This is a genomic window from Brevibacillus sp. MCWH (genome assembly GCF_013096935.1).
In the GTDB taxonomy this organism is placed as follows: Bacteria; Bacillota; Bacilli; order Brevibacillales; family Brevibacillaceae; genus Brevibacillus; species Brevibacillus aydinogluensis.
The window spans coordinates 1-57671 of the sequence record NZ_SDLF01000011.1 but is presented as its reverse complement, the minus strand read 5'-3'; the positions used below and the strand labels follow the sequence as shown (position 1 = coordinate 57671).

The following is a 57671-nucleotide window of genomic DNA, read 5'->3' as shown; positions in this document are numbered from 1 at the left end:
ACGGAAGCGCGATCGTCGACGAGACGGAAAGACGAACGAACGCCTACACAGAGAGCGATTGGGCGCGCATCATGGGGGAATGGGAGAATGTTATCCGCGGGATCGTCGAGGCGATGGAAAACGGACCGGCCGATCCGCAGGTTCAGGAAGGCGTCGGAAAGCTGAGACAGCACATCACCCGCTACTACTACGAGTGCACACCGGAGATTTTCAGGGGGCTGGGTGAGCTGTACGTAGCCGACGAACGCTTTACAGCGACGTTTGACAAATACCGGGAAGGGCTGGCCGCCTTTTTGCGGGAAGCGGTCCAACTCTACTGCGACCGGCTGCAGACTAATTGACCGAAATGGGATTGTGACCTTGGCCCATAATCTAATGAAGGTGGCGAGCATCCATCTGACTGCCATCAACTTAAAGAAACCAAGTAGCCAAAAAATGGACGGAAACCTTATCGGTTTTCCGCCCATTTTTTATTTTGGGGACTTATTGGACAGCCTCTTCTGTCAATCCAAATACTTCTCGCATAGTGATACGTACTTTCCATCTGACTTGAGCCCTTCCAAAATGCTTTTCAACATTGCACTTCTTTTGGGAAGCCGCTTCTCGAACTCTGCCACAAATGTGTCCTTGTCCCACTGTGATTTGCCAGCGTGATAAAACAGCTTTTCCAGGCGTTCCAACTCGTCGGCAGTAAAGCCAGTGGCTAAGGCCAGAATCGCAAAGCTTTTATGCTCCTTGTTCACCATATCTAAGAGTAACGTAATTGCGTCGGTGGCTAGACTCAATTTTGCTTCAAGATCCTTGATTCTTTCCTCGTACATAGCACCCTCCTTGTACTATAGTAATACCCAGTCTACGAATTTTGAAATGACCCAACCAACCTGTCTCGCTGTACTCAGTGGTACTCCCAGATCATATAACACCCCGCTAACTTGATCTTGAATGATTTTGATAGAAAGGTCTTTCCAAGAAGCTATGGTCCGCAAGGTATCAGCAATATCATCGGCATATTTCCTGATAGTATCTGCTACTTTTTTACTGCCGTAATCCTCAACAAAGTCGAGCAATTTTTTTATGGCTTGCGATTCCAGCATATCTGCTAACTTCAATACCGCTTTCTGGAGTGCTGCAGTTTTGACACCCTGTGTTTCTACCTTTGGCGACACTGTGTTGACCTTCGCCACAGAAGGGTTGAGTTGTGACACCGTGTTTGTTTCTGCGGCAAAAACAGAAGTAGGTACTGCTACCGCCAAAACAGACAGAGCTAAAACAGGAGAAAAAATTCTTTTGAACAACTTCATAGACAGCTTCATAAATTTCTCCCCCCTTTTATCTTGACGACCAGCAAAGAAGTTGTAATGTCCGCTCCAAAACGCAACGCGTGCAGGGGGCAAACATCTGGTAGTTCGACGAAGTGAGATTTGTGCTCCCCTGTTTTTCCCCGCGACTTCGATTTTCCGCTAAGCAGGTCGTCAAAGGAGCTCGGTTGGCCCATCACTCCATGCTCGTACTTTATCTCCACCTTTGGTTGTAAAAAGTGCAGGCCTTCCGGCCTGGGAACGATGGTAGATTGTTTCCTTGAGGAACTCAATGGCAAAAAGTACAGTTTGTCTTCAGTCTTTTTATGGCGGCTAGACGTGTTTCTTCAGGTGCTGCGCTCGGTATTCGTCTTCCAGGATGCTCATGATGATCGAGTCGTGATACTGGTGGTTGTAGTACAAGGCTTCGCGCTGCACGCCCTCCCGCTGAAAGCCGAGTTTTTCATAGGCGCGAATGGCCCGCGAGTTGTAGGAGAAGACGTTCAGCTCAATCCGGTGCAGGTTCAAAATCCCGAATGCGTAGTCGAGCAGAAGACGCATGGCTTCCGTGCCAAGCCCCCTGCCCTGGTGTTCCTGGGAATTAATGGCGATACGGATATTGGCATTGCGGTTCACGTTGTCGATGCTCTGCAGGGCGATGTCGCCGATCACCTCGTCCGTTTCCCGCAAGGCGATCAACAGTAGGAGCGACGACGGGTCCTGCGTTTTTCCTTCGATGTATCGGTATATTTGTTCACGGGTAAAGCTTTTCTGCGTGCCGGTCAGTCTCCGCACCTCCGGGTCAAACAGCATCCGGAAATAGAGATCGGTATCGTCAAGGCCGATGGGCCGCAAGTACACCCGGTCACCCTCGAGGAACCGCACGGGCGCAGTGGGGGTGTCCTGATTGTTCATGGTAATCCTCCTTTTCTCCTAACAATAGCAAAATTGCCCATGCTTGAAAATGTGCGGGTTTGGAAAGGATTGACACTTGGCTCGCATTCCTCTTATACTGCAGGCGTGAGGAAAATGATAGAAATAAAATATTTTCCTTGGTTTCCGAGTGGAAGGAGTGGGATGCCCTTGCAGGAACGCATTGTTCAGGCGGCGATTGAAGAAATCCAGACCAGAGGCCTCAAATTTACGATGGCGGACCTCTCGCGCCGTGCGGGTGTCAGCACGAAGACACTGTACGGCCATTTTCCGTCCAAGGAAGCACTGATTGGTCATCTGATCGAACAGGAAATTCAGGACGTGCGGGACAGCATGGAAACCATCGTGAATCGGCAGGATCTGGATGTGACGGAGAAGCTGCGCCGGCTGCTGACTTATGTGCCGAGCGGGTTTGGCGGCACCGACCTGCGGTTGTGGTACGAATTGAAGCGATACTATCCCGCCCAGTGGGCACTCGTGGACGCGTGCATTAAGGAAGAGTGGGACCAGGTCCGGGCCGTTTTGGAAGAAGGGATGGGCAAAGGCGTGTTTCGCCGGGTGAACACGGACATCCTGATTCAGATGTATGTGGGCGCCTGGGAGCAGTTAATCAACCGGCAGTGGCTGACGAGAAACAACATGACTCTTGATCAGGCGCTTGACGCGGTGATCGACATCTTGCTGGGCGGAGTGGTCCGTACCCAAAAACGACAGGAGGAGAGCGTATGAGCTGGTTGTATCTGGCGTTGGCCATCTGTTTCGAGGTGGCGGGCACCACATTCATGAAGCTGTCGAACGGGCTTAGCCGGCCTGTTTTTACCGTATTGATGTTCGTGTTTTACGTCATCAGTTTTTCGTCGTTGAGCATGGCGCTCAAACAGCTTGAGGTGGGCACGGCATACGCGATCTGGTCGGGAGTGGGGACGGCGGCGATTGCCGTCATCGGCTTCCTGTTTTTCAAGGATGTGCTCACTGCGCAAAAAATCATCGCCATCGCGCTCATCATCGTCGGCTGCGTAATGCTGAATTTGAGTGGCGCGGCGCACGGGGAAAGCGCTTCGGCCGGGCCGGAAAAAGGCGTTGTGGCGGAGAGTGAGGCCAAATGAAGCGGCTGACAGGGTTTTTCTCGATCTGTTCATCTCGATCACCGGATTTGCCAGTCTGTACGCGTACCGCAGGAAAAACAGCTGCTGGCGGCCGTTGGCGCTGATCTCGCTGGTGCTGACGTCCTGTTCCGGTCTGCAGGCGATCTCCTTTTGGCTGTTCAAAGGGGATTTTGATCCGGTTTGGTGGATTCCCAACCTGTACCTGTTGATCTATCCGCAGTTCTTTCTGCCTCGTTTTTTTCGGGAGCAGCCCGTCGTATCGGCTCCGGGCAAGGCTTGATCACATCCCGTAGGGCAGCGTGAGCAGTCGGGTGCTTCGAGTCGCCATTTCACGTCCCCATACGGTATGTTCCATCCTCCGGCACCGCTTTTTGGCGGTGTCTTTTTTGCTGCCGGGCCTGCTGGTCCAGCACCTTCTTCATCACAGGGACTGGCAGCATTTTATCCTTTATTTTTACGGCGATAAGTTTGTATATTTTGACAAAGGGCAATTGATTTGAATCCAACTTGTAGCCATTTGTCGAATTCATACGTCATTACAGGTAAACGACAAATTTGTTCGCGGAGGTTATGCGGAAATGAATATGGCGAAGTCCAAGCACTGGCTGCTGCACATATGTGTCTGCCTGCTGCTGTTGGCCGGACCGCCCGACAGCCGGGCAGCAACGGTACATGCGGAATCATCTGTACAACTGGGCGTCACGCCCGGCATTCGCGGTGAGTACAAGCAAGCAGGCGTGGTCCCGGTTCAGGTGACAGTCAGCAATGGCGGAGCGGATGTGGAAGGCAGTCTGGTCGTAGCCGGAAGTAAGAATGACGACTTTTCTGTAGGGTACTACCAGCCTGTATCCGTCGCCAAAGGAGCGACCAAGCAGGTAACGATCACCGTACCGGGCAACGCGATCGACCCATTCGGATACGTGGCCCTGATTCAAGGCGATGAGATCGTGGCCCAAACGAAAATCGGCGGACGCCGGCATGGTCCGGACACGCTGTTCGTGGGCGTGCTGGCGGCCGACGTTGACACCGCCAACTTCCTTGGGGCGATGCCCCAATCGGTCTTACCCAATCCGGTGCGGGTCCTGCCGATGCAACCGGAGCAGATCCCGACTTCAAAAGTGCAGTTGGAAATGCTCGACATTCTGGTTTTGAACAATTTTGCCCTGGACGGGTTAAATGGACAGCAGGTGCAGGCGATCCGCGACTGGACAGCGGGGGGAGGCATGCTCGTGCTGGCCGGCGGTGCCCACTACAACAAGACGGCGGGGGTGCTTGCCGACCTTTCGCCGGTAGAGGTGACCGGTGTTACGAGCCTGACCGCTTTTTCCAGTCTGGCGGTGGAGAAAAACAAGCCGCTTGTGCTGGAAAAGCCGTTTACGATCAGTGCGGGACGTCTGAAAACGGGCAGCGTGGTCCATGCGGAGGGCGGCGTTCCGTTAATGGCGGTACGTTCGCTGGGTGAGGGCAAAGTGCTGTACGTTGCCTACGACCTGTCGGAAGAGCCGGTGGCAAGCTGGAGCGGCAACAGCCGTTTCTGGGCGGAGACGCTGACCAAGGCGTTTGGCTCATCACTGCAACGAACAGAAAGAGATCCCATGGATGGCATGTGGGGATTAAACCAGGCCGCCGACCGCATTCCCCAGCTGAAATTGCCGGACGTGAAGTGGACAGCGCTGTTTTTTGGCTGCTACGCGCTGCTGGCGGGTCCGGTCTTCTATTACCTGCTGCGCCGCAAGCGAAAGCAGGGCTACATGTGGGTGGTTGTCCCGGTGTTTGCCGTCATCACCGGCGTCGCTATTTTTTCGTACGGCGCGCTGCAGCGGGGAACTGGCGCGCTCGTGCATCAAACCGGCATCATCCACTTGCAGGGGGACGGACAGGCGCGGGCCAAGGCGGTCACGGCGCTGTTTGTGCCGACGAGCGGCGACTATGAGCTGGAAGTAAAGGGAGACGGCAAGGTGTGGCCGATTCAGCACCATTACCTCGGTGAAGCGTCGACGAAGGCGTGGGTCTCGATGCAGTCGGATCGGTCGCTCGTGCAGTTCCGCGACGTCGAGTTTTGGTCCATGCGCAAGGTGGGGATGGAGCACATCGTCACCGACGCTGGTTTGTTTGAGGCCGATCTGGTCTACGCCGACGGCACCGTCAAAGGGACGGTGACCAACAAGTCAAAGTATGCGCTGCGGGACGTCGTCATCGTCTCGGGCAGCAAGGTGCAAAAGGTGCCTGAACTGGCGCCGGGATCGAGTGTCCAGGTCAACCTGCCGTTTAATCCGGCACAAATAGACAATTCTGTCTATCAGTCCAGAACCGATATTCTCCCGCCGCACGTGGACTGGTACGACCCGTATGAAACGAGTCGGGAAGGCGAGATGATCCACGATTTGGATCGAGGAAGCGGCTTCCGGCCGGCGTCACTCATGCTTTTTGGCTGGACACAGACCCCTGCGGTGGAGACGGACGTGAAGAACAGGCGGTCTCAGACGGAAAGCCTGACGTTGGTGACGCAGCCGCTGTCGCTGAAGCCCTCCACGGACGGCCATATTGTCTACCCGCCCGGAACGATTGTGCCTATCAAAACGAGCAGTTCGGTGAAGGTTGATGAACGCGACGACGGGTATATGATGCAGGCGGGCGAGATCACGCTTGACTTCCCGATCGAACTTGGGGACAAACAGGTGAAGATCACGAACATTTACCTCTACACCTGGTCGGACAGCAATACGCAGTTTGATAAACAGGTGTACAACTGGAAGACCCATAAATTTGATCCGTTCGAAAAGGCGTTTGCCAACAACACGATGACCGGGGACAAGACGCCGGTGTACCTCTCGCCCGAAGGCACGCTTCGGATCAAGTTTTCGCACCGGTATGAAGATTACCGCCACCTCGGCACCCCGGTGATCAGCGTGGAAGGAAAGGTGATGCGTCCATGATCCAGATCAATCGGCTGGTAAAGGGATACGGCAAAATGGAAGCGTTGAAAGGGCTGACGCTGGAGATTGAGAAGGGCACCTTGTTTGGCTTCGTCGGCCCGAATGGAGCCGGCAAGTCGACGACAATGTCCATTCTGGCCACCTTGCTGGAGCCGACCAGCGGCCAGGCGTACGTCGGCGGATACGAAGTGACAAAGCATCCGCGTGAAGTGCGCAAGCTGATCGGCTACATGCCTGATTTTTTCGGGGTGTACGACAATTTGACGGCGGAGGAGTACCTGGACTTCTACGGAGCCAACTACGACATTCCCGCCCAGGAGCGCCGGCAGATCATTCCGCAATTGCTGGAGCTGGTCAATCTGAGCCACAAGCGGGACGCGTATGTAGACTCGCTGTCGCGGGGGATGAAGCAGCGCCTGGGATTGGCCCGCTGCCTCGTGCACAATCCGGAAGTGCTGATCCTCGACGAACCGGCATCCGGATTGGACCCCAGGGCCCGGATCGAGCTGCGCGAGATTTTGAAGGAACTGCGCGACATGGGCAAGACCATCATCATCAGCTCGCACATTCTGCCGGAGCTGGCCGAGATGTGCGACGTGATCGGCATCATCGAGGGCGGCAGCCTGGTCGCGTGTGGCAGAGTGGACGAGATTTACCAGAAGATGCAGGAAAAGCGGGTGCTGCGCATCCGCCTGCTGGACCGCGTGGAGGAAGCGATGACCCGGCTGCGTGAAGTGCCGACCGTATCAGACGTCACGCGCGAAGGCAGCTGGGTGGTAGCCGGGTTTACGGGAAATGACGAGCAGCAGGCAGCGCTGCTGCGCGATTTGGCGGCCGCGGGACTGCCGGTGGCCGCGTTCAACGAGGAGCAGGGCAATCTGGAAGAAATCTTTTTGGAAATCACGAAGGGGGTGGGCTCATGAACCTCATGCAGCGATTGCGCAACCCTGTGCTTGTAAACGAGTGGAAACTGCGGATGCGGACGCGCCGTTCGCCGTGGATCATCGCCTTTTACCTGCTGGCGTTGGGCATGGTGACGCTGACGTTTATCTATCTGGTGACGGGAGGCCGCGGCTACTACAACATGAACAACTCGCGCGAAATGTTCATCGTGCTCTCAATCCTGCAGTTGGGGATGATTTGCTTTGTCGTGCCGGGGTTGACGGCAGGGGTGATTTCCGGAGAGCGGGAGCGTCAGACGCTGAACGTCTTGCTGACAACCAACATCAGCGCGACCAAACTGATTTTGGGCAAATGGCTGGCGTCACTCAGCTTTGTGACGTTTCTCGTGTTCTCCACTATCCCGCTGTACGCGATCGTCTTTTTGTACGGCGGCATCTCTCCCGCCCAACTGCTGAAGGTGTTCGGCTTTTACCTGGTTACCATGTTGGCATTGGGCAGCGTCGGGGTGCTGATCTCGACATTGATCAAACGGACGGGAGTCGCTACGGTGTTGAGCTATGCGGTCGTCTTCGCGTATACCGCGGGCACCGTCATCCTGGCCGAAGTAATCCGTGAGTTCATCGAGTACCAGCAGCGGCAAAACCCTGCGCCGGTGCGCACGGAGCCGCTGTTGCCTGATCTGCTGCACAGCATCAATCCGCTGGTCGGGATGCTGGGCATTTTTAACGAAGGACCTGTGCATGATCTGCGCCGGACGCTCAGCAGCCAGTTCTCGTTCGTTTCGGTTGACCCGTTCTGGCTGTACGTGCTGTTTCTGACGTTTGTCACCGCAATCTGCCTGGCGCTGGCTGTTTATCTGATCAAGCCGGTGCGCCCCCGTTTGCGAAAAGCGGCGAATAAGGAGTGATGGGTCGTGTCCATCCGGCAACAGAAGGAACAGAAGGATGAGCTGTCCGCGCTGCTCCGGCCGATCCGCAGGAGGTTGAGCGTCCGGAAGCTTGTGCTCAGGCTCACAGCGGGTGTCCTGTGGGGACTGGGGGGAAGCCTGATGGTTCTTCTCATTGCCCGCCTGGTGCCCATCCCGTACTACAAGGCGATTGCGGCCGCCGTCTGCCTGCTCGCAGTGGCGGCGGGAGCGATTGTCGCCTTTATTCACCGTCCGGATGAGCGGGAGTGCGCGCTGCTGGCCGACCGTCAGGGATTGGCACAGCGGGTCGTGACGGCGCTGGAGCACCGTGAAAGTACGTCGCCGCTAGCTGTTATGCAGCGGGAGGACGCCGTACGCCGCTTGCGCGAGGCGCTGCCGCAGGTGCTGGAGAGCATCCCCGTCCTGCCAGATGCAAAACGGCCCGCGTACGCAGCGGGATGCCTGCTCTCCCTTTGTCTCCTGCTGGTTTTCTGGGCCAACCCGCAGGATGAGCGGCTGGCACAGCTGGCCCAGGAGCGGGAGGCGAAGAAAGCGGCGCAAGAGGCGGTGACGAAGCTGGAGCAGGAGGCCAAAGCCGCTGAGGGGTTGAGCGACGCGCAAAAAAAGAAGCTGGAAGAGATACTGGCGCAAGCCAAAAAGGCGCTGTCGGAGGCGGACAGTCAGACCGAACGGCTCCAGGCGCTGAAGGCAGCGGAAAAGCAGTTGGATCAATGGAAGCAGGCGGAACTGGCGAAGCAGGCGGCACTGCAGCGTTTGCAGCAGTCGCTGGCGCAGCATCAAGGACTGCGGCAGGCGGCGGCTTCTCTCAGCAAAGAGGACCGGCAGGCGCTGGTAGAAGCGCTGCGCCAGTCGGCTAAAGCGCTGGAGGCGCTGTCTGCCAAGGAGCGGCAATCTCTTGCCGAGGAGCTGCAAAAAGCGGCGGAACATTTGGCTCAGGCCGCTGCTGACGCCGGGACGGATGACGCCGCCGCCACCGCGGCGCAATTGAAGCAGGCGGCCGAGCAGTTGGCCCAGGGCAACGTGCAGTCGGCCATGGCATCACTGCAATCCGGCTTGCTGCAGGCCATGCAGCAGGTGACACAGGCGCAGCAGGGAGCGCTGCTGGCCGCACAGTCACTGGCCGCGCTGCAGCAGTCGCAGATGATGCTGGCAGCAGCCGGTTCCCCGTCCGGCAGCGCCGGCCAGACAGGGATGGGCTTTGGCGCGGGAACAGCGGGATCAGTCGGCGCGGGAACGGCAGTCCCCGCCTCCGGGTCTGCGGGGGCGAATTCCTCGGGAGCAGGCTCCCAACAAGGCCAAGGGACATCCCCAGCCGGCAGTGCAGGTGGAAACGGCCAGGCAGGCGGAGGAAGCGGTTCCGGTGCGGGTAATGGCTCCGGGAATGGAGCAGGCTCCGGCAGCGGTGCCGGGGCGGGGGGAGGTTCCGGCAAAGGTGGCGGCAAGGGCCCGGGTGCGGGTCTGGGCGCAGGCAGACATGAACTGGTGACCGTCCCATCGCCCCGCATCGGCGCAGAAGGGCCGACCGATACCGTGGGCGGTCCGCTCGGAGCCGGTCCCTCCCAGTCCCGGGCCAGCACCACGACACAGGTATCGTCGGGAGCTGCCCGTCCCTATGAAGAGGTATACAGCCAATACGCTTCGTTTGCCCGCGAGAGCCTGGAACACGGGAAAATTCCGGACGATTACCAGGACGCGGTCAAAGCGTATTTCAGCAGTATCGAACCCTAAGCGAAAACGTGAAGCAAGGAGACGTGGCGATGACACAACATGCAGTGGAAGAGTGCCTCAGCCGGGTGGAACGGGTGAGGCAGGAGATCGGAAAAGTGCTGGTGGGGCAAAAAGACGTGGTGGAGCAGCTGCTCTGGGCGGTTTTTGCCGGCGGCCACGCGCTGCTGGAGGGCGTGCCCGGGCTGGGCAAGACGCTGTTGGTGAAGACGCTTGCGCAGGCGTTCGAACTGTCGTTTCAGCGGATTCAGTTCACCCCCGACCTGATGCCCACCGACATCACGGGGACCAACATCCTGCGCGTGGACGAAACGGGGCAGCAGTCGTTCCAGTTCCAACCAGGCCCCGTCTTCGCCCATGTCGTGCTGGCTGACGAAATCAACCGGGCTACGCCGAAGACGCAGAGCGCGCTTTTGGAGGCGATGCAGGAGCGGACCGTCTCTGCGGGCGGGAGCACGCGGCCGCTCCCGGAGCCGTTTTTCGTGCTGGCGACGCAAAACCCGCTGGAGCAGGAAGGGACCTATCCGCTGCCGGAAGCGCAGATGGACCGGTTCCTGATTAAAATCGACGTGCCGTTTCCCAGCGAGGATGAGCTGAGGGAGATCGTTTTGCGGACGACGGCGGGACAGCCGGCGTCTGTGGAAAAGGTGGCCTCCGCACGGGAGATCGCCGAGATCCAGCAGGCGGCGCGCGACATTCTGGTGGCTGATCCGGTGCTGCGATACGCGGTCAAATTGCTGCTGGCCACCCATCCCGGTGAACAGGCGGTGGAGTCGGTCAACCGGTACGTCCGTTCCGGGGCGGGACCGCGCGGCGTGCAGGCAATGGTGGCGTTGGCCAAGGTGCGCGCCCTGCTGGCCGGCCGTTTCAACCTGGCCTACGAAGACATCGACGCGGTTGCGCTGCCGGCGCTCAGGCACCGCGTGTTTCTCAACTTTGAAGGGGAAGCAAACGGCATCCGCCCTGACCGGATTATCACCGACATTCTGGCCGCGCTGGAGAAGGACAAGGCATGAGCGGGCAGTTGTTGGACCCGGCGTGGCTCAGCCGGCTGGAGCGGATGCAGGTGTTGAGCAGGCGGATGGCCAGCGGCACCCACGCGGGCAAACGACGTTCCAAACGGACAGGCAGTTCGCTGGAATTTGCCGATTACCGGCCGTACGCTCCCGGTGACGATCTGCGGCAGTTGGACTGGAACGCCTACGCCCGCTCGGGAAAGCTGTTTTTGAAAAAATTTCTCGATGAGCAGGAACTGCATGTCACGCTGTACATCGACTGCAGCCGGTCGATGGCCTACGGGGAACCCCGGAAGCTGGAACGGGCGGTGCAGTTGGCAGCCGCACTGGGCTATATCTCGCTTTGCCATCTGGACTATGTGTCGGTATACGCCTTTAACCAGAAGGTGACGGCGTCGCTGTGCAATCTGCAGGGGAAACACAAGGCGGCCCACCTGCTCTCCTTTCTCTCCGGGCTGCAGGCGGGCGGGACAGGTGACATGAACCGGGCGCTCCGATCACCGGGCGCCGTGCGGGGCAAACCGGGCATCTCCATCGTCTTGTCCGACTTTTTGTTTGAAACGGGTTATGAAGCGGGCATCGCCTATCTGCAGGCTGCCCGGCAGGAGGTCGCGCTGGTTCAGATACTGGCGCAAGACGAACGAGAGCCGTCGTACGAGGGAGAGCGGCGGCTGATCGACAGCGAGACGCGGCAGTTTAAAGAGGTGTCGCTTACCCGGCAGCTCGTCGACCACTACAGACAGACCGTGCGGGACTATCAGGCGGAGCTGGCCAATTTCGCCTACCGGCGGGGAATCGCCTGCACAGCGGTGGAGGCGGAAGCGCCGCTGGAGCAAATGGTCTTTCGGGTGTTCCGGCAGGCAGGGTTGATTCGGTAGAGAGGAGGAGAAGGCAGTCATGCAGTGGATGGCGTTGGGCAATCTGGGATTTTTGCTGATCGTGCCGGCCATTGTCGCCCTCTACCTGCTCAAGCGGAACACGGAGGACCTGGAGGTGCCCAGCACGCTTTTGTGGCAGCGGACGCTGCAGAGCTGGGAAGCGGTGCGCCCGTGGGAAAAGTTGAAGCGCAACCTGCTGCTTCTGCTCCAACTTTTGGCCGCCGTCCTGCTGGTGCTGGCGTTGGTCCGTCCGGCCGTGCCCACGGCGGGAGCAATTGCCGACCATACCGTGCTTGTCATCGACACGTCCGGCAGCATGCTGACCAGGGAAGGGGAGCACTCCCGCTTTGAGCAGGCCGTCGATGCCGCTCGCGGCATCGTGGAACGGTTGAGCGGCGGGCAGGCGATCACACTGATCGAGGCGGGGCTGGAGCCGCGGGTTCTGGTGGCCAAGAGTACGGACAGGCAGGCGCTGCTGCAGGCACTGCAATCGCTGGCGCCTCGTCCGGGGACGAGTGATCAGCAGGCGGCCCTGTCGCTGGCCGCGGCGATCACGGCGACAGAGCCGGGCAGCGGGGTGATGTGGTTTGGCGACGGCGGGACCGCCCGCGCGGCCGAACAGGAGAGCGCCTTGGCAGTATCCGGTCCGTATCGCTTTGTGCAAGCGGGTCGGGCAAAAGAAAACGCAGCAATCGGCGCCTTTGTTACTCAGCCGGGCCAAGGCGGGACAGAAGGGCTGTTGCGGATCGACAACTACGGCAGTCAGCCCGTGCGGGGCAGGGCGACGATCTACGGCCCCGAGCAACAAGTGCTGGACGTAAGCGAGTTTGCGGTGGAGGCCGGGGCGTCCCGCACCGTTACCTTTGAACGCCTGCCCGCCGCCCCTGTCTACCGGGCGGTGATCGAACCGGAAAAGGACGGGCTGGCGGAAGACAACGAGCGGTGGAGCGTGCCATTTGCAGCCGGAAAAGGGCGGGCCGTGCTGGTCAGTCCGCAGGGAAACCGGTTTTTGCACCAGGCCCTGCAGTCAGTCGGCCGTTTGGAAGTGGAGACGCGCTCCGAGCTGCCGGATGGCACCGAGAGGGCCGACGTGTGGGTGTTTGACGGCGTGGTGCCCGACCGGCTGCCGGAGGGGAACATCCTGGTGATCGCTCCCGATCGAAAAACAGACTGGCTGCCGTACACCGGTGCAGCTGCTGTGCAGCACAGGCCGGAAACACTCCGGCCGGACGATCCGCTCGTGAAGCACGTGGATTGGCAGGACGTGCACGTGGCCCGGACCTCCGTGGTAAGCGAAATGCCGGGCATGCGGCCGCTGGTGAAGGCAGGAGACACCAACCTCGTCCTGGCCGGGTCATTGGCGGGACGAAAGGGTGTCATCGTCAACTTTGACCTGCACGATTCCGACTTTCCGCTGCGGCCGGCGTTCCCGATTTTCATGCAAAATGTGGCCTCCTGGCTGTCGTCCGCCCAGAACGTTCCGATCGGCCCCGCCGTTCCGGGAGAGACGCTGGCGATTCCGCTGACGCCGGGAGCGGAAAAACGGACGCTGACCTACCCGGACGGACGGGAGCAGGCCGTCGAGGCGCAGGGAACGACCTGGCTGTTCCGGGTTCCGGAGCAGACGGGGTTGTACCGGTTGACGGAAGAAGTCGCAGGAACGGCACAGGTCCGTTACTTTGCGGTTCACATGGACGAGGCGGAGTCGGACATCGCGCCGCGTTCGCTGACGGTTGGAAGAAGCGGGGCCGGCGAAGGAGAAGCCAAGCCGCAGGACGGACAGGCTGCCGGAAGCCGGGAGCTGACCGGGTGGCTGGCGGCGCTGGCACTGTTGGTGGTGTTTGCGGAATGGAGGGTGTATCAACGTGGGTATTGACGTGCAGCAGCCGTGGTTTCTGCTCCTGCTGATTCCCGCCGCCTGGATGATTGCTTCCTGGTGGCGCGGCCAGCGCAGGATGCCGAACAGCCGCAAGACGCTGATCGCTGCCGTGCGCGGTGCTGTCTTTCTCCTGCTGATTTTGGCGCTCGCCGGGACACAGCTTCTCCATCCGGTGCGGGCGGAGACAGTGGTGGTCGTCGTCGACCGGTCGGCGTCGATGAAAGATGACCCGAGGGTGTACGAATTCATTCGCGCCGCGGTGGAGGAGAAGCGGGCCGAAGATCAGTTCGGCGTGGTGGCTGTCGGTGCGGAAGCGGCAGTAGACCAGCCGCTGACGACCCGGCAGGACGTGCAGCCGGTCGGGGTGGAAGTGAACCGGCATGCCACCAATCTGGCCGAAGGGATCCGCCTGGCCGCCGCGATGATCCCCAGCCATGCGCGAGGCAAAATCGTACTCCTGACGGACGGATTGGCCACGCACGGCGATGCCGCGCGGGAAGCAAAGCTGGCGGCGGAACGGGGCATTGCCGTCGAAGCGGTTTCCCTGCAGCAGCCGCAGGGAGAAGAAGTGGTGCTCACGGCTGTACAGGTGCCGGAGCGGCTGTACGCAGGCGAGGAGTACGCGATCAAGGTGGACGTCGAAAGCACGACGGCCACGCGGGCAACGCTCCGCCTGTACGAGGGGAATCGGGAAGCAGGCCGGCAGACCATACAGGTGGAAAAGGGGAAAAACCGCTTCCTGTTTACGCAAAAAGCGCTGCAGGAAGGGTTTCAGCGCTACCGCGTCGAGATCGAACCGGAGCGTGACACGGTACAGACCAACAACCAGGCACACGCGTACGCGCAGGTGGCAGGCGCCCCGACCGTGCTGGTTCTGGAGGGACATCCCGGCGCGGCGAAAAACCTGGTCAGCGCGCTTGCGGCAGGCAGCATCAAGACGGACGTGAAGGACCCGTCACTTTTGCCCAAGGCGCTGGACGGATACAAGCGGTACGCGTCGATTATCCTCGCCGATGTGGAGGCCACCCAGTTGAGCGACGCCGACATGGAGCGGATACGGACGGCGGTCCGCGATCTAGGTGTGGGATTGATCATGACCGGCGGTTCCAACAGCTTTGGGATGGGCGGCTGGCTGCAGACCCCGATCGAGGAAGCGCTGCCGGTCCATATGGATTTGCGCGGCAAGGAAGATCTGCCCTCGCTGGGACTGGTGCTGGTGATCGACAAGTCGGGGAGCATGTCTGCGGACGCGCACGGCGTGGACAAGATGGAGCTGGCAAAAGAAGCGGCGATCCGGGCCACCACGATGCTGAACGGGCAGGATCAGATCGGCGTCATTGCGTTTGACGGGAGTCCCTGGGAAGTGGTTCCGCCCCGATCCGTCACCGACCTGGACGAAATCCATCGGCAGATCGGCGGCATTTTCGCCGACGGCGGCACGGATATATTCCCGGCGCTGCAGATGGCGTACGAGCGGATCAAGACGATGCAGACAAAGCGGAAGCACGTGATCCTGCTGACCGACGGACAGTCGGGCCGAAGCAGTGACTATCAGGCGCTCCTGCAGCAGATGGCGGGCGAAAACATCACCGTGTCCACCGTGGCCGTCGGTGATGACGCCGATACTTTGCTGCTGGAGGATATCGCCCAATGGGGAAACGGGCGCTACTACTTCGCCAAAGACGCGACGTCGGTGCCGAAAATCTTCAGTAAGGAGACAGCGCTGGCCAGCCGCACGTATATCGTGGAACAGCCGCAGGTGCCGAAGCGCACCGGAGGCGACGACTGGTCCGCGCTCCGCCAGCCCTTGCCGCCGCTGCACGCATACGTGGCGACGACGCCAAAACAGACGGCTGAACAGCTATTGACCAGCCTGGACGAGGACCCGATTCTGATCCGCTGGCAGTACGGGCTGGGACGGTCGGTCGCCTGGACCAGCGATCTGGAGGGGAAATGGGCTCCGGCATGGGTGACGTGGCCAGGCTACAGCCGAATGTGGAACGAGGCGGTGGCCTGGACGCTGCCGCAGGTCGCGACGGGCCGCTGGAAGACAGAGACCCGGTTGGACGGGACGAGCGGCGTCATAACCGTCACCGTCCCCAAAGGGGAGAAGTTGCCGCAGGAACTGGAAGCGGTGGTGGTCAACCAGGAGATGAACCGGGAGGCCGTGCGCCTGAAACCGGTGGCTCCGGGTACGCTGGAGGGCCGTTTTTCCGCCGCTGAACCGGGCAGCTATCTGATACAGATCACGGAAAAAACGAACGGACAGGTAACGGCAAGCGAAACCGCCGGGTTGACTGTCTCGTATTCGCCGGAGTACGGCCTACCTCGGGACGGGGACAGCGAACTGAGACAATGGCTGACGGCGGGTGAAGGGAGACTGATTACCAGACCGGACGAGGTGTTTACCGGCAAGCTGCCCGCCAAGTGGGATACGCAGCCGATCGGTGAATGGCTGCTGATGCTGGCCGCCCTGCTGTGGCCGCTGGATGTCGCCAGCCGCCGTCTGCAGCTCCCGGAAGCATGGTGGACACGGCTTGCGGCCCGCTTCCGCAAGCGCGGGTCTGCCGGGAATGAAGGCCACCAGTCGGTGTTTGCCCGCTTGGGAGAAAAGCAGGAAGAGCGGAAACGAAGCCGGGCAGCCAAACATGAGGCGGAAACGGCCGACGTGGCAGGGCAGACGAGGGCCGCGACGGACAGCAGCATGTCAGCTGCAGCGGCTCCTCCCGCCGGGCATTCCGCGCAGGTATCCGGCAGCAGCGAGCAAGGGGAAGCGTTGAGCCGTTCCGCCGCCGGCAGCCGATCTGCAGGGGCTTCTGCAACGGACAGCACCGCTGCCGCGCAGACGGACAGGGGGAAAACGCCGGCAGACAAGACAGGCGAGACCTTCAATCGCCTGCTGGCCGCGAAAAAGCGAAGACAGAAATAAGGGGAAAACCGCCTTTTGGGCGGTTTTTTCCTGTTCCGGGCAGTTTCCCTTTCGGGGCAGTTTTTCTTTGCTGCTGGGATTTGTGCGCGAGTCAAGGAATCTGGTCAGCAGACGGGAACGGCACCAGCGGGTGACGGCGGATGGAAGTTTTTGTGTGTCTATGGTGATTTCTTGATATAATATCGTCTAATATGGTTGATATTGAATTTTTCAGGATGATATTCATGACCTTTCCAGTTTTTATTGACGTCGGTCTGCTGCGGCTGCATCCGCACTTTGTGTTTGAGGCGCTGGCGTATTTCATCGGCTTTCGGCTCTATCTGCTGACGCGGCGCAAAGGGCGAATTCCCGTCAACCAGGCGTTTTGGGTGTTGGTCGGGGCCACGCTGGGAGCGGCTATCGGATCCAAACTGCTGTTTTTGCTGGAAGATCCGGCGAGGACGCTGACCCATTGGAACGAATGGACGTATATCATGGGAGGCAAGACGATCGTGGGCGGCCTGTTGGGCGGTTTGATTGGCGTGGAGTTGACAAAACATTGGATCGGTCTGCGCCAATCCACTGGAGACGACATGGTGTTTCCCCTCATCACCGGCATGGCGATTGGCCGGATCGGCTGCTTTTTGACAGGCCTGGACGATCATACCCACGGCATCCCCACCGACTGGATCACCGGCGTGGATTTCGGCGACGGTGTGCCCAGACATCCGACCCAGTTGTACGAAATCGCTTTTCTCGGGCTGTTGGCTGTCTTTCTGCTCGCAGTCAAACGGAGGCGAAGGCTTGGCCGATGGGAACTGCCCGAGGGGGCGCTGTTTCAGTGCTTCATGTTTGGCTATCTGAGTTTCCGTTTTCTCGTCGATTTCATCAAACCGACGCCGCACGTCTACCTGGGACTGAACAACATCCAACTGGCGTGTCTGGCCGGACTTGCCTATTACATGTCGCTCATGCGGAAGTGGCCGCGTCGGAAGAGTGTGCCGCTGCACGGAAAGGAGTAAACCATGCCGAAAAACAGACCGTATCTTTTCTACGAACTGACCAACAGCATTTGTTCCCAATGCCTGCGCAAGACAGAAGCCAAAGTCATCTTCGAGGAAGGGCGGGTCTATCTCTGGAAACACTGCCCGCGCCACGGGCGGGAAAAGGTGCTGATCTCCACCGACGTCGACTACTACAAACGCTGCCGGGAATTCCTCAAACCGGCGGAGATGCCGCAGGTGTGGAACACGCCGATTCGCTACGGCTGTCCCTACGACTGTGGGCTCTGCCCGGATCACGAACAGCACAGCTGCCTGACGCTGGTGGAAGTGACAGACCACTGCAACCTGCAGTGCCCTATCTGTTACGCGGAATCGTCTCCAAATAGGACTACCTGGCGCTCGCTTGCGGAGATTGAGCGGATGCTGGATGCGGTCGTCCGCAACGAAGGGGAGCCCGACATCGTTCAGATCAGCGGCGGCGAGCCGACGCTTCACCCGCAGTTTTTTGACATATTGGACATGGCCAAGGCGCGGCCGATTCGTCACCTGATGGTCAACACCAACGGCATTCGGATCGCGCAGGATCGGGAGTTCGTCCGGCGGCTGGCGGCATACATGCCGGGCTTTGAAATCTACCTGCAGTTTGACAGTCTGGAAAAGGAGGCGCTGATGAATCTGCGCGGCGCCGACCTGCGGGAGATTCGCCGTAAAGCCGTCGAGCATCTGAATGAGTTCAACATCTCCACCACGCTGGTGGTGACGCTGAAAAAAGGAGTGAACGACGGGGAAATCGGCAGGGTGATCCAGTACGGACTTAAGCAGCCTGCCGTACGCGGCGTCACCTTTCAGCCGATTCAGTCGGCCGGACGGACGGAGGCGTTTGACCCCTCCCGCGACCGGCTGACGCTAAGCGAAGTGCGGCAGAAGATCATCGAACAGTCCGGCGTATTTGCGGCGGAGGACATCATCCCTGTTCCCTGTCATCCCGACTGTCTGGCGATGGGGTATGCGCTCAAGCTGAACGGAAACGTCATCCCGCTGACGGGACTGATTGATCCGCAGATTTTGCTGGAGGGCGGTCGCAACACGATCGTGTTTGAGCAGGACCAGTCACTCCAAGAACGGATCTTCCACCTGTTTTCCACCAGCCATTCACCGCAGTCATCGGCGCTGTCGCTGCGAAGTCTGCTCTGCTGTCTGCCGCAGGTGGCCCTGCCCGACTCGATCGGGTACGAAAACGTGTTTCGGGTCATCATCATGCAGTTTTTGGACGCGCACAATTTTGACGTCCGCTCGGTCAAGAAGTCGTGCGTCCACATCGTCCATCCCGACGGGCGGATCATTCCGTTTGACACCTACAACCTTTTCTATCGGGACGGAAGGGAAGAGGTGCTGAAAGCGTTACGAGACGAACGGCAAATGGAGGATAGACATGTCTGACAAGCCGGTAAATCACGCCACCGATGTGTGGATCGGGGTCGGGATCACGGCCCTGCTGCATCTGCTGTTGTTTATTTATCCGGAAGCCTTTCTGTTCATCGGGGTCAGCCAGCTCGTTTACATGCTGCCGGTAATCGTCGTGACCGCGATGGTGGTTCGCAAGCGAACCGGCATTCTTCAGGGCATGATGCTCGGGATGGGCATTACCTTTTTGTTGAATGTAGCCTGCGTCGGCTTCGTTTTCTTTCAATTTTTATCCTAGGTGGTGACCCGCGTATCGGTTTCTGCTGGTCGCGGTGAAGTAACGACTTTCTCTTGTGAGCGTTAGATGGGGAAATAAGTCCGGAGCAGCCGGGCCGAATCGTATCGAGAAAACGACAAGCACCGTCGATGGCAGACGGTGCTTTTGTTTTTTGCACAAAGTTCGTGGTCGCATGTGTGACGGTGCCCGCTCACTCTTTTGACGACCGCCTGCCCGTGCATGTCTGTGTACATCCCAGAAATACTAACGAAAAGATACCGTCTCGACGGAAGGGAGGACGCAGCATGAGCAGGTTTGGCCTGGTGCTTCAGGGAGGCGGGATGAGAGGCATCTACACGGCCGGTGTGCTGGATTGCTTTCTGGAACATGGCCTGATCGCCCCGTACGTGGTGGCCGTCTCGGCAGGCGCCTGCAATGCACTCACGTATCTGGCGCGGGAGAAAGGACTGGGCAAGTCGATCTACATTGAACACCTGTGCGACATGCGCTTTTTTTCGTGGCGCAACCTGTTCCGCTACGGCTGCATGCTGGGCTTGGACTGTCTCTTTGACGAGATCCGCAGGCACGTACGTCCATTGGCGTTTGATGTCTTTTCCCAGTCCAAGGAAAAGCTGGTGGTCGCGGCCACCAACTTCCAGACGGGGGAGAGCGTCTACTTTTCCAAAGACGAGCACAAGGAATTTCTGCTGGCGGTGCGTGCTTCCTGCAGCATTCCCCTGCTGTCGGGGGTGGTGCAGTACCAGGGGGTGACGCTGTTGGACGGCGGGCTGGCCGACCCAATCCCGATTGAAAAGTCGCTTCAGGATGGCAACGAACGGGTCATTGTCGTGCGAACAGGGACGGAAGAGTACGTCCGGCAGCCGGTCAACCTGTCCTGGCTGGGAGAGCGATTGTTTCCCCGGTACAAAAATCTGGTGCGCGTCTTGTTCGATCATCACCGCCGATACAATGAGGCACTGGCACGGATCAGGTCGCTGCGCGAGGAGAAGCGGGCTTTCGTGATTACGCCAAGCCAACCGGTTCGCATCCGTCGAGTGGAACGCAATCCGGCCGGTCTGCTGGACTTGTACAACCTGGGTTACCAGGATGCAAGCAGGGCGCTGGAGCCGCTCTTTCGCTGGATCGAATCGTGAGGAACGTCCGCAGTCGCGCGCCTCTGTTTTCCCGGCTGTCGACAGGCTCCTGATGGGAGGGGCCTGTTTTGTTGTTGCTGCTGCTCCAAGGGGCGGCGGTACAAGCAAAGCACGGCTGCTTGTCATACATAAAGAGTAGAAGAAGAGGAGGCTGGAGGAGGTGGGAGCCATGACGCCGGGGAAAAATGAGACGGACAGCGCGCAGCGGATTTATCAACGCCTGGACAAGTTTGAGGAACGGATTGACCAGCTGGAAGGAAAAATGTCCGTGGCGACCACATGGCTGGAGCGCATCGAACACCGCCTGGAGAGGATGGAGGAGGTTCGGGCCGAACTGCTGCAGGCAATCACCAAATTGCAGACGGAGCTGGAACTGAAACGGATCACGGACAAGGACTTTATCCTGAAATTGTTGGACCACGACAGAATTGACATGGAACATATTACCAAAATGATCGAGGGAGACAAGGGGAGAAAGCAGGAGCGGTTTTTGCAAATTTGGGCGGTATTGGGGCCAGTGCTTGCCTCCATCATTTCCGCTTTGTTTGCCAAGTATTTTTTATAAGATTACAAGAGTGTCACAGAATCGTCACCTTTGTGGAAAGGTTGTGGAAGCGTGTTTCCATCTTTCTTCCGCAACTGCACTCTATTATAATGACATAATGGACATAAAGGCGTAAGAAGTGCAAAGGAAGAAAGAGAGGACGACCTGATGAAAAAGTTTGATGTATCCATCCTGGCTGCCGCCGTGCTGCTGCTGGCGCTGGCAGTGGTGGGTCTTTCGCAGGGAGAGTCGGAAGATCCGGCTGTCGCCAAGGTGGGAGACGTGACGATCACCGAGTCGCAATTCAGCGACGCGTTGAGACACAAGTACGGAGTACGGGTCATGGACCAATTGATTGCGGATGCGCTGATCACCCAGGAAGCGAAGCAGCAGGGCATCACGATTGACGAAGCGGAACTGAACAAACAGGTGGAGGCGCTGAAGGAGTCGCTTGGTTCGGAGGAAGCATTCCGCCAATCGTTGGAAAAGAAAGGGTACAACGAGCAGACGTTCCGGGAAGCGCTGAAAATCGTAATGCTGAAAGACAAGCTGTTTGACAAGGCGTATCCGGTGACGGAAGAGCACATCAAGGAATACTACGAAAAGAACAAGGAAAAACTGGGCAATCCCGTGCCCGCTCTGGAACAGGTGCGGGAGAAAATCAAGGATAAACTGGCGGGCCAGTTCCGTGCCAAATACGAAGACGAGTGGATAAACGGATTGGAGAAAAAGTACGGCCCGACCCTGTTCGACCCCGTATTGGCGAAGCAGAAAGCGAGCCAATAGGAACAGCGTGGGCGCGCGTGCATGGCGACCTGGGCCTCGAGATTACTGGCGGCACAGGTCGTTCGTTTTGTGTCATCGCATAGCCTAAGGCTGTCCCGCGGGCAGGTTCATGACCGGCGGGAAAAAACGCCGGCAACAGCAAGAGTGGAGGAGCTATGATGAAACGCGTGACAAACAAGCGCAATGTGACCATTGCCGTGATGATCGCCACCTTTTTGGCCGCGATCGAAGGGACGATTGTCAGCACGGCGATGCCCACCATCGTCAGCGATCTGGGAGGACTTCATCTGATCAGTTGGGTGGTGTCCATTTACCTGCTGACGTCGGCGGTCACCACCCCGATTTACGGAAAACTGGCCGACTTGTACGGACGGAAGATTGTGTTCAGCATCGGGGCCAGCCTGTTTCTGATCGGTTCGGTGCTGTCGGGGCTGTCCCAGACGATGGAACAGCTCATCTTGTTCCGCGCCTTCCAAGGGATGGGCGCTGGCGCCATTATCACCATTACCTATACGATTATCGGGGACATCTATCCGTTTGAAGAGCGGGGAAAAGTGCAGGGGTGGATGAGCGGGATCTGGGGCATCTCCGGCATCCTGGGGCCGCTGACCGGGGGCCTGTTGGTAGACTACGTCTCCTGGCACTGGATCTTTTACATGAATCTGCCGTTCGGGCTTGTGTCCATCGCGCTGATCGGGATGTATTTGCACGAGCAGATCGAAAAGAAACGGAAGCATGTCGATTATGCAGGAGTGGCGACGTTTACCTTCAGCATGACCGCGCTGCTGTACGCGCTGTTGAGCGGCGGGACGGATCACCCCTGGGATTCGCCGCTGATCATCGGACTGCTGGTCGCAGCTGCATGCGGCCTTGCACTGTTTTTCTACATCGAGAAAAAGTCGCCTGAACCGATGCTGCCGCTGCAGTTGTTCTCCATCCGTGCCATCAGCGTTGCCAATCTGGCGGGCTTTTTGCTGTCGGCTGTCTTGGTAGCCGTCTCCTTTTATCTGCCGATGTGGATTCAAGGGGTTTACGGTCAGGGCGCGACCGGCTCCGGCCTGACGCTGATTCCGATGTCGATCGGCTGGCCGCTGGGAGCGGCGTGGAGCGGCCGGCTGCTGGCCCGCATCGGGATTCGCACCACCTCGCTGATCGGGGTAATCGCCCTGATTGGAGCGACGCTCTGGCTGGCGTTCATTTCGCCAGAAACGCCGCACGTGGTGCTGTTTGTGATCACCTTTATCGTCGGGTTCGGGTTCGGCTTTGCCTTTACCTCGTTTACCGGCGCTGTCCTGTCCGTCGGTTGGAACCTGCGTGGAGCCGCGATGGCGACCAACACCTTGATCCGGACGCTGGGGCAGACGATCGGCATCGCCCTGTTCGGTCTGATGCTCAACCAGTCGGTACGAGGCATCCAGGGGACGGAGGGGATCGACGTCAACAAAATCCTCAACCCGGAGACGGCCCGACACTTGCCGGCAGACGTGCTGCAGGCGGCGCGGGAAGCGCTGGCCGGCGGGCTGCATCAGATCTTTGTCGTACTGGCGTTGTTGGCAGTCGTCGGTCTGGTGGTGACGCTGGCGTATCCGCGGCAGGAGCGGCAGGAAGCGGCGTAACAGAAGGCTTTCACAGGCGAAAAGCAGTGCCGATTGGGCGGCGACCGTTACCCCTGCGGGTGGTTTGCGCTGCAGGGCAGAGCGGCGGCTTTTCGGCGGGTTAATCGGCAGCAGCGGCGGACATACTGATGGTAGTCCAACAGAAGGAGGAAGGATGCTGGTGGCCGGTTTGCTCCTAAAGCTGTTTGTCTCCCCGGCAGTGGTCGTTCTCGCCGACGCCCTGTTCCCGGAATTGAATTACGCCTCCCTCTATCAGTCGATCGGTGTGGGATTGGTTTTTGCCATTGCCGGACATGTGCTGGAATTGTTTCTGCTGAGGCCCGGCACCTTGTGGCTGAGCACGGCGGTCGATTTTATCGCCGCCTTCCTCATCGTCAACCTGAGCGCCTTTGTCCTGCCCGGGGCACGGATCGCCCCCATTGGCGCCGGTTTTGCCGCCATCCTGCTCGGCGTGGCTGAATACCTGCAGCACCTCTGGCTGATCAGGAGCGGACGAGCGGAAAAGGCGTGACGAGCGAAGCCCTTCGGAAAAGACAAGATGTCTTTCCGAAGGGCTTTTTTGCCGATGGACGCAAAAACTTCCTGGAGGACACGCTACATCCCCTGCTTGTCAACCCATTAAAAAATAGTTTCACAAAATTGTTCATAAATTTGTTAACAGATTTATTACAAATGGCATGGGAGCTTGCAAGAAATTTTTGTATACTAAAGAGGTTACCAGTATAGGTAGGTGTAGGGAATGGCCCTGGCTCTATTTGTTTGTCGCGCTCCGGTTGCTAATACTTTTCAGCATTGGGTATTATAGTGAGGGATAGCAGCAGGCGGAGTGATGGTTGACAGACAAAGGAGTACGAATAAACATTCGGCTGCACGGCAGTTGTGGGCGGAATGTTACCAACACGAAGGAAAGAGGGGTTCAATGGTATGAAGAGTTGGCAACAGTTTTGGCGTCAGCTTTTCCTGTTTGGGTTGTTGGCGCTGACACTTACCGGTTGCGGCATCCAAGAGCTCTCCGCGCTCAAGCCGCAGGGGCCGGTTGCAGCAATGCAGTTCGATCTGATGAAGTTGTCCTTCTTCATCATGACCGGCGTCTTTATCGTTGTTATGCTGATCTTGACTTATGTCCTTATTCGTTATCGCAAGCGCCCAGGACAAGAGGGCATTCCAAAACAGGTGGAGGGCAGTCACACGCTGGAGATCATCTGGACGGCCATTCCGTTCCTGCTTCTGATCATCATGGCTATCCCGACAGTCACCACCGGTTTCGCCCTTTCCAAAGAATACGACAATAAGGAAGCGCTTCAAGTTAACGTAACCGCTCACCAGTTCTGGTGGGAGTTCGAGTATCCGGATCTCGGCGTAGCTACCGCGCAGGATCTGGTGCTGCCGGTGGGCAAAAAGATTCAATTCACCCTGAACACCGCCGACGTGATCCACGCGTTCTGGATTCCGGCGCTGGGCGGTAAAATGGACACCAACCCTGGTATGGAAAACAAAATGTGGCTGCAGGCCGACAGAACCGGAACCTTCTACGGCAAATGCGCCGAGCTGTGCGGGACGTCCCATGCTCTGATGGATTTCAAAGTGGACGTAGTGGAACAGGCCGAATTCGACGAGTGGGTACAGAGAATGAAAGCAGCGCAGACTGCCGAACCGCAGAATGCTACCGCCCGTGCCGCAGAAGGCCAAGCTATTTTCGAAAAGAGCTGTTTGGGCTGCCACGCTGTAGGCGGCAAAGGCGGAAAACTGGGGCCGAACCTTACCAACTTTGCCGACCGCATGCGCGTGGCGGGCATTAAACCGAACGAACCGCAATACCTCGCAGAGTGGCTGAAAGACCCGCAAGGCATGAAGCCGGGCAACACCATGCCAAACCTCAACCTGGATGATAATCAGGTGAATGCGCTGGTTGATTACCTGTACACGCTCAGCGTGAAGGACGAGGCACAGAACAGTAACAAACAGTAAGTGACCGTCATGAGGCAGTGACGCAAAAAAGGAGGTAAAACCGTGTCTGCACATGCTTCTCATGCACCCAAGCGGTCAGGGCTGTGGGATTGGCTCACGACAGTGGACCACAAGAAAATCGCGATCCTGTACCTGATTGCCGGCGGAATTTTCTTCCTGGCCGGCGGGATTGAGGCCCTGCTGATTCGTTTGCAATTGATGTATCCGGAGCTTAACGTCGTCGGTGCCAAGACGTTTAACGAACTGATTACCATGCACGGCACCACGATGATCTTCCTGGCGGTCATGCCAGTGATTTTCGCCCTGATGAATGCGGTTGTACCGCTGCAAATCGGTGCGCGTGACGTTGCGTTTCCGTTTGTCAACGCACTCGGTTTCTGGCTCTTTTTCTTCGGGGGCGTGCTTCTCAACACCAGTTGGTTTTTGGGCGGTGCGCCTGACGCGGGCTGGACGTCTTACACGACACTGGCCCTCAATGAATACAGCGGACGCGGGATCGACTTTTACGTGCTCGGTCTGCAAATCGCCGGTCTTGGTACCCTGATCGGTGGTATCAACTTCCTGGTGACGATCATCAACATGCGCGCGCCGGGTATGACCTTCATGCGCATGCCGCTGTTTACCTGGGCGTCCTTCGTGACCTCCGGTTTGATTCTGTTCGCATTCCCGGCGATCACCGTCGGTCTGGTACTGTTGATGTTTGACCGCTTGTTTGGGGGTAACTTCTTCAACACGGATGCCGGCGGTAACGTTCTGATCTGGCAGCATCTGTTCTGGATTTTCGGTCACCCCGAAGTGTACATCCTGATTCTGCCTGCGTTTGGTATCATTTCTGAGGTCGTAAGTACCTTCTCGAGAAAGCGTCTGTTTGGTTACAGCTCCATGGTATTCGCGACCGCGCTGATCGGTTTCCTCGGCTTCATGGTGTGGGCGCACCACATGTTCACTGTCGGTATGGGGCCGATTGCCAACATTCTGTTTGGTCTGGCGACGATGTTGATTGCGGTGCCGACCGGTATCAAAATCTTCAACTGGCTGTTCACCATGTGGGGCGGTCAAATCCGTTTCACCGCGGCAAACCTGTTCGCCGTCGGATTCATTCCGACCTTTACCATTGGCGGTATGACTGGTGTAATGCTGGCGAATCCGCCTGCTGACTACCAATACCACGACAGCTATTTCGTCGTCGCACACTTCCACTACGTAATCGTAGGGGGTCTCGTATTTGGTTTGTTTGCCGGCCTCTACTACTGGTGGCCGAAAATGTTCGGCAAAATGCTGAACGAAACGCTTGGGAAATGGAACTTCTGGACGTTCTTTGTCGGGTTCCACCTGACCTTCTTCCCGCAGCACTTCCTGGGTCTGATGGGGATGCCGCGCCGCGTCTACACCTTCCTGGCCGGTCAAGGTCTGGAATTGGGTAACTTTATCAGTACGATCGGCGTATTTGGCATGAGCATCGGTACGATTCTGTTCCTGGTGAACGTCGCCGTTACCGCGAAAAGCGGCAAACGCGCTCCGGCCGACCCGTGGGATGGCCGCACGCTGGAATGGTCGATTCCGTCTCCGCCGCCGGAGTACAACTTTGCGCAAACGCCGCTGGTACGCGGTCTGGACGCACTGTGGGTAGAAAAAATGGCGGGCAACAAAGGCATGACTCCGGCCGAACCGCTGGGCTCCATCCACATGCCATCCGGTTCCTTCCTGCCGTTCGTCATGTCTGTGGGACTGTTTATCGCCGGTTTCGGGTTCATGTATCACAACTACGTGGTCGTCGTCATCGGCTTGGCAATCACCTTTGCGTGCATGCTGCTGCGTTCGATCAATGACGACCCGGGCTATCACATTGAACCGGATGAGATCGAAGAGAAGGGGGTTAAGGCGTAATGGCTACACATCACGTACATGCGGTTCTGCCTGACGAACCGGAAAAAGCCACCCTGGAAGGGAAGAACAAGATCCTTGGCTTCTGGCTCTTCCTCGGCGGGGAAACCATTCTCTTCGGTTCCCTGTTCGCGACATTCATCGCTCTGCGCGATCAGAACAACGGCGGCCCTACGTCGCAAGAGCTCTTCGACATGCCGCTCGTGGCGCTTGCCACCCTGCTGCTCTTGACCAGTTCGCTCACCAGCGTGTTCGCGGTGCTGGCAATGCACAAGAAGAACCTGAAACAGCTGCAGGCCTGGCTGACCGTGACGGTCCTGCTTGGCCTTGGCTTCCTCGGTCTGGAGATTTACGAGTTTATGCACTACTACCATGAAGGACACAAGATTTCCTCCAGCGCGTTTGGTTCGGCGTTCTACACGCTGGTCGGCTTCCACGGGGGCCACGTGCTGTTCGGGATTCTCTGGATTGTCACCTTGCAGTTGGCGGCTGTGAAAAAAGGCCTGACAGTGGTGACCGCTCCGAAGTTTTACGTCGCCAGCCTGTACTGGCACTTCATCGACGTCGTGTGGGTGTTCATTTTTACCGTGGTCTATCTCATGGGTATGATCGGTGGAAAGGTGGGATAATCGATGGGAGCACATACGCACAATGAAGAAGTACGCAAACCCAAAGTGAAAAAGGAAAGCGCGAAGAACCACATTGTCGCCTTTATCGCTTCCCTCGTGCTCACCGCCCTCGCTTTCATCGCTGTCGCGTATGAGGTAGTGCCGAGCGGCTTTACCGTACCCTTTATCATCGGTCTGGCGTTTGTTCAGGCACTGTTCCAGCTGTTCTTCTGGATGCACATGGACCAAAAGGGACACGAGTTTGCGCGCATCTCGATTTTTGCCGGTGTGTTCTTCGTACTGGCATTCGTGATCGTATTCGTGTTGTGGGTATGGGTGTAACAAATTGATACAGAAGAAAGGGCAGACGAAAAAGTCTGCCCTTTTAGCATGTAGATAAAGTCCGTGGCGCATGGGTGATCGGACCCGCTCGCTCTCTTGACGCCCAGCAAAGAAGTGGATGATGTCCGCTCCAAAACGCGACGCGGGCAGGGGCGTGGCCGACAGTGGACGTGCTGCCAACAGCCGAATATTTGTGCGAGTTTGTTCATTTTTACAAGACCAAGAAAGCGCAAATTCGCGGTATAATGAAGTTTAAATGGAGGGCACCCTTTCTAGTAAGAAAGGAGTAGGGATACATGCATAACCACCATCAGCATCACAACGCGGCCGATACGGGGATCGGCTCGTTTTCCGATCTGTGGAATCCGGAAGTCCTGCTGATCACCCTGCTTTTGGTCATCCTGTACTTTCTGGTGACCGGACCGCTGCGCAGCCGCTTTGATGGCGCAGAGCCAGTGACCGGGAAGAAAAAGACCGTCTTTGTCCTGGCGATGGTGATCTTATACGCGGCAGCAGGCAGTCCGATCAACTACCTGGGGCACCATTACCTGTTCAGCATGCACATGCTGCAGATGGCGCTGTTGTTCATTGCGCTGCCGCCAATGATCATGCTGGGCATTCCGGGCTGGCTGTGGGCTGTCATGTTCCGCAACCGGGGGATGCAGGCCGTCCTTCGTTTTTGCACCCGACCGGTGGTAGCAGCACTTCTGTTCAACAGCCTGCTTTCCTTTTATCACTTTCCGGAGGTTCTGGACTATGCGGCCCAGAACCACAACTGGATGAACGCCATTCACGCGGTGATCTTTCTTGCTGCCTTCTGCATGTGGTGGCCGATCGTGAACCCGCTTCCCGTGCAGGAGAAGCCGTTGGAAGGACTGCGGAAAGTGGCGTATCTGTTCCTCAATGGCGTCCTGATTACGCCGTCTTGTGCCCTGATCATTTTCGCGAGTGAACCGCTGTATCAAAGCTACATGAATGCGCCGCTGCTGTTTCCGAGCCATACCGCCTTTGCGGATCAGCGCCTGGGCGGCATCATCATGAAGCTGGTGCAGGAAGGAGTATACAGCTCAGTGCTGGCATACATCTTCTTCCAATGGTACAAGCAGGAGAAACAAAACGATTTGCCAATGGATCAGCAGGCGCCCAGACCGCAATTGGGCGATCTGGCTGCGTCCGGCGCAGATCAGGGAAACGCATAACAGACATTAGCGGACAATTTGAGGTGTAAGTCATGTCGATCATTCTCCCGACCATCAGTACGTCTTTTATTGCCATCAGCGGCATTCTTGTCGCGTTCGGCTGGTACTACATCAGCCGCCGCCGGACGGAAACGCACATCAAGCTGATGACATGGGCGGCCATTTTCGCCACCCTTTTCTTTATCACTTACGTGTCCCGCACTGCCTTCGTGGGCAATACGCAATTTGGCGGTCCGGACAACATTCGCATCTTTTATCAAATTTTTCTGCTCTTCCACATTGTGTTGGCCACGGTGGGGGGCGTGATGGGACTGGTTACTCTTTACTACGGGTACAAAAAGCAGTACGCGAAGCACAAAAAAATCGGCCCCTGGACTTCGATAGTCTGGTTTGGCTCAGCGATCACGGGCGTAACCGTATACACCTTGCTGTACCTGATATATCCGGGCGGTGAAACAGCCGGGGTGCTGGACGTCATCTTCGGCAAATAAGCGCCTGTTGAAATTTTGTCAAGAATATCGGCGTTTTGGATTTGCTTATTCTGATACAATGACGGTAATCGTAGCGCAACCACAGTTGCGGGCGCACTCTCGCACCTCGCAGGTTGACTTGTCAGGACTTGTTTCGTTACAATGTAAGCTGATTTATTCGCCGAAACGAATATGTGTGAGAGATTCGGGCCGCCGCTTCCTCGTCAGAAGCGGTATGCCCATGTAAAGGGATGTTTGCACAAATGAGACAGGAGGTACGAAACGTGGACCAGCAAGTGACGATGCAGGAATCGCTCAATACCGATTCCGCCATGCCGCCCCAACCGGTGCAGCAGGCTACTTGGCGCGATTACGTGCAGCTCACCAAACCGGGCATCACCATGTCGAACCTGATGGCTACATTTACCGGTCTATGGCTGGCTTCCCACGGTTTTCCCGATTGGAAACTGGCACTGTTCACCATGCTCGGCACCGCCTTGGTGATCATGTCTGGTGCGGCACTGAACAACTACTACGACCGTGAGCTAGATCAAAAGATGAAACGCACCAAGGACCGCGGACTGGCGGCCGGGCGCATTCACCCCCGTCATGCGCTGCTGATCGGTATTGTGTTCCTGCTTGTTGGTCTGGTCGTGCTGGCTGTCTTTGCCAACCCGTTGGCAGCGGTGTGGGGCTTGATCGGTCATATTTTCTACGTGTTGATCTACACACCGCTCAAGCGCGTCACCACTCTGAACACCGTGATCGGCGGCGTTTCCGGTGCGGCTCCCCCGGTTATCGGCTGGGTGGCGGTCACCAACAACATGGACCCGAGCGCGTGGTTGCTGTTTTTGATTCTGTTCCTGTGGCAGCCGCCCCATTTCCTGGCGCTGGCCATGCTGAAAACGGAAGATTACCGAGCAGGCGGCATTCCGATGCTGCCAGTGGTCAAAGGGTTTGCCGAGACAAAACGGCAGATGTTCCTGTGGGGCTCCGTGCTGCTGCCGGCCTCGCTGCTGCTGTTCGTGTACGGCAACGTTGGCTACCTCTATCTGGCAGTCATGGCAGTCATGGGCGTGCTGTACATCGTATTTCTGTATCAGGGCTTCCATACCAAGGATGACTTGGCGTGGGCGCGCAAGCTGTTCGGATTTTCCATTCTGTACCTGACCGTATTCTGCGCGGCCGTCGTCGTCAGCACGATGATCGCGAACTTTTGACACTTAACGCTCACAAATGGCAACGGAACATCCCTTGCATGGCGGGGGATGTTTTACTATTGTAAAGAGGGACAACAATAATTTATTCGAGCTAGGTGTTCACAGATGGAAAAATGGCTGAAAACGCTGGCTGTCGTTGCCACGCTCGTCATGTTGGGCGTGATGATTGGCGGCTCGCTGGTAACAAAGACCGAATCGGGTTTGGGATGCGGGAACGACTGGCCGCTCTGCAACGGCAAATGGGTCCCGGAATACACGTTGGAATCGTTGATTGAATACATGCACCGGTTTGTCACAGGGATTGCCGGCATCGTGGTCGGGGTGTTTTCCGTGATGGCATGGCGTCACTACCGGGGCAACCGGGAAGTGCGCAACCTGGCCATTTTTGGCGTGTTCTTTATCGTCCTGGAGTCCATATTGGGCGCATCCGCGGTGATCTGGCCGCAGTCGTCCGGGGTGCTCGCGCTGCATTTTGGATTCTCCCTGCTGGCCTTCACCGGTGTCTTTTTGTTAAGCCTGTTTGTGCTGCAGCGGGACAAGCGGGAAAAATGGGTGCAGATGCCCGTCTCCAAGGGATTTCGCAATTACATCTGGGGTGTGACCGCGTACGCCTATGGCGTCGTTTATCTGGGCGCCTATGTTCGCCATACGGGTTCCAGCATGGGATGCAGTGACTGGCCTCTCTGCCAGGGCAGGCTGATTCCCGACTTGGTGGGTCAGACCGGCATTCACTTCGCACACCGGGCGGCTGCTGCCGTGCTGTTCCTGCTGGTCCTGGGCGCCATGATCTACGCCGTTCGCCATTTCAAGGAGAAGCGGCACGACCTGTACGTGGCGAGCATCCTGGCCTTCGTGCTGACGGCGCTGCAGATCCTGAGCGGCGGGTTGGTCGTGCTGTTCCAACTGCATTTGTACGCGACCTTGTTCCACTCGCTGGTCATTACCTGTCTGTTTGGCGTCATCAGTTACATGTGCGTGCAGTCGCTCAAACAGCCGCACAAGTCCACTGTTCGTCACTGACAAGTGAAAACGAGCGAAGCCGCCATTCGGCCGTATGCCGAGTGTGCGGCTTTTTGCTTGTGAGGCGATGATTTCCGCTCTGGTCGGAAAAATCCCTCCTTACCGCAGGAACCGGCGGACGGAGATGCCTGGCAAACAGTCACAGCAGCTTTTTCTTGCCGCGTCCTGCTTTGCTTTTGTTACAATAAAAGCAAACACATGATCGGGAAAGGGTGAAAGCATGCGCATTTTACATACGGCCGACTGGCATTTTGGGCGGCAGTTGGAAGGACGCGACCGACGCGCGGAGCAGGCTGCGTTTGTGGACGAGCTGTGCCGGATCGCGGACGAGCGGGAAGTCCACCTGGTGCTGGTCGCCGGAGACGTGTACGATTCGGTCAATCCGCCGGCCTGGGCGGAAGAGCTGTTTTACGAAGCGCTGGAGCGGTTGTCCGCGGGGGGAAGGCGCGGCGTGATCGTCATTGCCGGGAACCATGACCAGCCGGAGCGTGTACGCGCGGCCGCACCGCTCGCCTCCAAGCACGGGATCGTCCTGCTCGGCCTGCCCAAGGAAGCGCCGCTTTTGTCCGGGCCGGAGGCATCGCCACAGCGCGTGCGCGTCGTGGACGGAGGGCCGTCGTGGCTGGAGCTGGCTGTGCCGGATGTCGACCATCACGCGGTCGTGTTGGCTTTGCCGTATCCGTCGGAATCGCGGCTGAAAGAGCTGGTGAGCGAGACGTTCACGCCGGAGCAGATGCAGCTCGCCTTTTCCGAGCGGATTCAGACGCTGTTTGCCGAGTTGGCCGGCCGGTTTCGCGAGGATACCGTCAATCTGGTGATGAGCCATCTCTTTGTCATGGGCGGCAAGGAAACCGAATCGGAGCGGCCGATTCAGATCGGCGGGGCGCTGACCGTTTCACCGGATGCCTTCCCGCCGCAGGCCCATTACGTGGCGCTTGGCCACCTGCACCGCCTGCAAAAACTGGGGGAGCGCCCCCTGATCCGCTACAGCGGTTCGCCGCTGGCGTACAGTTTTTCCGAAGCCGGCCAAAGCAAGGCTGTCGTACTGGTGGAGATCGTTCCAGGCGGAGAAGTGCGGGAAGAGATCGTCTACCTGCAAAGCGGCAAGCCGCTCGCCCGCTGGAAGGCGACGGAGGGCATCGCCCAGGTGGAACGCTGGCTGGAAGAAGGACGAGACGCGGGCGCATGGATCGATCTGGAACTGCACGTGTCAGAAGTGATCGATCCCGCCGAATTTCAGCGGCTGCGCAAACTGAGCGACGATTTTGTCAGCATTCGGCGCGTGGTGGTGCAGAGCGAGCGGGAACAAGCGCAGGAAGAAACGCGGACCGAGCTGGCGGAATTGCAGCCTGACCAGCTTTTTCGCCGCTTTTTCGAGCGCAGGCGGGGCGCGCAGCCTGACGAGCGGCTGGTCGAACTCTTTCTCCGCCTGCTGACGGAAGAATCCAGGGAGGAGGAGACGGGATGAAGCCGATACGCTTGAAGCTGGCCGGCCTGCACAGCTATCGGGAGATGCAGGAAGTGGATTTTGAGACGCTCTGCGAGGCCGGATTGTTCGGGATCTTCGGCCCGACCGGGAGCGGCAAATCGACGATTCTCGATGCCATCACGCTGGCCCTGTACGGACAGGTCGTCCGGCAGGGAGGGGGCAGCCATCCCAAGGATGTGCTGAACCAACTGGAGCAGCGGGTGTTCGTCTCGTTTACCTTTGAACTGGGCAAAGCGGGCGAACGGCGGCGGTACACGATCGAGCGGGAATTTGGCCTGGACAAGAAGGGCAAACGTCGTCCCCCGGAGGTGCGGCTTATCCAATGCGGTCAAACGCCGGACGAACAGGACGTGGTGCTGGAGTCCAGAGCGAAGGAGGCCACAGCGGCCGTCGAGGAATTGATCGGCCTGACGCTGCAGGACTTTACCCGCGCCGTGGTGCTGCCGCAGGGGCAGTTTTCCCGCTTTTTGACGTTGAAGGGCAGCGAGCGAAACGAGATGCTGCAGCGGATGTTTCATTTACATATCTACGGAGAAAAGCTGAATGAACGTGTTCGCGCCGCGCTGGAGAAGACGCGGGCAAGGCTGCACGAGCTGCAGTTGGAGGCGGCGTCCTTGGGCGATGTCGGCCCGACAGCGCTGCAAGCGGCCCGGGAAGCGCTGGAGGAAGCGGCCCGACAGGAGCAGGTCTACGCGGAACAAAAGCAGGAGCTGGCTGAGAAAATAAAGGAAATGGAACAGCTCTACCAGTGGCAGCAGGAGCTTGAGCGCGTGCGGCAACGGCTGGACACGCTGATGGCCCGGCAGACGGAAGCGGATGAGTGGAAGGCCCGGATCGCCGAATGGGAGGCCAGCGTGCGCCTCTGGCCACTGGTGCAGCAGTGGGAGCGGCTGGAGGCAGAGTGGACAGAAGCGGCGCAGAAGCTGGAGCAGAGCCGCCGCGAACAAGAAACTGCCCGGCAGGCACACGAAGCAGCCGAGAGCGAGTACCAGCGCTGCCAGAGCGCGCTCATGCAGGAAGAGCCGCTCTTGATCGAACAAAAAAGCAGGCTGATTCAGGCCGCGGAGTGGGAGACAGAGCTGGCGGCGCTGCGAGACGAGTTAACCGTTCTGGAGCGGGAGCAGCAGGTGGTAAGCGAGCAGTTGGCCGGGACAACACGGCAGTTGGCCGAGGTGGAAGCGGCACTTGAAGACGGAGAACGCGAGTGGCAGCAGCTGACCGAACAGCTGGCTGCGGCTGTCGTGACGCCGGAGTGGCGCGATCGCTTGACGGCAGCGCGGGAGGCCAAACAGCACTGGGAACGGGAGATCAACGCGCGTCGCGAGCTGGAGGCCGAGCTTTCCAGCGTGGAACGGGAGCAGCAGGAGGCAGCTGCCGAGGCAGAGAGACTGCGCGCCAGCTGGGAAGCGAGCGCGGCTCGGCTGGCTGAGGTGCGCAAACAGCTGGACGTGCAACACGCACAGCCGCTGATGTCGGACGCGGAATGGGAGCATGCCCGCGATACGCTGGGGCAGATCAAGCAGCTGGGACGCCAATGGCGGGACCTGCTTCAGCAGCTGGCCGGCTGGCAGGAGAAGTGGCAGGCCGCTGTGCGGGAAGGCGAACAAGCTGAAGCCCGTTGTCGTAATCTGGAGGCGGCGTGGCAGAAGGAGGACGTGCGTCTCGCCCAACTGCAGACGGAGCGTGACCGGCTTCGCGAGGAATGGGAGCAGTGGCAGGAAGCAAACATGGCTCGCCTGCTCCGCGAGCGTTTGGCGGAGGGCGAACCCTGTCCGGTCTGCGGTTCGGCGCACCATCCCCGGGCGGTGTCCGGCAGTGCCGACAGCGCAAACGGCGAACAGGAGGGCCGTGAACTGCGCGAGCGGGCAAAAGCTGTGGAGGAGGCGCTCCGGGAAGCGGAGCGGCAGCTCAGGACCGCCTATGAAGCGCTGCAGGCGGCCAAGGCAGAGCACAGTGCCGTGAAACAGCGCCAGGACGTGCTGCGGGAAGAGCGGGAAGCGCTGGAACAGCGAATCACTGCCGTCCGGCAGGAGTGCGCAAGCTACGGCGACAAGTGGAAAGCGGGCAGCATCGAGGAACTGCTGGAAGCCTATCAGCGGGAAGACGCCGCGCTGCGGGAGCAGGCCGCTCGCCGGGAACAGCTTGCAGCCGAGCGGGAACGGCTGCAGCAGCAGGCGGATGCGCTGCGTGAACAGGAGGCGGAAGAGCGCCGCCGCTACGAACGGATCACCGTGCTGACGGAGCAGCTTCACCGCAAGCAGGCGGAGATGCGGGAGCGCATGCAAGCGGCCGATTTCCGGGTCGCCCAGGCAAGAGAAGCGCTCGATGCGAAGCGGGGCGACCTGCCGGTGGAGGAGATCGAGCGGCAGTTTGCGGAGATTGGCCGAAAAGACCGGGAAACGAACCGGCTGCAGCAGATTCGCTCCGAACAGGAAGCGCAGATGCAGCAACTGCGCAGCCGCCGGGAAGCGGCTGCATCGGCACGCGCGGAACTGCTGGCCCGGGAAGCTACCCTGCGTGAACGGCATGACGACCGAAACCGGCTGTGGGAGCAAAAACAGGCCCAGTGGCAGGAGCGAACCGGCGGCACGCCGGCCAGCGAGCGGCTCACTCTCATAGAGCGGTCCCTGTCGGCGCTGCGCGAGGCGCTCACGGCGGCGGAAGAGCGGCGCAGACAGACTGCAGAGGCGAGGGAGCGGGTGCAGAGCGATCTGGTCAAGCATTCGGAGATGTACGCCGTGCTTACCCGGCAGCGGGCAGAGGCTGCGGAAGAACTGCAGCGCGCGCTCATGGAGAGCGGCATCGGCACGGCCGAACGCGTCAGGGAACTGTACGGGGAAAAGGAACTGCTGCCCCAGTACCAGGAGCGGCTTGCCGCCTTTGAAAGCGAATGGGCCCGTCTCCGCTACGACGAAGAGCGGCTCGTGCAGGCGCTGGACGGCCGTACGGTCAGCAGCGAGGACTGGCAGGCGGCAAAGCAGGCCTGGGACGAGTGGGAACAGGCGTATCACACAGCCAAAGAACAGGTGGCGGTCGCCCGGCAGGCGTATGCCTCCATCGAGGAGAACCACGGCAAGTGGCAGGAACTGCAAAAGCTGCTGGAGGCGGAGACGGACGAGCTGAGCAGGCTGGAGGAATTGAAAAAGCTGTTGGAAGGAAAAGCGTTTGTCCAGTTTATCGCGGAAGAGAAGCTGGCCTCGATTGCCCGCGACGCCTCCCATCACCTGAAGCGGATGACCAAGAACCGCTACGCGCTGGAGATCGGCGACGAAGGCGAATTCGTGCTGCGCGACGAAGGAGCCGGAGGCCTGCGGCGTCCCGTCAGTACACTGTCGGGCGGGGAGACGTTCCTGACGTCGCTCGCGCTGGCGCTGGCGCTTTCGATGGAAATCCAGATGCGCGGCGGCCGCCTGGAGTTCTTTTTCCTGGACGAAGGGTTCGGGACGCTGGACCCCGAGCTGCTGGAAGTGGTGATGGACGCGCTGGAACGCCTGCGCATGGACGACTTTACCATCGGTGTGATCAGCCACGTGCCGGAGATTCGCGTGCGCGTGCCGCGCCGTTTGATCGTGACGCCGGCTGAACCGCTGGGAGAAGGCAGCAAAATCAGCATGGAAGTGGAATAAAGGCGCCGGCACATGTAACGGTGCAGCCGTGGGAGCCAGGTGGGCAGGCATGTATGGCGCCCCTGGCTCGCTGCGAGGAATAGCGAAGAGGAGGGAAACGGATGGCGGTCCAATTTGTCCTGGGCCGGGCGGGAACCGGAAAGACGCGGACGATTCTGGAGCGGATCAGCCGGCGTTTGCAGGATGATCCGCTGGGCTCGCCGATCATCTTGCTGGTGCCTGAGCAGGCCAGTTTTCAGGCGGAGCAGACACTGGCCACCCTGTCCGGGCTGGGCGGCGTGATCGGCACGCAGGTTCTCAGCTTTGGCCGGTTGGCCCACCGCCTGCAGCAGGAACTGGGCGATCTGACGCTGATGCAGGTGGACGACCTGGGCAAGCACATGGTGCTGCGCCTGATGCTGGAACGGTACAAGGATCAGCTGCAGGTGTTTGGCCGTTCCGCCCTGCAGCCCGGTTTTGCGGCGCAGTTGGGACGGCTGATCAGCGAGTGCAAGTCGTACGGAGTAACCTTTGAACATACGGAAAATCTGGAGTGGGGGAGCGCTACACTCAACCAGAAGATACATGACCTGCGCCTGATCATGGGTGCGTACGAAGCCTACCTGGCTGACGGGTACTGCGACGCCGACGACATTCTCAACCGCGTGGCGGCAAAGGTGAGCGAATCGGCCTACATCCGCCAAGCGGAGGTGTATATTGACGGCTTCAGCGGGTTTACCAATCAGGAGCTGCGGCTGATCGAACAGATGATGATCCATGCCAAGCGGGTGACGATCGCTCTCTGTCTCGATCCGGCCGAGCGGGATGCGTCCCTGGATGAACTGGGCCTGTTTCATCCCACGCTGCGGACGTACCGGGCGCTGGAGACGATGGCGCGAGAAGCGGGTGTCGCCGTGGAGCAGCCCGTCCTGTTGACGGAACCTGTCCGCTTTGCTCACAGTCCGTGGCTCAAGCAGCTTGAAGCCCGCTACTTTGAATGGGGCGATCCGGAAGCGCCGCCCGCCCCTGCCCGCGCGGACGAAGTAGTGCTGCTCTCTGCCGCCAACCGGCGTGCCGAAGTGGAGGCGGTGGCACTGCAAATCCTCGCGCTGGCTCGGGACGAAGGATATCGTTGGCGGGACATGGCCATCCTGCTCCGGGAGATCGGGACGTATGCCGATGAGGTGGCCACCGTCTTTACCGATTACGGCATCCCGTTTTTCCTGGACCAGAAGCGGACTGTGATGCACCACCCGCTGGTGGAACTGGTCCGCTCCGCCTTGGAGGTAATCGCCGGGAAGTGGCGGTACGAGGCGGTATTTCGCTGTTTCAAGACCGACCTGATCAGTCCGGAGCCGCAAGCGGAAGAAGGGGCAGGCGCAGAAGCGGGGGCGGATGCAGAAAAAGCAGGGACGGACGCAGAAGAAGCAGTGCGGCGCCAGATTGACGTATTGGAAAATTACGTCTTGGCGCACGGTGTATACGGCTCCCACTGGGCACAGGAGGCCCCCTGGCGCTTCGGCGGACCGGCGGGGGCGGACGAAGACGCCGAGGCAGACGGCCTGCGGCGCCGTTACGCTGCACCGCTGCTGCGGTTTGAGGCGGAGCTGAAGCGGGCGGAAAAGGAGAACGTGCGGGAGATGACGGCTGCCCTGTATTGCTTTCTCACCGCGTTGGACGTTCCAGAGAAGCTGGAGAGTTGGCAGCGAACGGCGGAAGAGGCTGGTGATCTGGAGGAAGCCCAGGTGCACGGCCAGGTCTGGAACGGCCTGATGAACCTGCTGGACCAGGTGGTGGAGGTGATGGGCGACGAGCAGATGGAGATCGCCATGTATGCCCGCGTCCTCGACAGCGGCCTGGAAAGCATTGAGCTGGGGCTGGTGCCGCCTGCGCTGGATCAGGTGCTGGTCGGGTCGATGGAGCGATCCCGCCAGCCGGACGTCAAGGCGCTGTTTCTGCTCGGCGTCAACGAGGGCGTGATCCCGCTCAAGCCGAAGGAAGAAGGCATCCTGGACGAGGCGGAGCGGGAGCGGCTGGCCGAGCTGGGGGTGGAATTGGCGCCAAGCGCAAGACAGCGGCTGATGGCCGAGCCGTTCCTGCTGTATCAGGCGATGACGCGCCCCTCCCTGCGTCTGGCGCTGAGCTGCGCCCTGGCTGACGAGGAGGGCAAGGCGCTGCTGCCGTCATCTGTCTTTTCGCGCGTGAAAGAGGTGCTTCCCGAGGCGCCTCACCGCTTTTTCCACAACGAGCCGACCGGGGAGGCGGAGGCGGACGCCTTTTTGCTCGGCAACCCGCGCCGCCTGTTTCGCCATCTGCTGACGCTTTTGCGGGGGATGAAAAAGAGCGGCACCCTGCCTGTTTTTTGGTGGGAAGTATACGACTGGTTTATCCGCTGCTCGCCCGATGCAAAACGGGAAGGCTGGCTGCTTTCCGGCCTGCGTTACACCAACCGGGCGGCGCCGCTCGACGGTAAGACCAGCCGGGCGCTGTACGGCGAGCGGCTGAGAATGAGCGTCTCCCGCCTGGAGCGCTTCCAGTCCTGTCCGTTTTCCCACTTTTCCTCGCACGGCCTGCGCTTGGGCGAGCGGCGGCTGTACAAGCTGGAGCGGTTTGACGTGGGTGAGTTGTTCCACGCCTCGCTGAAGCGGGCCGTAGAAAAGATGAACGAAGAACACCTGGAGTGGGGACGGCTGACTGAGGCCGACAGCATGCAACTCGCCAGCGCGGTGGTGGACGAGCTGGTGCCGGCGACGCGGAGCAGCATCCTGACCCGGACGGCGCGGTACCGCTTCCTCTCCGGCAAACTGAAGCGTGCCGTGGGCCGGGCGATCTACGTGCTGGGAGAACACGCCAAGCGCAGCCGGTTTGCTCCGGTGGGACTGGAGGTGGCGTTCGGGCCGGGCGGTGACCTGCCGGGACTGGCGCTGAAGCTGGCAAACGGGGCGGAAATGCTGCTCGTCGGACGCATCGACCGCGTGGACCAGTCACTGGATGACGAAGTGCCGTATCTGCGTGTGATCGACTACAAATCCGGCCCCAAGCAGCTCCAGCTCTCCGACGTGTGGAACGGGCTCAATCTGCAGCTGCTGGTCTACCTGGACGTCGTGGTGTCCAACGCGGAGGCCTGGCTGGGGAAAAAGGCGGAACCGGCGGGGGTCTTTTACTACCAGGTGGCTGATCCGTTCGTCACTGCCAAGCGGCTGCTGACGCCCGACGAGGCTGCCCGGGAGCGGGCGAAAAAGCTGCGCATGAAGGGGCTGATGCTGGCCGACCCGGAACTTGCACGGATGATGGATGCTTACGTGGAGCAGGGGCCGTCGGAACTGCTGCCGTTTGAACTGAAAAAGGACGGCACCCTCTCGGCGCGTTCATCCGTTGCCACGCCGGAGCAGTTTCAGGCGCTGCAGCAGTACGTGCGGGAGACGGTGGAAGCGATTGGGCAGCGCATGGTCGACGGCGAGATCCAGATCGCCCCGTATGTGCAGGGGACCGTGTCCGCCTGCCAGTTTTGCGCGTACAAACCGGTCTGCCAGTTTGACGCGGAATCCGCCGGGGAAATGCGCCAACTCCCCAAATGGAACAACAAACAGGTGTGGAGCATGCTGGCCGGCCCACAGCAAACGGGTAAAGGAGGAAACGACGATGTCACAGCAGCAAGTGGCCAAGCCTGAGCAGTGGACGGAAGAGCAGTGGCGGGCGATTACGCGGCGCGGCCGCAACCTGCTGGTGGCGGCAGCAGCCGGTTCCGGGAAGACGTCGGTCCTGGTGGAACGGATCATCCGGCGAATCATGGATGAAAGCGATCCGGTCGGGGTGGACCAACTGCTGGTGGTCACCTTTACCAATGCGGCCGCCGCAGAGATGCGGCACCGCATCGGCGATGCCCTGCGCAAGGCGCTGAAGACACAGCCCCACTCCGCCCATCTGCGGTGGCAGTTGGCGCTGTTGCAGCGGGCGACGATCACCACGCTTCACTCCTTCTGTCTGTCGCTCCTGCGCCAGTATTACTACCTGGTGGAACTGGACCCGGATTTTCGCATCGCCGACCAGATGGAAGCCGAACTGCTGCGCCAGGACGTGCTGGACGAGCAGTTGGAGGAGTGGTACGAACGAGATGCAGAGTTTCAGGCGTTGGCCGACCTGATCCTTGACGGCCAGGATGACACGCCGCTGGCAGCGCTTATCGTCAGGCTGCATGAGTTTTCCCGCAGCCATCCCGAGCCCGAGCGCTGGCTGGACGAGGCGGCGGGAATGTTTGAAGCGGCTGATCCCGGCGGGTTGGACAGTTTGGCCTGGACCAAAAGCGTCCTCCAGTCGCTGGCGTTGGAGCTGAGGGCGTTGGAAGGAAAAATTCGGCGGGCAGCTGTCCTCGCCGCGTCCCCGGACGGCCCCCAGGCCTACATGCCGCTCCTGGAGGCCGAGGCGGATGCACTGGCCCGGGCTGCTGCCGCCTGCCGTCAGGGATGGGAAGCGGCGGAGTCGGCAGTGCGTGCCGTATCGTTTGGAAGGCTGCCTTCGGTGAAGGAGGCGGCCCCCGAGGTCAAAGAACAGGTGCAGGACCTGCGCAACGAGGTGAAAAAGGCGCTGGGCGAGCTTACGGAACAGTATTTTGCCATGTCAGCAGCGCAATATGTGGAAGATTTGCGCCAGCTCGCTCCGCACATGCGGACGCTCGCCCGGCTCGTCTGCGAGTTTGAAGCGGCATTTCAGCGGGAAAAGCGGGCCCGCTCGCTGGTCGATTTCAGCGACCTGGAGCATCTCGCGCTGCAGGTGCTGACGGAGCGGACGGAGGACGGCCAAACAATTCCTTCCGCCGTCTCCCGCCAACTGCGCGACCAGTTTGTCGAGGTGTTGGTGGACGAGTACCAGGATATCAATCTGGTGCAGGAGACGATTCTGCGGATGGTCTCCCGCGACGCCGAGACACACGGGGCGGCCAACCGATTTATGGTAGGCGACGTGAAGCAGAGCATTTACCGCTTCCGGCTGGCGGAGCCGAAGCTGTTTCTCGACAAGTACCTGACGTATGCGACGGAAGAGGACGAATCCGGATCAATCGGCGAATGTCCCGGCGAACGAATCGACCTGGCGGCCAACTTCCGCAGCCGGCGGGAGGTGGTGGACGCGGTCAACTTCCTGTTCCGGCAGATCATGTCGCCGGGAGTGGGAGAGATCGACTACGACCGTTCCGCCGAACTCATCTGCCGGGCCGCCTACCCGGAATCTGAACCGGAGCGGTTGCGGCCGGAGGTTCATCTGATCGATCGGGCCGCCCCCGAAGAGTCAGAGGATCAGGCTGAGGCCGAGGAGACCGGTCTGCCCCCTGCGGGAGAGGCGGCAGAAGAGGCCAGCACGGCCCAGTTGGAAGCAAGGCTGATTGCCAGGCGGATTCGCCGCTGGATGGAGCCGGGCGAGGGAGAGGCACCGCTGTTGGTCTACGATAAAAAAGAGGGCGGGCTGCGTCCTCTGGCCTACCGGGACATCGTGATCCTGCTGCGGGCTGTCTCCGGCTGGGGCGAGGCGATGATGGAAGAGCTGCGGGCCGCCGGCATTCCCGTCTACGCGGAGCAGAGCGAGGGGTACTTTGACGCGACCGAGGTGGAAGTGATGCTCTCGCTGCTGCGCGTGATCGACAACCCGCTGCAGGATATTCCGCTTGCCGCCGTGCTCCGCTCTCCGCTCGTCGGTCTGCGCGAAGAGCAGCTGGCTCACATCCGCATCAGCTATCCGGCGGGGCCGTTTTATCAGGCGGTGCACCGCTATGTGGAAGAACAGCCGGCTACATGCGAGTGGGAAGAAAAACTGCACCGCTTTTTCCGCAGCCTGAAGCGGTGGCGGACCCAGGCGCGGCGGGAACCGCTGGCCGAACTGATCGCCGCGCTCTACAGGGAGACCGGCTATCTGGACTACGTCGCCGCCCTGGAAAACGGACAGCAGCGGCAGGCCAACCTGCGCGCGCTGTACGACCGCGCCCGGCAGTACGAAGCGGGCTCGTATCGGGGACTGTTCCGCTTTCTTCGCTTTGTCGACAGACTGCGGGAGGCGGGCAGCGACATGGGCGAAGCCCGAACGATCGGGGAGAGCGAAGACGTCGTGAGGATCATGACGATTCACAAGAGCAAGGGGCTGGAGTTTCCCGTTGTCTTTGTCGCCGGGATGGGCAAAATGTTTAACACCATGGATGTAAAAAGTTCGTTTCTCCTGCACAAGGATCTCGGATTTGGACCGATGGCGGTGGAGCCGCAACTGCAGGTCCGCTATCCCAGTCTGGCGGCACTGGGCATCCGGCAGCAGATGCGGCGGGAGATGCTGGCCGAAGAGATGCGGGTGCTGTACGTCGCCCTGACGCGGGCGCGGGAAAAGCTGGTGCTGGTGGGCACGGCCAAGGATCTGGGGAAAAGCGTAACCGCCTGGGGACGACAGGGGGATGGCGAACGGCTGCATGACGAAGACTTGATTCAGGCCAAGGGCTACCTGGATTGGGTGGGCCGCGCGCTGCTCAGACATCCTCAGGCTGCGCCGCTCAGGGACTACCCGCGTGAACGCGGCGGTGAGCCGGTGTCGGTCCGCACGGTGCCGGACGATTCCAGCTGGTCGTTTCATTTTTATCTGGCGGATCGGCTGCAGGCGGAGTCGGACGCTCAGGCGGAGGGACATTCTGTCTGGGAGCGGCTGACCCGACGCGAACCGATTCCCGAGCGTCCGGCCGACGACACGCTGCGCACGCTGATCGAACGCCGACTGGGCTGGAGCGATCCCCATTCGTCCGCATCCCGGTTGGCCGCCAAGTGGACGGTCAGCGAACTGAAGCAGCGAGCCAAAACGGGCAGTGGTTTTCCCTATCTGCTGCCGTCGATTGCGGAGAAACCGCGCTTTCTCGCCGAAGACGCACGCCATCGCCTGACCAGCGCCGAACTGGGGACGCTAACTCACCTGGTCCTGCAGCAGCTTGACCTGCGCCGACCACTTGATGAGCCGGACATCCGGCAGCAGATCGATTCGCTGGTGCTGCGCCGCTTTTTGACCGAGGAGCAGGCGGAGGCAGTAAACGCACGCGACCTTGCCCGCTTTTTTGCTTCTCCGTTGGGAACGCGAATGAAACAGGCAGCCAAGGTCTATCGTGAACTGCCTTTTACGATGGCGCTGCCTGCCAATGAGGTAGATCCGGAGATCGGGGACGACGAGCACGTCATCGTCCAAGGCGTGATCGACTGTCTGCTGGAGGAGGAGAACGGCAGACTGGTCCTGATCGATTTCAAGACGGACCGGATCGCGGCAGAGCCGTCGCCTGCGGTTATCGCCGAGATGAAACGGCGGTACGAAGCGCAAATCCGTCTCTACGTCCGCGCCGTAGAACAGATTCTCAAGACGCGCAAGGTAGCGGAGAGTTATCTGTATCTGCTGGCGGGCGGGGTTGAGGTGCTTGTCGAACCCGACAGCCGACATTAAGCCGACATTAAGCCGACATCAATAGAATCACCATCCGGTTTCCAATAGGAAGCCGGATGTATTTTTTTACCTAGAAACCATTACCTGTATATGTGCAAAGCATTGTCGGCACGCTACAAATAGGGATCCCGGAACGTTTCTCCAGAAAGACGCATCTTGCAACGGCCTGATTCGGAAGGGACTAACTGTCTGTCGGCGGCCGTTTTTGTTTATAGCAAAAAAATCTTTTAACGATAACAAAAATATAATTCTGATTTTAATATTGTTCTGATAAATATGACAATGTATAATGAGAGGCGTTTCCGGTGCGGACACCGGTTTTTAGGCGGCAGGCACATCTTATGTAAATGAGAACACAATCATCGGGGGTTATACGGAAAATGGACATTAGTCAATTCTTACGCAAAAAATCGATCTCCCAGATGCTGGAGCAGACGGAAAGCAAGCACGGCTCGCTGCGCAAAACACTGGGAGCATTTGATCTCACCATGCTGGGCATCGGGGCCATTATCGGCACCGGGGTCTTTGTACTGACAGGTGTGGCCGCCGCGAAATACGCTGGTCCCGCGTTGGTGCTTTCCTTTGTCCTGGCGGGGCTGGCCTGTGTGTTTGCCGCGCTTTGTTACGCTGAGTTTGCCTCTACCGTACCCGTTTCCGGAAGCGCATACACGTACAGCTATGCCGCTTTTGGCGAACTGGTCGCGTGGATTCTCGGTTGGGATTTGATCCTGGAGTACGGCGTAGCGTCCGCCGCCGTCGCGAGCGGTTGGTCCGGATACGCACAGGGGCTGTTGGCCGGATTCGACATATATCTGCCCACTGCACTGACCAGCGCGTACGACCCGGCCAAGGGGACGATCATCGACCTGCCCGCCGTCCTGATCACCGGCGTTATCACCGCCCTGCTCATGATGGGCACACGCGAATCAGCGAGATTTAACAACCTGATGGTGTTTATCAAAGTGGCCGTCATCCTGCTGTTTTTGGTTGTGGGGGTCGGCTACGTGAAGCCGGACAATTGGTCGCCCTTCATGCCGTTCGGCTTCGCGGGAGTGGCCACGGGAGCGGCGACGGTCTTCTTTGCCTTCATCGGCTTTGACGCCGTCTCGACCGCAGCAGAGGAAGTGCGGAATCCTCAACGCAACATGCCGATTGGCATCATCGCCTCCCTGCTGATCTGTACGTTTCTGTACATTGCGGTCTCACTTGTGCTGACCGGGATCGTGCCGTTCGATCAGCTGAACGTGAAAAACCCGGTTGCCTTTGCGATGCAGTTTGTGCAGCAGGATTGGGTGGCCGGATTCATCTCCTTGGGCGCGATCACGGGCATTACCACTGTGCTGCTGGTGATGATGTACGGGCAAACCCGGCTGTTTTTTGCGATGAGCCGCGACGGACTGCTGCCTGGTGTCTTTTCCCGCGTCAATGAAAAGCGGCAGGTTCCCCGTCAAAGCACGATGATCGTGGGCGCCCTCGTCGCCCTGTTCAGCGGTCTTTTGCCGCTGCACAAGCTGGCCGAACTGACCAACATCGGTACGCTGTTTGCCTTTATCGTCGTCTCTGCAGGTGTGATGGTGCTGCGCAAGACCAATCCCGGCCTGCGGCGAGCGTTCCGCGTGCCGATGGTGCCGCTGGTGCCCATCCTGGCGATTCTGTTTTGCGGATATTTGATTTACAGTCTGCCTTCCAGCACCAAGATCGGATTTTTGCTCTGGCTGGTTGTCGGAGCCGTCGTCTACCTGGCGTACGGCAGACGTCACAGCAAGCTGGCCCGAGATACAAGCGAGGGGTAATACGGGAACAAACGGAGACGAGCAGGCATGCTGAAGCGGGCAGCCTGCTCGTTTTCTTGCGCGTTCGGGGGTGGCAATCGTGGGGACGGGCGGACCGCCCCGGCATGCTGGCAAATATTTGCCCCGGCCAGGGTTTTTTTTACAAGCGTCTTTACATGGAGGCGGGAGCATACATATAATGTACATAACACAAAAGTGAGTAATCACTCACTATAATCATCATCACTGGTATCGTCAAAATGGACTACGCTTGCATCAGGCACCAGAAAGTTTTTTTGACAGCAAAATGAGTGAGTGCTCACATCAACAAATTGGTCGAGGTGGTCTTATGTATCGTCGTTTTCTGTTGTTCTGTCTGGCCGGCTCGCTCGCGGCGCTGCCGGGGTGCACATGGTTTCAGCCGCGCGAATGGCCGCTCTCCGGCACGATTGAAGCGGTGGAACTGCCTGTTGTCGCCGAAGTGGGGGGACTGCTGACGGCCGTCAAGGTGGACGACGGCGCCGTCGTGAAAAAGGGACAGGTGCTGGCGGAGATCGACAAGCGCAGCTATCAGGCGAGCGTGCGCGAAGCGGAGGCGGTGCTGGCCCAGGCCCAGGCACGGCTGGAAGAAGCCCAGGCGGGCAGCCGCGACTCGACCATCCGCCGAGGTATCGCCGCCGTAGACCAGGCGGACGCCGCCATCCGGCTGGCAGAGGCGCGTCAAAAACAGGCAGAAGCCGGGCTGAACCGGGCCAAAGAACTGGTGGACCAGGTCGCCTCGCAGCTGGAAGGGGCAAAGCAGACGCTCGCCTACCAGGAGAACCGCTTGCGGGAAGCGGCCCGGTTGTACGAGCGGGGAGCGATTGCGAAACAGGAGTACGAAGCGAAGCAGGAGGCGGTCAATCAGGCCCGGACACAGGTAAACCAGTTGGCCGCTCAACTGGAGGCGGCCCGCTCCCAGTACGCTGCCGCCCGGGAAGACGTCGCCGCCGCTGTCGCCCAGACCGGCACGGCGCAGGCGCAGCGGGCGGGTGCGCAGGCCGAGCTTGACCAATTGAAAGAGGGGAGCACCGATTACGCGATTCGCGCCCTGCTGGCGGCCAGGGATCAGGCCCAGGCGCGTCTGGAGCAGGCCCGGCTGCAGTTGGAGAAGGCGGTGATCACCGCGCCGGAGGACGGTGTCGTGCTGCGTTCCTCCGTGACCCAAGGGGAAGTGGCAAAACCGGGAGCGACGCTGTTTACGATGAGGAAGGGCGATCATCTGGAGCTGAAGGTGTACATCCCGGAAGCGGAGCTGGGCCGCGTGCGTCCGGGCGAGACGGTGGGCATACAGGTGGACGCGTATCCGGGCGAGACGTTTCGCGGCGTGATCAGCGCAGTCGCCGACAAGGCGGAGTTTACCCCGAAAAACGTGCAGACCCCGGATGAGCGGACCAAGCTGGTGTTTGCCGTGACGATCCGCATCAGCGAAGGGCTCGACAAGCTGAAACCGGGCATGCCCGCCGATGTGCTGCTGCCCGGCAAGGAGGACGCGCAATGAACTACGCCATCCAATGCGAGCAGTTGACCAAGCGCTTTCAGGATCGCGTCGCCGTCAACAGCCTGACGCTGTCCGTTCCCACCGGCTCCATCTACGGCTTTCTCGGCCCCAACGGCTCGGGCAAATCGACCACGATCCGGATGCTCTGCGGCCTGATAAACCCCACGTCCGGACGGGGAACGGTGCTCGGCTATGACGTGATGACGCAGAGCGAGGAGATCAAGCAGCGCATCGGCTACATGTCGCAAAAGTTCAGCCTGTACGAAGATCTCACGGTGGAGGAGAACCTCGACTTCTACGCCGGAGTGTACCGTCTGGGCAGAGAGGAGCGCAGGCGGCGCAAAGCAGAGCTGATTGAAATGGCCGGGCTGACCGGGCGGGAGCGGCAGTTGGCCGGCTCCCTCTCCGGAGGCTGGAAGCAGCGGCTGGCCCTGTCCTGCGCCCTGCTGCACCAGCCGGAGCTGCTGATTCTGGACGAACCGACCGCGGGCGTCGATCCGGTCTCCCGCCGCATCTTCTGGGAGGTGATCCACGACCTGGCGAAGCAGGGGATGACCGTGCTGGTCACCACCCACTACATGGACGAAGCGCAGACCTGCGACTGGATCGGCTTCATTTTCTTCGGCAACCTGCTGGCCCAGGGAACCCCGCAGGAGCTGATCGAGCGAATGGGCGCAAACAACCTGGAGGACGTCTTTGTCACCCTGGTCAAGGAGGAGGAAGCCCGGCAGGCAGCCGCGGGCAGAGGGGAGGAACGCCGATGAAGCGGTTTTCCTGGGCGCGGTACTGGTCGGTGGTGAAAAAGGAAGTGATCCAGATCAGGCGGGATCGGCCCAGCCTTGCCATCGCGCTGGCGATGCCGCTGATGATGCTGTTTTTGTTCGGCTACGCCGTCAATACGGACGTCAACGACATCAAGACGGTCGTGTGGGATCAAAGCGCCTCGCCCTACAGCCGGGAACTGGCGGCCAACCTGGAAAACACGCGGGTGTTTCAGGTGGTCGCCCACGTCGGCGGGTATGCGCAGATCGAAGCGATGCTGGACGACGGCAGCGCGGACGTGGCCTTGGTCATCCCGCCCGACTACGCCCGCAAGCGCGACCGCGGCGAACCGGCAGCGGTGCAGATGCTGATCGACGGCTCCGATCCCAACATCGCCCGGACTGCCTTGTCCAACGCGCAGCTGATCGTGCAGAACCGGGCCGTCACCCTGGTGCAGGAGCGGATGGAAAAAGAGGGGATGGGCCGCTTCGAACCAAGCATCGAACTGGACGCGCGCGTGCTGTTCAATCCCAACATGGAGAGCATCGTGTTCAACATTCCCGGCCTGATCGGCCTGATCATGCAGAACGTGACGATGATCCTGACCGCATTTTCGCTGGTGCGGGAAAAAGAGCGGGGAACGATGGAGCAGCTGATCGTCACCCCGATCCGGCCGCTGGAGCTTTTGCTCGGCAAAATCACGCCCTACGTCTGCATCGGCTTCTTCTCGTTTTGCCTCGTCCTGCTCTTGGGAAGCTGGTGGTTCGGCGTTCCGGTGAAAGGCAGCGTGCCGCTTCTGATCGCCTTGTCGGTGCTGTTTTTGGTCACCACGCTGACGCTCGGCATTTTCATCTCCACGGTGTCCCGTACCCAACTGCAGGCGATGCAGATCGCGTTTGCCTTCATTCTGCCCAGCGTGCTGCTGTCCGGGTTCATGTTCCCGCGCGAAACGATGCCGCTCGTGATACAATGGTTAGGCGGGATTGTCCCCTTGACTTATTTTTTGGAAATTCTCAGGGGTATCTTTTTAAAAGGGGTAGACCTGTCCGCCCTGTGGCAGGACACGTTGGGAATGGCAGTGTTTTTCCTGCTGATCCTGACGGTCGCCATGCTGCGGTTCCGCAAGAAGATCGAGTGACACGGCGCATGTGAAGCTCGGATGGAGGAGCGTTTGCAAGGATATGAGCCGATCGTTTGAAGAAAGCCTGATGCAGTTTGTCGAGGAATTGAAAGACGAGAGCGAAATGACGGAGAAGCAGCGCCGCATCCTGCAGGCGTCGCTCAAGCTGTTTGCCGCCAAAGGGTTTCATGCCAGCTCGACAGCTGAAATCGCCAAAGAGGCGGGAGTGGCGGAGGGCACCATCTTCCGCCACTACAAGTCCAAAAAAGACCTGTTGCTGGCCCTGGTGGCCCCTGTGCTGGTCAAGTTTGCCGCCCCGTTCATTTTGAAGGACGTGCGCGTCATTTTTCAGGAGCAGGCGAAAAAGCCGCTGGCCGAGGTGCTCACCGAGCTGTACCGGAACCGGCTGGAATTGATTGGGGCCAATGAAAAGCACGTCCGGATTCTCCTGCAGGAGGCGTTTTTCCACGAGGAAATCCGCGAAGCGATGCTATCGACGGTCTTTCAGGAGATGAAGCGGCTGGCGGCGAAACTGATCGAGGAGCGCAAGGAAGCAGGCGAACTGCGCCCACTGCCGACGGAGGCGGTGTTTCGCATGATGCTCTCTTCGCTGCTTGGGATGATCCTGTTCAAGCACGTGACGGAGCCGGAGGAATACGCCAAGCGCTCCGAAGAGGAACAGATCGCCCTCACCGTGGACATGCTCCTGTACGGTATCGCCAACCGCTAGACGGTTCGCCACGCGGGAAGACGACTCCAGGAAAAAGGCCGCACGTTGCGGGAGGCGGTGAAGCGCAGCGCTAGTCTTTTTCGTTCAGGATGTAGCGCAGCGTTCGTTTGGAGATGCCCAGCTTTTTGCTTAACAGCTCCCGGTCTCCGCTGGTTTCGGCCAGCCCTTTGGCAATCACCTGGCGGCCTATCTCCGTCTCCAGCCTCCTGATTCTGCCCAGCAGTTGGACAAAGTCAATCTCGTCCACCGAACCGATTTGCCCGATGACATTCTGTACAAACCGGACCGCTTCCTGTTCGATCGCATGGTGAACAGCAGGCGGTCCGGCTGTTTTGTCCCGGGGGGTGCCCGCACCGCTCACGATCGGCTGCGGCAGGTGTTCCGGCTTCAAGACGGCGCAGTCGTGGATGGCGACCGCCTGGTTGACCACGTTGATGAGCTGGCGGACGTTGCCCGGCCATTCATAGTGCTGCAGCAGCGTCATCGCTTCCGGATCGACCCGGCAGGCGCCGCCAAACTTCTTTTCCAGGAAGGTGTGCACAATGGCCGGGATGTCGTTTGGCCTCTCGCGCAAGGGGGGAATGGTCAGCTTTACTCCTTCCAGGCGGTACAGCAGGTCGGCGCGAAACCGGGACGATTCCGCCTCCTGTTCCAGATTCCGGTTGGTGGCAGCGATAAACCGGACGTTGCACTTCAGCGTCTGCTCGCCGCCCACCCGCATGTACTCGCCTGTCTCGATGACCCGCAGCAGCTTCACCTGGATGAGCGGGGGGGCTTCTCCGATCTCGTCGAGAAACAGCGTCCCGTTATTGGCCAGTTCGAAGATGCCTTTGCGCTCTTTGACCGCACCGGTGAACGCTCCCTTTTCATGGCCGAACAGTTCACTTTCCAGCAGGGACTCCGGGATTGCGCCGCAGTTGATCCCGACGAAGGGATGCTGCGAACGGGCGCTGACTCCGTGCAGAAAGCGGGCCATCAGTTCCTTGCCGGTGCCCGTTTCGCCTTCGATCAGCACGTTGATCGCCTTTTTGGCCAGCTTGTCCGCGACGGACAGGACTTTTGCCATCGGGCTGCCGGCCGTGTAGATGATGCCGAAGCGGGCAGCCGTCTCGGCCAGTTCATCGGAGAGGCCGCCGGGCTTGTCCCAGACGGAGAAGATCACCTGTTCCAGACTGTCCAGATCGTCAAACGGCTTTTCCAGATAGTCTCGCGCTCCCGATTGGATGGCGGTCACCGCCGACTTGATCGTGCTGTAGCCGGTCATGATGATGACCTCGCAGGCGGGCTGTCGCGCCTTGATGGCGGAGAGCAGCTCCAGTCCGTTGGCATCGGGCAGCTTCAAATCAATCAGCGCCAGGTGAAACGGGAAATCGCCGGCCAAAAGCTGCCGGACCGCTTTTCCCGAGTGGGCGACCGTCACGTCGCACTGCTTGGCTTTGAGAAAATAAGAGAAAAAGGACGTAACCTCCACTTCGTCGTCAACGACTAGCACCTGTTTCGGATTCATCAGCACTCTCCTCATCTGTGTAAATGGGCAGCAAGAGCGTAAACGTACTGTACTCCCCTCGCACGCTCTCGGCGGTCAGCGTTCCGCCGTGCGACTCGGCAATCCCCAGACTGACGGACAGACCCAGTCCGGTTCCCTTTGTTTGTTCCTTGGTCGTAAAGAAAGGATGGAAGATCTGCGGCAAATGCTCTGCGTCAATGCCTGCGCCGTTGTCGCGAACGGACATGCCGACGTAGACGCCGTCGTCCGTTTCCTGGCGAAAGGTTGTGATGACAATCTCGGGGCTGGATGCGCCGTGCAGCGCGTCGCGGGCGTTCAACAGCAAATTGATGATGATCTGCTCGATCTGGTGCCGGCTTCCCCAGACAGCCAGCGGCTCGTCCGCCAGCCGCTTCGTGATGCAAATGCCGGACACGGTAAGCTGGTAGCCGATCAGGCCGAGCACGACTTCGACCAGGTCGTTGATGAACAGACGCTCAAACTGGTACTCCTCCTGCCGGGAAAAGGTCAGCAGGTTTTGAATGATCTTCTTGCAGCGGACGCTGCACTGAAACACGTCCTGCAGCATTTGCCGCTGCGGCTCGGTGTGCGTCTCCCTCAGCAGTAGCTGGACGTTCCCCAAAATGGCGGTAAGCGGACTGTTCAGTTCGTGCGCCACTCCGGCGGCCATTTCGCCGATGGCGGCCAGCTTGGCTGATTGGATCAGCCGGGCTTCGATCTGCACTTTCTCACTGACGTCTTTAAACAGGAGGATGTTTTCCACGGACACCCCGACGTGTTCGGCAATTTGCTGAAAGAGGAGGAGATGCTCTCCGTCGTCTTGCGGCTGTTGCTGATGAAGCAGGGTGATAAAGCCAAACGGTTTGTTCAGCCGGCTTTGCAGCGCGACGGAGGTGAAGCGGCAGCCGGGGTGTTCGGTCTGAAACAGGCGGTCCAGCGCGCTCGTGGAGACGGACTCTCCCCGTTTCAATGATTGGGTCAGGGTGCGAACCCGCCAATCCGCCCCGTTTCGCTTTGCAACATAGGCGGAGAGGGACGTTCCCTCCACCAGCGTGAGCGCGAACAGGTCAAACGGGATCAGCCGGGACAACTGCTCCGCCAGATAGGCGCTGACTTCGCTCCAGTCCGCATCAATCTTGATTTTCGTCAAGCAGTTGATGACTTCCAGCTGACGGTTCTTTTTCTTCATTTCGTCCACGACAAGGTTCAGTTCGCGGTAGTAGCTTTTGCGCGAGGATTGGATGCCGGTCAATTTCTCCAGGATTTCTTGTTTGTGATGCATGGCGTCCTCCTACAATGCATTGCAAAACAGCATGTGCACGTCTTCTTCCGTCATGTCGCGGGGGTTGGTGGCCATACAGACGTCGCGGACGGCGTTGCGGCTCAACACCGGGATGTGCTCCGGCTGCAGCCCCAGCGTGGACAGATGGTCGGGGATGCCGAGATCGCTCGCCAGTTCCTTGACCGCTTTCATCGCCAGGCGGGAAGCGTCGGACAGGCTTAATCCGGAGACGTTTTCGCCCAGGGCTTCCGCCATCTTTTTGTACTTTTCCGGAGCGGCGAGGAAGTTGTACTCCAGCACGTAGGGCAGCAGCACGGCGTTGACCTCCCCATGCGGCAGGTCCAGCAGCCCGCCCAACTGGTGGGACATCGCGTGGACGGCTCCCAGGATCGCGTTGGAAAAGGCAAGTCCCGCCTGCAGACTGGCCATCGCCATGCCCTGCTTTGCCTCGGCATTGTACCGGCTGGCTGCCGACGGGCGCAGGTGCTGGGCGATCAGCCGCATCGCCTGCAGCGAGAGGACTTCCGTCAGCGGCGTGGCGGCCAGCGAGACGTACGACTCGATCGCGTGCGTCAGCGCGTCCATTCCCGTGTTGGCCGTCAGCTGCTTGTCCTTGGTCATCAGTGTCTGCGGGTCGATAATGGCGATGTCGGGGATCAGTGATTTGGAGATGATCGTCATCTTGACCTTGCGCTTGGAATCAACGATGATCGAAAATTGCGACACTTCCGAGCCGGAACCGGCCGTCGTCGGCACCATGACCATGGGCGGCAGGGGACGCGTGATTTTGTCTACACCTTCGTATTCAAGGATGCTGCCGCCGTTCGACGCGAGCAGGGCAATCGCCTTGGCTGCGTCCATGGCGCTTCCGCCGCCGATGCCGACAATCGCGTTGCACCCGTGGCGAAGGTATTCGGCTACGCCGGCGTGCACCTCTTCGTCTTTCGGGTTGGAGGTGAGGTTCGTCCAGAGGTGCCACTCCAGTCTGCTCTGCTTCAGGTAGCGGATCGCCTGCTCTGCCCATCCGGCGTTTACCACGCCCGGGTCGCTGACGAGAAACACGTTTTTTGCCCCCAGCCGAATCAGACTTTCGCCGACTTGGCTGATCGACTGGTTGCCAAAGATAATTTCCGGCGTCATGAATTTGGAGATTTGCATGGGAACACCTCCTGTCAGGTTCTATTGTAAACAGGGGCGGCTCGCTTCCCAAGGACAAAATTACGGCCCGCGGGCCGATTTTTTGGCAGATGGCCGAAAAATTGTCCCGACAGCATTGTAATAGGTTGAATGATCCTAATATTTGTTCATTTTTTGAGCTTGGTATGCTTTTTGCTGAAATGGAGCGGTACAAGCACGTAATTCATGTTTCAAAGGAGGAGAACAGATGAAAGCAGCAGTTGTCAATCACTTTCGCGAAAAGCTGGAGGTAAAGGATGTGCCGATCCCCGAGATCGGGTTTGGCGAGGTGCTGGTTCGGATCAAGGCGTGCGGGGTCTGCCACACCGACTTGCATGCGGCGCACGGAGACTGGCCGGTCAAACCGAAGCTGCCGCTGATCCCCGGACACGAAGGCGTCGGGGTCGTGGAGAAGGTAGGCGAAGGGGTAACCTCGTTGAAGCCGGGAGACCGCGTCGGGATTCCCTGGCTGTATTCTGCGTGCGGTGAGTGCGAGTACTGTCTGACGGGATGGGAGACGTTGTGCAAGAAACAGCTGAACGGCGGGTACTCCGTTGACGGCGGTTATGCGGAATACTGCAAGGCGCCTGCCGCGTATGTGGCTCGCATCCCTGACGGCCTGAGCGATGTGGAGGCCGCCCCGATTCTGTGCGCCGGCGTGACGACGTACAAGGCGCTGAAAGTGGCCGACATCAAGCCGGGGGAATGGGTGGCCATCTACGGCATCGGCGGATTGGGCCATCTGGCGCTCCAGTATGCCAAAGCGATGGGGTACAACGTGGCGGCAGTCGACATCAACGATGAAAAGCTGACCTTGGCCAAAGAACTGGGGGCCGACCTGACAGTCAACGGGGCCAAGACAGATCCGGTCGCGGAGATTACCGAAAAAATCGGCGGGGCGCACGCCGCGATCAGCGTTGCTGTCACGCGCAAGGCGTTTGAACAGGCGTACCGTTCGGTGCGGCGCGGCGGATCGCTGGTCGTGGTCGGACTGCCCAACGACGAGCTGCCTGTCCCGATTTTTGACACCGTGCTGAACGGCGTTTCTGTGAAAGGTTCCATTGTCGGGACCCGCAAGGACATGCAGGAGGCGCTAGACTTCGCTGCGCGCGGTAAAGTAAAGGCGATCATTGAGACGCAGCCGCTGGAAAAGATCAACGAAGTATTTGAACGGATGGAAAAGGGACAGATCAACGGCCGTGTCGTGCTGACCCTGGAATAATCAGCTCGTCTCGGGCAAAATGGCACCGCGCGCCGGAGCTCTATAAGCTTTGCAGCACCGCTTTCTGAAAGCGGTTCCAGACTGAAGACAAACGGTTCCTTGAGTAAACGCCCACAAGAAATGATTTCCAGACCGAAAGGCCTGCCTATTCATCAACCGAAGCGAAAAGACAATGTGCATCGCAAGGCGGGATGGGCCAAGCGAGCTCCTTTGACGACCGACTCAGCGGAAAAACGAAGACGCGGGAATCAACAGGGGACACAAGTCTCACTTCATCGAAACACCCAGATGTTTGTCCCCTGCCCGCGTCTCGTTTTGGAGCGGACTTCATCCGCTTCTGTGCTGGGCGTCAAACGAGCGAGCGGGCCCGCTCTCCCATGCGCCGCGGACTTTGTCTACACGCTGAGCACCGCTTTCTGAAATCGGTTCATACCCGGATTGGGGAAACACAGATTGATCGGGCAAATAAACTTGATTGCATGGCTGTCCTCCTCTGACGAAAAGATAGGGATGGAAACGACAAAAATGGATGATATGATGATATCATGACTAGATCATCCTGACGTTCATTATTGGAGGAGAGAGATCCATGCTTCGTTTGTCAGAGAGAGAATGGCAGGCGTACCGGCAGAAAAACAAGGACCGGGCGCGCATGCTGATTTCATGTCCGGACCGGGCCGGGATTGTGGCGGCCGTGTCCACCTTCCTGTTTGAACAGGGGGCCAACATCGTTCAGTCCGACCAGTACACGACCGATCCGGAAACGGGCCGCTTTTTCATGCGGATTGAATTTGACGTGGTCAATCTGGAGGAGCGCTGCGAGGCGATCAAGCAGGCGTTCCGGCCGGTGGCGGAGAGCTACGGCATGGATTGGTCGCTGGTGGAGGCGAAGAAGCGGAAGCGCATGGCCATCTTCGTCTCCAAAGAGGACCACTGCCTGTTGGAGCTGTTGTGGCTCTGGAAGTCGGGCGCTCTGCACGCCGACATCGAGGTCGTGGTGAGCAACCACCCCGACATGCGGGAGACCGTGGAGTCGTTCGGGATTCCGTACCGCCATATCCCGGTGACGAAGGAGCGCAAGGCGGAGGCGGAAGAGGAGCAGTTGGCCGCGCTGGGCAGCGGCGTGGACGTAATCGTCCTGGCCCGCTACATGCAGATTCTGTCGCCCCGCTTTTTGCAGGAGTATCCGATGCGGATTATCAACATCCACCACTCGTTCCTGCCTGCCTTCATCGGGGCCAAGCCGTACGAGCAGGCTTACCGCCGCGGCGTCAAACTGATCGGCGCCACCGCCCACTACGTCACCGAGGAGCTGGACGCCGGCCCGATCATCGAGCAGGATGTGCTGCGGGTGACGCACGAGCAGGACGTGGAGGCGCTGAAACAGTTGGGCCGCCAGGTGGAGCGGACCGTGCTGGCGCGCGCTGTCGGCTGGCATCTGGAGGACCGGGTGCTGGTCTACGGCAACAAGACAATCGTGTTTCCGTAAAAGTGGAGCCCTTCCTAAATGGAAGGGCTCTCAGACTGAAGACAAACTGTATTTTTATCATTGAGGTTCCGTAAAGAAACGATTTTCTATCGTTACCAGGCCGAAAGGCCTGCACATTAATCAACCGAAGGTGGAGAAAAGTACATGGCATGGAGTGATGGGCCAAGCGAGCTCCTTTGACGACCTGCCCAGCGGAAAAACAAAAGACGCGGGGAAAACAGGGGGCACAAGTCTCACTTCCTCGAACTACCCAGATGTTTGCCCCCTGCCCGCGTCGCGTTTTGAAGCGGACACTGCCACCTGCTTTGCTGGTCGTCAAGCGAGCGAGCGGGCCCGATTACCCATGCGCCACGGACTTTGTATACACGCTGAGAGCCCTTCCTAAATGGAAGGGCTCAGCGTGTAGACAAAGTACCGAAGGTACAAGGTCTACACGCTTTTTTGTCGAATAAACAAGACATTCAACACTTTGTAGAGGTGAAAGCATGCTGAACAAGCAACAGGCCGAAGGCCGTTATCAGA

Annotated in this window: 44 protein-coding genes and 1 pseudogene (1 of these 45 running past the window's edge); 39 read left to right on the top strand and 6 right to left on the bottom strand. The window is 59.3% G+C overall.

Features of this window, described 5'->3' with window-relative positions:
- A protein-coding gene (locus tag ETC00_RS11775; protein ID WP_171566281.1) for a MerR family transcriptional regulator crosses the window boundary here: on the top strand, nucleotides 1-341 show its final stretch. Its footprint begins 427 nt before the window's first position; only the last 341 of its 768 coding nucleotides appear in the window; its start codon lies beyond the left edge, outside the window; its stop codon occupies nucleotides 339-341.
- A 162-nt stretch (nucleotides 342-503) separates the two neighbouring features.
- Here the strand turns inward: ETC00_RS11775 and ETC00_RS11770 are convergent, their stop codons facing one another.
- The 3 genes from ETC00_RS11770 to ETC00_RS11760 form a co-directional block, all read right to left on the bottom strand.
- Nucleotides 504-821, bottom strand: a complete 318-nt coding sequence (locus ETC00_RS11770) for a hypothetical protein (RefSeq protein ID WP_171566280.1) — start codon at nucleotides 819-821, stop codon at nucleotides 504-506.
- 15 nt (nucleotides 822-836) lie between these two features.
- Nucleotides 837-1313 (bottom strand): hypothetical protein, encoded by a 477-nt coding sequence (locus ETC00_RS11765; RefSeq protein ID WP_171566279.1) that lies wholly within the window; start codon nucleotides 1311-1313, stop codon nucleotides 837-839.
- Nucleotides 1314-1631: 318 nt separating this feature from the next.
- Nucleotides 1632-2213: a GNAT family N-acetyltransferase gene (locus ETC00_RS11760; RefSeq protein WP_171566278.1), complete on the bottom strand. Its 582-nt coding sequence runs from the start codon at nucleotides 2211-2213 to the stop codon at nucleotides 1632-1634.
- 168 nt (nucleotides 2214-2381) lie between these two features.
- Between ETC00_RS11760 and ETC00_RS11755 the strand changes: the two genes are divergently transcribed.
- The 36 genes and pseudogenes from ETC00_RS11755 (at nucleotide 2382) to ETC00_RS11580 (ending at nucleotide 50473) form a co-directional block, all read left to right on the top strand.
- On the top strand, nucleotides 2382-2960 hold the full coding sequence (locus ETC00_RS11755; RefSeq protein ID WP_171566277.1) for a TetR/AcrR family transcriptional regulator: 579 nt from the start codon (nucleotides 2382-2384) through the stop codon (nucleotides 2958-2960).
- Complete coding sequence (locus ETC00_RS11750; protein ID WP_171566276.1) at nucleotides 2957-3337, top strand: DMT family transporter; 381 nt, start codon at nucleotides 2957-2959, stop codon at nucleotides 3335-3337. The genes ETC00_RS11755 and ETC00_RS11750 overlap by 4 nt, the downstream gene beginning before the upstream one ends.
- A gap of 19 nt (nucleotides 3338-3356) precedes the next feature.
- Nucleotides 3357-3617 (top strand): annotated as a pseudogene (locus tag ETC00_RS11745) (DUF5360 family protein); the annotation flags it as partial.
- A gap of 298 nt (nucleotides 3618-3915) precedes the next feature.
- A complete protein-coding gene (locus ETC00_RS11740; protein WP_171566274.1) occupies nucleotides 3916-6273 on the top strand; it encodes a DUF7408 domain-containing protein in 2358 nt (785 codons plus the stop codon).
- Complete coding sequence (locus tag ETC00_RS11735) at nucleotides 6270-7196, top strand: ABC transporter ATP-binding protein (RefSeq protein ID WP_171566273.1); 927 nt, start codon at nucleotides 6270-6272, stop codon at nucleotides 7194-7196. The genes ETC00_RS11740 and ETC00_RS11735 overlap by 4 nt, the downstream gene beginning before the upstream one ends.
- Nucleotides 7193-8083: an ABC transporter permease gene (locus ETC00_RS11730; protein WP_171566272.1), complete on the top strand. Its 891-nt coding sequence runs from the start codon at nucleotides 7193-7195 to the stop codon at nucleotides 8081-8083. The genes ETC00_RS11735 and ETC00_RS11730 overlap by 4 nt, the downstream gene beginning before the upstream one ends.
- Before the next feature lie 6 nt (nucleotides 8084-8089).
- Nucleotides 8090-9832, top strand: a complete 1743-nt coding sequence (locus ETC00_RS11725; RefSeq protein WP_371808902.1) for a coiled-coil domain-containing protein — start codon at nucleotides 8090-8092, stop codon at nucleotides 9830-9832.
- Nucleotides 9833-9861: 29 nt separating this feature from the next.
- A complete protein-coding gene (locus ETC00_RS11720; RefSeq protein ID WP_171566271.1) occupies nucleotides 9862-10845 on the top strand; it encodes an AAA family ATPase in 984 nt (327 codons plus the stop codon).
- Nucleotides 10842-11723 (top strand): DUF58 domain-containing protein, encoded by an 882-nt coding sequence (locus ETC00_RS11715; RefSeq protein WP_171566270.1) that lies wholly within the window; start codon nucleotides 10842-10844, stop codon nucleotides 11721-11723. The genes ETC00_RS11720 and ETC00_RS11715 overlap by 4 nt, the downstream gene beginning before the upstream one ends.
- 19 nt (nucleotides 11724-11742) lie before the next feature.
- A complete protein-coding gene (locus ETC00_RS11710) occupies nucleotides 11743-13599 on the top strand; it encodes a VWA domain-containing protein (protein ID WP_171566269.1) in 1857 nt (618 codons plus the stop codon).
- Entirely contained in the window at nucleotides 13589-16531 is a 2943-nt protein-coding gene (locus ETC00_RS11705) for a VWA domain-containing protein (protein WP_171566268.1), read from the top strand. Before ETC00_RS11710 ends, ETC00_RS11705 begins: the two co-directional genes overlap by 11 nt.
- 224 nt (nucleotides 16532-16755) lie before the next feature.
- Nucleotides 16756-17532 (top strand): prolipoprotein diacylglyceryl transferase, encoded by a 777-nt coding sequence (locus ETC00_RS11700; RefSeq protein WP_171566267.1) that lies wholly within the window; start codon nucleotides 16756-16758, stop codon nucleotides 17530-17532.
- 3 nt (nucleotides 17533-17535) lie between these two features.
- Nucleotides 17536-18954, top strand: a complete 1419-nt coding sequence (locus ETC00_RS11695; protein ID WP_171566266.1) for a radical SAM protein — start codon at nucleotides 17536-17538, stop codon at nucleotides 18952-18954.
- Nucleotides 18947-19216: a hypothetical protein gene (locus tag ETC00_RS11690; RefSeq protein WP_171566265.1), complete on the top strand. Its 270-nt coding sequence runs from the start codon at nucleotides 18947-18949 to the stop codon at nucleotides 19214-19216. Before ETC00_RS11695 ends, ETC00_RS11690 begins: the two co-directional genes overlap by 8 nt.
- Before the next feature lie 284 nt (nucleotides 19217-19500).
- Nucleotides 19501-20349, top strand: coding sequence for a patatin-like phospholipase family protein (locus ETC00_RS11685; RefSeq protein ID WP_171566264.1), 849 nt, complete (start codon nucleotides 19501-19503; stop codon nucleotides 20347-20349).
- Between the two features lie 169 nt (nucleotides 20350-20518).
- Complete coding sequence (locus ETC00_RS11680) at nucleotides 20519-20914, top strand: hypothetical protein (RefSeq protein ID WP_171566343.1); 396 nt, start codon at nucleotides 20519-20521, stop codon at nucleotides 20912-20914.
- 147 nt (nucleotides 20915-21061) lie between these two features.
- Nucleotides 21062-21679: a SurA N-terminal domain-containing protein gene (locus ETC00_RS11675; protein ID WP_171566263.1), complete on the top strand. Its 618-nt coding sequence runs from the start codon at nucleotides 21062-21064 to the stop codon at nucleotides 21677-21679.
- 158 nt (nucleotides 21680-21837) lie between these two features.
- Nucleotides 21838-23295, top strand: coding sequence for an MDR family MFS transporter (locus ETC00_RS11670; RefSeq protein ID WP_171566262.1), 1458 nt, complete (start codon nucleotides 21838-21840; stop codon nucleotides 23293-23295).
- A gap of 160 nt (nucleotides 23296-23455) precedes the next feature.
- Nucleotides 23456-23806 carry a hypothetical protein gene (locus ETC00_RS11665; protein WP_171566261.1) on the top strand — a complete coding sequence of 117 codons (351 nt, stop codon included), beginning with the start codon at nucleotides 23456-23458 and terminating at the stop codon, nucleotides 23804-23806.
- A gap of 413 nt (nucleotides 23807-24219) precedes the next feature.
- The gene (gene coxB, locus ETC00_RS11660) at nucleotides 24220-25263 is read left to right on the top strand and encodes a cytochrome c oxidase subunit II (protein ID WP_171566260.1); all 1044 of its coding nucleotides are present in this window, start codon (nucleotides 24220-24222) and stop codon (nucleotides 25261-25263) included.
- A gap of 42 nt (nucleotides 25264-25305) precedes the next feature.
- On the top strand, nucleotides 25306-27150 hold the full coding sequence (gene ctaD / locus ETC00_RS11655; RefSeq protein WP_171566259.1) for a cytochrome c oxidase subunit I: 1845 nt from the start codon (nucleotides 25306-25308) through the stop codon (nucleotides 27148-27150).
- Nucleotides 27150-27776: a cytochrome c oxidase subunit 3 gene (locus ETC00_RS11650; protein ID WP_171566258.1), complete on the top strand. Its 627-nt coding sequence runs from the start codon at nucleotides 27150-27152 to the stop codon at nucleotides 27774-27776. Before ctaD ends, ETC00_RS11650 begins: the two co-directional genes overlap by 1 nt.
- 3 nt (nucleotides 27777-27779) lie before the next feature.
- Nucleotides 27780-28097: a cytochrome C oxidase subunit IV family protein gene (locus tag ETC00_RS11645; RefSeq protein ID WP_171566257.1), complete on the top strand. Its 318-nt coding sequence runs from the start codon at nucleotides 27780-27782 to the stop codon at nucleotides 28095-28097.
- Between the two features lie 296 nt (nucleotides 28098-28393).
- Nucleotides 28394-29296 (top strand): cytochrome c oxidase assembly protein, encoded by a 903-nt coding sequence (locus ETC00_RS11640; protein WP_171566256.1) that lies wholly within the window; start codon nucleotides 28394-28396, stop codon nucleotides 29294-29296.
- A gap of 32 nt (nucleotides 29297-29328) precedes the next feature.
- The gene (locus tag ETC00_RS11635) at nucleotides 29329-29787 is read left to right on the top strand and encodes a DUF420 domain-containing protein (protein ID WP_171566255.1); all 459 of its coding nucleotides are present in this window, start codon (nucleotides 29329-29331) and stop codon (nucleotides 29785-29787) included.
- Between the two features lie 263 nt (nucleotides 29788-30050).
- Entirely contained in the window at nucleotides 30051-30986 is a 936-nt protein-coding gene (gene cyoE, locus ETC00_RS11630; protein ID WP_171566254.1) for a heme o synthase, read from the top strand.
- 105 nt (nucleotides 30987-31091) lie between these two features.
- Nucleotides 31092-32006, top strand: a complete 915-nt coding sequence (locus ETC00_RS11625) for a COX15/CtaA family protein (protein ID WP_171566253.1) — start codon at nucleotides 31092-31094, stop codon at nucleotides 32004-32006.
- Nucleotides 32007-32226: 220 nt separating this feature from the next.
- On the top strand, nucleotides 32227-33474 hold the full coding sequence (locus ETC00_RS11620; RefSeq protein ID WP_171566252.1) for a metallophosphoesterase family protein: 1248 nt from the start codon (nucleotides 32227-32229) through the stop codon (nucleotides 33472-33474).
- Nucleotides 33471-37121 (top strand): AAA family ATPase, encoded by a 3651-nt coding sequence (locus ETC00_RS11615; RefSeq protein WP_171566251.1) that lies wholly within the window; start codon nucleotides 33471-33473, stop codon nucleotides 37119-37121. The genes ETC00_RS11620 and ETC00_RS11615 overlap by 4 nt, the downstream gene beginning before the upstream one ends.
- Before the next feature lie 101 nt (nucleotides 37122-37222).
- Entirely contained in the window at nucleotides 37223-40771 is a 3549-nt protein-coding gene (gene addB / locus ETC00_RS11610) for a helicase-exonuclease AddAB subunit AddB (protein WP_171566250.1), read from the top strand.
- Nucleotides 40743-44549: a helicase-exonuclease AddAB subunit AddA gene (gene addA, locus ETC00_RS11605; RefSeq protein ID WP_171566249.1), complete on the top strand. Its 3807-nt coding sequence runs from the start codon at nucleotides 40743-40745 to the stop codon at nucleotides 44547-44549. The genes addB and addA overlap by 29 nt, the downstream gene beginning before the upstream one ends.
- A 380-nt stretch (nucleotides 44550-44929) precedes the next feature.
- Nucleotides 44930-46342 carry a branched-chain amino acid transporter BcaP gene (gene bcaP, locus ETC00_RS11600; protein WP_171566248.1) on the top strand — a complete coding sequence of 471 codons (1413 nt, stop codon included), beginning with the start codon at nucleotides 44930-44932 and terminating at the stop codon, nucleotides 46340-46342.
- Nucleotides 46343-46670: 328 nt separating this feature from the next.
- A complete protein-coding gene (locus ETC00_RS11595; RefSeq protein ID WP_171566247.1) occupies nucleotides 46671-47861 on the top strand; it encodes an HlyD family secretion protein in 1191 nt (396 codons plus the stop codon).
- Entirely contained in the window at nucleotides 47858-48625 is a 768-nt protein-coding gene (locus ETC00_RS11590) for an ABC transporter ATP-binding protein (RefSeq protein ID WP_171566246.1), read from the top strand. The genes ETC00_RS11595 and ETC00_RS11590 overlap by 4 nt, the downstream gene beginning before the upstream one ends.
- Nucleotides 48622-49761, top strand: coding sequence for an ABC transporter permease (locus ETC00_RS11585; RefSeq protein ID WP_171566245.1), 1140 nt, complete (start codon nucleotides 48622-48624; stop codon nucleotides 49759-49761). Before ETC00_RS11590 ends, ETC00_RS11585 begins: the two co-directional genes overlap by 4 nt.
- 43 nt (nucleotides 49762-49804) lie before the next feature.
- Nucleotides 49805-50473, top strand: a complete 669-nt coding sequence (locus tag ETC00_RS11580) for a TetR/AcrR family transcriptional regulator (RefSeq protein WP_171566244.1) — start codon at nucleotides 49805-49807, stop codon at nucleotides 50471-50473.
- A 70-nt stretch (nucleotides 50474-50543) separates the two neighbouring features.
- On the opposite strand, the gene ETC00_RS11575 is transcribed toward ETC00_RS11580, so the two are convergent.
- Genes ETC00_RS11575 through ETC00_RS11565 form a run of 3 tightly spaced genes read right to left on the bottom strand, consistent with a single transcriptional unit; the run spans nucleotide 50544 to nucleotide 54420 of the window.
- A complete protein-coding gene (locus tag ETC00_RS11575) occupies nucleotides 50544-51980 on the bottom strand; it encodes a sigma-54-dependent transcriptional regulator (protein WP_171566242.1) in 1437 nt (478 codons plus the stop codon).
- The gene (locus ETC00_RS11570; protein WP_171566241.1) at nucleotides 51952-53262 is read right to left on the bottom strand and encodes a sensor histidine kinase; all 1311 of its coding nucleotides are present in this window, start codon (nucleotides 53260-53262) and stop codon (nucleotides 51952-51954) included. Before ETC00_RS11570 ends, ETC00_RS11575 begins: the two co-directional genes overlap by 29 nt.
- A 9-nt stretch (nucleotides 53263-53271) precedes the next feature.
- Entirely contained in the window at nucleotides 53272-54420 is a 1149-nt protein-coding gene (locus ETC00_RS11565) for an iron-containing alcohol dehydrogenase (RefSeq protein WP_171566239.1), read from the bottom strand.
- Nucleotides 54421-54646: 226 nt separating this feature from the next.
- Between ETC00_RS11565 and adhP the strand changes: the two genes are divergently transcribed.
- Together adhP and purU are read left to right on the top strand one after the other, a co-directional pair.
- Nucleotides 54647-55660 (top strand): alcohol dehydrogenase AdhP, encoded by a 1014-nt coding sequence (adhP, locus tag ETC00_RS11560; RefSeq protein ID WP_171566237.1) that lies wholly within the window; start codon nucleotides 54647-54649, stop codon nucleotides 55658-55660.
- Between the two features lie 589 nt (nucleotides 55661-56249).
- Nucleotides 56250-57149: a formyltetrahydrofolate deformylase gene (gene purU, locus ETC00_RS11555; protein WP_171566235.1), complete on the top strand. Its 900-nt coding sequence runs from the start codon at nucleotides 56250-56252 to the stop codon at nucleotides 57147-57149.
- Nucleotides 57150-57671: the final 522 nt, after the last annotated feature.

Coding starts and splice junctions, on each gene's coding strand:
- adhP (WP_171566237.1), top strand. CDS start 54,647: ATGAAAGCAGCAGTTGTCAATCACTTTCGCGAAAAGCTGGAGGTAAAG.
- ETC00_RS11565 (WP_171566239.1), bottom strand. CDS start 54,420: ATGCAAATCTCCAAATTCATGACGCCGGAAATTATCTTTGGCAACCAG.
- ETC00_RS11635 (WP_171566255.1), top strand. CDS start 29,329: ATGTCGATCATTCTCCCGACCATCAGTACGTCTTTTATTGCCATCAGC.
- ETC00_RS11685 (WP_171566264.1), top strand. CDS start 19,501: ATGAGCAGGTTTGGCCTGGTGCTTCAGGGAGGCGGGATGAGAGGCATC.
- ETC00_RS11735 (WP_171566273.1), top strand. CDS start 6,270: ATGATCCAGATCAATCGGCTGGTAAAGGGATACGGCAAAATGGAAGCG.
- ETC00_RS11645 (WP_171566257.1), top strand. CDS start 27,780: ATGGGAGCACATACGCACAATGAAGAAGTACGCAAACCCAAAGTGAAA.
- bcaP (WP_171566248.1), top strand. CDS start 44,930: ATGGACATTAGTCAATTCTTACGCAAAAAATCGATCTCCCAGATGCTG.
- ETC00_RS11670 (WP_171566262.1), top strand. CDS start 21,838: ATGAAACGCGTGACAAACAAGCGCAATGTGACCATTGCCGTGATGATC.
- ETC00_RS11615 (WP_171566251.1), top strand. CDS start 33,471: ATGAAGCCGATACGCTTGAAGCTGGCCGGCCTGCACAGCTATCGGGAG.
- ETC00_RS11650 (WP_171566258.1), top strand. CDS start 27,150: ATGGCTACACATCACGTACATGCGGTTCTGCCTGACGAACCGGAAAAA.
- addA (WP_171566249.1), top strand. CDS start 40,743: ATGTCACAGCAGCAAGTGGCCAAGCCTGAGCAGTGGACGGAAGAGCAG.
- ETC00_RS11620 (WP_171566252.1), top strand. CDS start 32,227: ATGCGCATTTTACATACGGCCGACTGGCATTTTGGGCGGCAGTTGGAA.
- ETC00_RS11730 (WP_171566272.1), top strand. CDS start 7,193: ATGAACCTCATGCAGCGATTGCGCAACCCTGTGCTTGTAAACGAGTGG.
- ETC00_RS11690 (WP_171566265.1), top strand. CDS start 18,947: ATGTCTGACAAGCCGGTAAATCACGCCACCGATGTGTGGATCGGGGTC.
- ETC00_RS11570 (WP_171566241.1), bottom strand. CDS start 53,262: ATGCATCACAAACAAGAAATCCTGGAGAAATTGACCGGCATCCAATCC.
- addB (WP_171566250.1), top strand. CDS start 37,223: ATGGCGGTCCAATTTGTCCTGGGCCGGGCGGGAACCGGAAAGACGCGG.
- ETC00_RS11760 (WP_171566278.1), bottom strand. CDS start 2,213: ATGAACAATCAGGACACCCCCACTGCGCCCGTGCGGTTCCTCGAGGGT.
- ETC00_RS11750 (WP_171566276.1), top strand. CDS start 2,957: ATGAGCTGGTTGTATCTGGCGTTGGCCATCTGTTTCGAGGTGGCGGGC.
- ETC00_RS11695 (WP_171566266.1), top strand. CDS start 17,536: ATGCCGAAAAACAGACCGTATCTTTTCTACGAACTGACCAACAGCATT.
- ETC00_RS11680 (WP_171566343.1), top strand. CDS start 20,519: ATGACGCCGGGGAAAAATGAGACGGACAGCGCGCAGCGGATTTATCAA.
- ETC00_RS11700 (WP_171566267.1), top strand. CDS start 16,756: ATGACCTTTCCAGTTTTTATTGACGTCGGTCTGCTGCGGCTGCATCCG.
- ETC00_RS11715 (WP_171566270.1), top strand. CDS start 10,842: ATGAGCGGGCAGTTGTTGGACCCGGCGTGGCTCAGCCGGCTGGAGCGG.
- coxB (WP_171566260.1), top strand. CDS start 24,220: ATGAAGAGTTGGCAACAGTTTTGGCGTCAGCTTTTCCTGTTTGGGTTG.
- ETC00_RS11710 (WP_171566269.1), top strand. CDS start 11,743: ATGCAGTGGATGGCGTTGGGCAATCTGGGATTTTTGCTGATCGTGCCG.
- ETC00_RS11580 (WP_171566244.1), top strand. CDS start 49,805: ATGAGCCGATCGTTTGAAGAAAGCCTGATGCAGTTTGTCGAGGAATTG.
- ETC00_RS11590 (WP_171566246.1), top strand. CDS start 47,858: ATGAACTACGCCATCCAATGCGAGCAGTTGACCAAGCGCTTTCAGGAT.
- ETC00_RS11770 (WP_171566280.1), bottom strand. CDS start 821: ATGTACGAGGAAAGAATCAAGGATCTTGAAGCAAAATTGAGTCTAGCC.
- ETC00_RS11640 (WP_171566256.1), top strand. CDS start 28,394: ATGCATAACCACCATCAGCATCACAACGCGGCCGATACGGGGATCGGC.
- ETC00_RS11595 (WP_171566247.1), top strand. CDS start 46,671: ATGTATCGTCGTTTTCTGTTGTTCTGTCTGGCCGGCTCGCTCGCGGCG.
- ETC00_RS11675 (WP_171566263.1), top strand. CDS start 21,062: ATGAAAAAGTTTGATGTATCCATCCTGGCTGCCGCCGTGCTGCTGCTG.
- ETC00_RS11585 (WP_171566245.1), top strand. CDS start 48,622: ATGAAGCGGTTTTCCTGGGCGCGGTACTGGTCGGTGGTGAAAAAGGAA.
- ETC00_RS11765 (WP_171566279.1), bottom strand. CDS start 1,313: ATGAAGCTGTCTATGAAGTTGTTCAAAAGAATTTTTTCTCCTGTTTTA.
- ETC00_RS11625 (WP_171566253.1), top strand. CDS start 31,092: ATGGAAAAATGGCTGAAAACGCTGGCTGTCGTTGCCACGCTCGTCATG.
- ETC00_RS11740 (WP_171566274.1), top strand. CDS start 3,916: ATGAATATGGCGAAGTCCAAGCACTGGCTGCTGCACATATGTGTCTGC.
- purU (WP_171566235.1), top strand. CDS start 56,250: ATGCTTCGTTTGTCAGAGAGAGAATGGCAGGCGTACCGGCAGAAAAAC.
- ETC00_RS11575 (WP_171566242.1), bottom strand. CDS start 51,980: ATGAATCCGAAACAGGTGCTAGTCGTTGACGACGAAGTGGAGGTTACG.
- ETC00_RS11720 (WP_171566271.1), top strand. CDS start 9,862: ATGACACAACATGCAGTGGAAGAGTGCCTCAGCCGGGTGGAACGGGTG.